Raw genomic sequence first — 56,795 nt, forward strand, 5'->3', positions numbered from 1 at the left:
TTCGCTCGTCAGTTTCCCTCGGCCGCAAGGCCGCCTTGCCGCAGGATGTCCATGACCGTCAATATTGCACCTGTCTCGACCCAAGCCTCGCCGCTCGTCAGCGCATCGGAGAGGGCTCGGAATCAGCAATTGCCGCTTGCCGAGCTATTTCAGATCGCTGAAGTTTTAGGTCGCATAGGCAAACAGTCGCAGGCGGTCGAACTCTACAAGACCTGGATCGCATTCAACGACGCTAACCCCCTGCTGCATCTCGCTTATTTCAATTATGCGGTCGCCGCCAACCAAACTGGCGATGCCGCCGCGGCGATCCACGCGCTTCGCGCCTGTTTAAAGCTGTCTCCAGAGTTCGGACCAGCGCACATCAACCTCGGCCGCCTTCTGGAAGACAGCGGCCTGACCGGCCGGGCCGTCGAACAATGGCGAGACTTCGCAAAAGCGACCGCCGAGATCACGGCCGACAAGATTGGCTATCGCCTGATGGCGCTCCAGCACATTGGCCGCGTTCTCGAAGCCGGCGGCTTGCTGGAAGAGGCGGAAGCAGCTTTATGGCAAGCGATCGAGCTGCAGCCCAGCAAGACCGAGGCAGGCCAGCATTGGACGTCGTTGCGCCAGCACCAGTGCAAGTGGCCGACTCTGATCACGTCCGAACATGTCTCGGCCCGGCACTTGCTGGATGCAATGTCGCCCTTGATCCTCGGCTGCTATAGCGACGATCCCCTATTCCAGCTCGGCAAGGCCTATCGCTATCACAAATCGCTGATCGGCCGGCCCGATCTCCGTGACTTCCCACGCCTTCCGCCGAAACAGAAATCGGGGACCGGAGAGCGTTTGCGCGTCGGCTACGTCTCATCGGATCTGCGCGACCATGCGGTCGGTTTTGCGCTCAGGGAAGTGCTGGAGCTGCATGACAAGAGCAGCGTCGAGGTTTTCGCCTATTACTGCGGCGAGCCGCGCTCTAACGACGCGACGCAAACGCGGATCAAGAACGCGGTGGATTGCTGGCGGGAAATCTCCACGCTCAGCGATATCGACGCAGCAAAGCAAATCCGTGCTGACGAGATCGACATTCTCGTCGACGTCAACGGCTACACCAAGCATGCGCGGGCGAAGATCTTCGCCTACCGGCCTGCGCCGGTCATCGTCAATTTCTGCGGCTATCCCGGCACGACAGCCAGCCCGTTTCATCAATACGTCATCGCGGACGAGCACATCATCCCGCCGGAGAATGAAATCTACTATACGGAAAAGGTGCTGCGGATTGCCTGCAACCAGCCCATCGACCGCAAACGGCTGATCGCCGCACGGCCGACCCGCGCGGAAGCCGGCCTGCCGGCGGACGCCTTCGTCTACGCTTGCCTCAACGGGATGCAGAAGATCACCGCCAACTGCTTTGCGCGCTGGATGCAGATCCTTTCTGCGACACCCGGCAGCGTGCTGTGGCTGCTTGCGGAGGCCCCGGATGTCAACGAGCGCCTGCGCCAGTTGGCCGCGCAAGCCGGCGTGGCGCCCGAGCGCCTCATTTTCGCGTCCAAGGCGGCCAATCCGAACCATCTTGCGCGAATGGCATTGGCCGATCTCTTCCTGGACACCTTCCCCTATGGGGCACACTCCACCGCGGCGGACGCGATCACCGTCGGGCTGCCGGTCCTGACTATGCCCGGAAAAAGCTTTGCCTCGCGTTTCTGCAGCAGCATCGTCGCAGCCGCCGGCGTTCCGGAACTGATCTGCAGCGGGCCGGAGGATTATGTAAGCCGGGCCATCGCCTTCGCGCAGGACCGCGAGAGCCTGACCGCGATCAGGGACTCCTTGCAGCGCCAGCGCGAGACCAGCGCGCTACGTGATATTCCAGGCCTCGCACGGCGCCTCGAATACCTGTTTTGGCAGATGCAGGGCGAAATCGAGCGCGGAGAAACGCCGGCGCCGGACATGCGCAATCTTGATGTCTACTACGAGGTCGGCGCCGAAATCGTTCTGGAGAATATCGAATTCGAGGACGATCAAGCCTACCGGCGCCGCTATCTCGAGAAACTGGCCCAATGGAACGATTACGCGCCGCTTGCGCACGACAGCCGTCTACTGAGAGAGCCGGAATCACTTTGAAGTTGAATTGCGGCAACGGCTGCAAGCGAAGAGGATATTATGACTCCTGTTATTCTTGTGACATTCGCCGGGCGGCAAAAGCGAATGGAGATTCTGACCAAATACATCCGCAAGGCCATCAATGATGGCATCATTGATGAATGGCACATATGGGATTTCACGCGCTCCTCTGAAGATAACGAGTGGGTCACGCGCGAATTCGGCCCGGCGCGATATATGGGGTCCGAAGCGCCGTACCAGTTGAAGGGAGCGGTCACGCCCCGCTCCTCCTTCCGTGCGAATGCCAAGATAGACCACGATCTACATATCGCCGTTCTTCCGAATGGTGACGATGATAATTGCTTCGAAATTGTCGTCGGTGGCTGGCAGAACACGCATTCCGCTCTTCGCAGCGTCAAGCGCAGCGAACTGAATAACTTTGGGAGCCGGGGTGAAACAACGACCATCTGGAGCAAATCGACACCCAGCGTTCTTTCGCCAAGCCTGCCGAACCAGGTCGTGCTCAGCATCGACTCGGCGGGTGCTCCCTCACTTCAGGTCAATGGCGTGACGATCGGCAAGTGGCCTGAGCTGAACCTGGGCTCCGGCGCATCGGTGATGGTGCGCGGCGGATGGGGCGCCGATTTGGAACTTTGCGATATAAATGCCCCCGTACGACGCTACGTCGGGAACCCAAATGAAAAACTGCCCTATTGGCAGGCCTATGACTACTACGCGAAGCGGCTGGAGAGGTTTTCCAGCGCGGTATTTCTGAAGTGTGACGATGACATCGTCTATCTGGACATAGAAAAACTCAATGAATTCATCGAGTTTAGAAGGGCCAACCCGAATTACTTCGTCGTCTCCGCAAATGTCGTGAACAACGGCGTATGCGCCTATTGGCAGCAACAAGGGGGCGGACTTCCCGATGACCTCGGTCATTTCGAGCGCCCGCCTGGAGGGTTCGGTGGAAGCCTGTGGCAAAGCGCCGAGCGCGCAACCCGGCTTCACGATTACTTCCTGGAAAAGGACGAGAAGCATCTGCCTTTGCCGAACAAGGTCATCGAATGGACGGAGCGCCAGTCGATTAACTTCATATCCTGGCTCGGAAAAGACCTCCTGCATATGGCTCTTCCGAAAGGCGACGATGAATATGCGCTGACGGTCGACCTGCCGACTTTCCTCGATCGGCCCACCGCGATCTATGCGGATTTTACCGTCAGCCACCTCAGCTTCGGACCGCAGGAACACGGGCTGGACGTGGATCGCTTGATCAACGCCTATGATGCCCTGAGCTCTTCCCGACTTTAGTCCGCCCGACGCTGGAAGCTCAGGCATCCCTCGACCGATACAGGTGCGCGTTTCGTCTTGACTCGCGCCCGTACGGTGTCGGCCGTGCTTCTGCGCACCAGTCTAGCGAATATTCATAACGGCAAAGACGAACGACCCAGCGGTAACGCAGACTGCGAGTGTCACGTAGTAATCCATATTGCACCCCCTTTCCGCACCAACGCGGTCAAGGAGTCATAATGGTCACAAAAAAGACGCAAGAAAGAACGCTTCGCGCACTTTTTCTGTCGCCTGGACTCATGCCGTTATCGTGAAGCGTTTCGGAGATCGTCATCGCCTAAAGCAATTCCAGGAAAATGCGCAGCGGCTTTCGGTCCGGAAATTACGAGAATAAAGAGATAGAACGGTTGTGCGATTCCGTGAAAAGCTGAACCGCTCTACCGAAGTTGGAAGTTATTCCAATGCGAAGCTTTTGCCTTGGCAATAATCAGTCGACCCTCGCGGACGGCGGCAAATAGAGCAAAAATTGCTGCGATTGTTATTAGATCCCAAAGCATCGCTGGCCTCATAATTCCTGATAAAAGCGGCCGGGCTCCGGCAACCGTCGCCGCGGGACGTCTCATAGCTTCAAGGCGACATTGCGTTCGGGGGACGGCACAATCGCGGCAATATGTGAGGACACGCGAGACTCGCTGACCGCTGCCAATGACGCCGCGCAAGACCTATCAGCGTCCCGTCGTCGTTGCCCAAAGGCTGGCTGACGGGCTTATGCCCTCTTGGAGAGCTTGTCTTTCCACGTCTATCATTGTTGACTTCCAAACAATCATGATGCCAGCACGATGGAGGGGAAGATGGATAAATCGCTTGTCGAACGTTTGGCCGACTGCGTCGGGCAGATCGAGGAGTTCTCGCAGCGCATCTCTCGTATTCAGGCAGGAGAGATCCAGCATCAAGCCAAATTCGGTGACGGCCCCTGGGAGGATATTACGGCAATAGTCCTCACTCACTATGAGGATATGCTGGAGAACTACAAATATTTCGCCGAGGATTTGAGACGCCGCATCGATAAGGGTGAAAGCTGAGTTGGCCTCGTCTCGTCGGCATCGAAGATCTAAGTAGGCGTCGCTCGCTGCGCTGTTGCGATCGCAGCCAGTCTCTTGGGCCATTGCAGAAACAAAAAGTTACCCAAACTGGTCGAATGGGGTTTTTTGAATCCGCTTTCGCCTTTGATATAGAATTCGATCATTCTAATATAAGAGTTCTGCCATATTTCCTCCCCCCGCCGAAACGCAAGTAGGCGGGGGCTTTTTTTAAAGTGCCGTCGTTCCCGCTTGGTTTCGTGCGGGGCTGAACAAATGAAGGCTGCGAAGTCTTCTCGTTCCTCTCGCTACCGTCACGCGATCTGTCACGCGACATCCCGCTCTCACTTCTGTAATCAATTCCGAAAATTCGATTGAGGAGCGAGATGATGTCGACTTCAATTTTGACGGCCATGACGGTATGTGCAGGCATAACCACGATAGCGCTCATGGTGGTGCAGCTTCTTCATTGACTTCTAAGACGTTGCGCCGACGTTCGCGACTTGTCGGCGAATTCTCGCACTCGATTTTCGCGCCATTCCGGATAAAGTCGTCATAGTTTAGGGCGAAGTGGCCTCTTATAGGCGGCGGCTCCATCTTCGCGTCTCACTGCAGCGATCGGATAGTTCTCGCACATAGGGGACTTGATGCGAGCATGGATTGCAATTTGCGGAGCGACTTTGATCTTGCTGCCGGCTTATTGCGTGGCGGCAAACACTCCCTGCAGTGGCCAAAAAGGCGGCATTGATCACTGCCAGGGGTCAACTTTCATCTGCAGTGACGGATCTGTCAGCGCGAGCAAGCAATCGTGCGAGTCTTATATGGGCGGCGCATCCCTTTTCGGATCAGCACCTGAAGAAATGGAACCGACGACTTCAACAGATTGCTCCTGCCGAGGCGGATCGTATTGCGTCGGCTCCCGTGGCGGCCACTATTGTCTTACCGATGACGGCCGAAAGAGCTATCTTCGCAAATGCGATGGGTTTGCATGAATCTCTGAAAAGCTAAGAGCAGAAGATTGCAGAGCATCAAGAACATCTTCAGTCGATGGAAGAGCCAGACATCAGCCATTTTCGCAAAGAGGATAATGGAGCTGGGAGGTAACCGAGGCGGAGTACCGCCGACATATCGAAACCTATGCCACCCTGATTGCTCAGATTGCTGCGATTTCGGGTATTTGAAGGCAGTGTCCGCAGACTAAATTTGCGTAGAAGCCGAGCGTATCAGCCATCTTCCAACGCTGACCGGCCAACCTACTGATTTCATTGGAGAAATTTTGGTAGCGGAGGAGGGATTTGAACCCCCGACACAAGGATTATGATTCCTCTGCTCTGACCTACTGAGCTACTCCGCCACTTCAGCGCATAGTCCCCTGGACTATACACAAGGGCCAAACGAAACCGCCGCTCGAGGAGCGTTGGCTCGTCGGTTGAGCGGCTTATAAGGTGCGGTTCGGCTTTGTGTCAAGCGGATGATTTGGAAAAATCAATGCTTTCCCCCACGCCCCGCACCGCCGCCTTCAGGCCGCGACGGGGCTGGCCAGCAATGCCTTCAGCGAGGCTTCTGCCGTCGGTTCGCGCTCTGAGCGTTCGATGAAGCCGCCGCCGTAGACGCGGGCGTCATCACCCGGGGCGGAATAGAGAGCGCAGGCCTGGCCCGGAGCGACACCTGCCTCGCCGATCGTCAGGTCGACATAGATGCCAGTCGCATCGGCATGCAGCACGGCAGGGGCCGGCGCGCGGGTCGAGCGGACCTTGGCGTAGCAGGCAAAACCCTCGCCGGAAGCCGCCTGCGCCAACGGTTCGTCGCCCAGCCAGTTGACGTCACGGAGATAGACGCGGTGCGTTTCCAGCGCCTCCTTCGGGCCGACGATGACGCGGCGCGAGCGGGCGTCGAGATAGACGACATAAAGCGGCTCGCCGGTCGCGATGCCGATGCCGCGGCGCTGGCCAATCGTATAGTGCAGGATGCCCTCGTGATGGCCGAGCACGCGGCCGTCGAGATGGACGATCTCGCCGGCGAGCGCCGCATTCGGCTTCAGCTTGGCGATCACGTCAGAATATTTGCCCTGCGGCACGAAACAGATGTCCTGGCTGTCGGCCTTCTTGGCAACGACGAGGCCCATTTCCCCGGCAAGCGCCCGCGTCTCCGATTTCGGCATACCGCCGAGCGGAAAGCGCAGATAGTCGATCTGCTCCTGCGTGGTGGCGAAGAGGAAATAGCTCTGGTCGCGATCTGCATCGGCCGGGCGATAGAGTGCGCGGCGGCCGGGATGATCGGCCGACGGGTTCGGGCGGGAGCGGATATAGTGGCCGGTCGCCAGCGCATCGGCGCCGAGTTCCTTGGCCGTCGCCAGGAGATCGGCGAATTTGACGGTCTGGTTGCAGGCTACGCAGGGGATCGGGGTCTCGCCAGCAACATAGCTTTCGGCGAAGGGATTGATCACCGTTTCGCGGAAGCGCTTTTCGTAGTCGAGCACATAATGCGGGATGCCAAGCGTCTCGCAGACGCGGCGGGCATCATCGATATCCTGGCCCGCACAGCAGGAGCCGGCGCGGTGCACGGCGGCGCCGTGATCGTAGAGCTGCAACGTGATCCCAAGCACATCATAGCCCTGACGCTTCAGAATGCCGGCGACGACGGAACTATCGACGCCGCCAGACATGGCGACGACAACGCGCGTATCTTCCGGCCTCTTGTCAAAATCCAGTGTGTTCACGGTCTTGCCGCCAATCTCAGTCGATCTTCGGTGCTGTCTTCTGTCCACCGGTTGCCATGCAAAAGCGGCGGATTTGTATCGTCTGCGGCACGCGGCGGCTTGGCCGCCCGGCCTTGATGGATCAGGGATATAGAAAGGATTGCTGCCCGGCGCAAGGGGCGGCGAATCACCGGCTTCGCGACAGCGGACGAGGCCGCCAATCAACCCTTGGCTTTTAGCCGCTCGATAAGATAGAGACTGCGGCGAAGAGCCGTCACGGCTGCGCCGACGGCGACGATCCAGAGCGCGATGGTCAGTATCCAGGAGCCGCCGCTCCAGAGCACTTCGACGACCGAGAGCAGAGCGGCCGCGGTCATCGTTGCCATGCGATGCTGTTTGGCCATCGGCCCGCCGAAATCGCTGGGATTGCCGGTAGCGCGGCCAAGCTCGCGGACATAGGCGGTGAGAACGGCGAAGGCGGCGGCAGCCCAGCCAAGGCCGGAAGCGCCAATGCCATAGCCAACGCCAGCGAAGATCAGGATATCGGCGACGCGATCCGGGAATTCATTCCAGAACGGCCCATCCGCCGCGCCCTTGCCGCCCTCGACGGCGACCATGCCATCCAGCAAATTGCAGAGCAGGCGAAGTTGGCAGAAGAGTGCCGCAAGGATCAGGAATAGGGCGCGCAGCCCGCCACTGCCCTGCCCCGACAGCCAGAAAGAACCGCCGGCCAGTGCCGCCATGACGATGCTCGCCTGCGATATCTGGTTCGGTGTCACCGACAAATTCGTCATCCGCCGCGCCAGCCCCTGCGCCCAGCGCGTGTTGCGGCTTGCCAATGGCCGCCTGTCGCCCATTCCCTCGCCCGCCATGGACCTAACGCCTCCCGCCGGAAATCGAATAATTGTAGATCGCCGCATAGCTGGTCGAAACCAGCAGCGGCACCGCGGTGGTCTTCAATATCTCCGGCGTGCCGCTGAGCGCGTGGATCGTCACCAATATGGCCGTTGACCCGAGACAGGCGATCAATGGCGGCGCCCATAGAACAGTGAAGCCACGGAACCGTTTGGACAGGGCTTCCACCACCGATTTCAAAAACAGCGTCAGGCAGCCGGAAAGAATGCCCTGGACGAGACCGGAGATCACCGGCTGCGGCATTGGATGCAGACGGTTGGCAAAGACGGCCCATCCACCCATGGCAAGGAAAGCGAAAAGCACGTGCACGATGCTGCTACCGGCCAGCGCCCTCACCCGCGCCGTCATGACACCGACCACCAATAGCGCACGAGATGAAAAAAGATCGGTGCTGAGAAGACGACGGAATCGAGCCGGTCGATCAGCCCGCCATGGCCTTCGATCAGATGCCCCCAGTCCTTGACGCCGCGATCCCTCTTGATCGCCGACATCACCAGCCCGCCGAAGAAGCCCATCAGGGTAATCACGAAGGCAAGCAAGCCTGCCTGCAGCGGCGTGAACGGCGTGATCCACCAGAGCGCAGCCCCGATCAAGGTCGCGCTGACGACACCACCGACAAAGCCTTCGACCGTTTTGGATGGCGATAGTTTCGGCGCGATCTTACGGCGACCGAACAGCTTGCCCCAGACATATTGCAGGACATCGCTGAGCTGCACGACGATGACGAGGAACGCGATCAAAAGCACATTGCGGCCCTCATAGCCCGGTATGTGCAGGGTCAGCAATGCCGGCACATGCGACGCGCAGAAGACGCAGATCATCAGTGCCCATTGCACCTCGGCAATGCGGATCAGGAAGCGCTCGGTATCGCCGCGCAAGACCGCGATAATAGGCATGAAGAGAAAGGCATAGACCGGGATGAAGATGGAAAAGATGCCGTATTGCTCGGCCCAGAGCAGATAATATTGCACAGGCAGCGCAACAAAAAAGGCTGCCGCCAGCGCCCAATGGTCGGCGCGCCTGGTGTTGATCAGCGTGATGAATTCGCGCAGCGCCGCGAAGGAGCAGAAGGCAAAGAGCAGGATGACGCCGGCGCGCCCCGCCAGAAAGGCGATGCCGATCAGGATCACCATCGCCCACCAGGCCTTGATGCGGGCATTGAGGTTTTCGATCGCCGCGTTGGAACCATCGGGCGACAGGCGCCGCTGCAGCACATAGCCGACGACGGATGCGACGATCAGAACGCCGAGGATACCGAGGATAAGGTGGATGAGATCGGAGCTTGCTGCGCTCATTCACCACTCCCCATTTGTTTGGGCGAGAGGGCCAGTAGCGCCGCTTGCGCACGCGCCAGAAAATCCGCCTTCTCTTCGTCTGCGCCGATGCGCAGCGCCTCGCCAAAGGTCACGGTGCAGATCAACGGAATGGGCACGAACTCGCCCTTGGGCATGACACGATTGAGATTGTTGATCCAGACGGGAACGAGATCGATATCGGGGCGCATCCTCGCCAGATGAAATAGCCCACTCTTGAAGGGTTGCAGCGGTGCGTCCGTCAGGTTTCGCGTGCCCTCGGGAAACAGGATCAGCGAAGAGCCCGCGTCGATAGCGGCAGCCATCTGCTCGATCGGATCTTCCGTCCGCGCCTCGCGGTCCCGTTCGATCAGCACGGCATTGAAGACGTCGCGGCCAATGAAGCTGTTCAGCTTCGATTTCAGCCAGTAATCGGCGCCGGCGACTGGGCGTGTTCGCCGCCTGAGCCGCGGCGGCAGCACCGCCCAGATGAGGATGAAATCGCCATGGCTGGAGTGATTGGCGAAATAGACGCAGCGGCCTGTGGGCACGCCACTTTCCGACCAGATCGCCCGCACGGCAGTAATAGCGCGCGCAAATAGCACGATCGCTACCGCGGCCGGTTTCGCAAGCCAGGCCGTCGCCGGCCTACCCGTGATATTTTCGAAAATATTCCGTTGTGACGCCCCCATGACTAAGAGATAGGCGCGTTCCACGGGTGCCGATAGTCTCTTGCGCAAACTTATCCACAACCCGTTTGCAATCATGAAAAACCCGGTGCAACTCACGTTGCGCCGGGCCTTCGTGTCGCTCTTGGGAGGAGCTTGACTTAGTCGACGTTGAACACCAACGGCTTTGCCTGACGGATCGCCTGATGGGCGGCCAGCTTGGCCAGAACCTCATCGTTGATCGCGCCGTCGACATAAAGCAGCGCGATGGCATCGCCGCCCTGCTTGTCGCGGCCGAGCTGGAAGTTGGCGATGTTGACATTGGCCGCGCCGAGCGTCGTGCCGATGAAGCCGATCATGCCGGGAACGTCGGTGTTGGCGATATAGATCATGTGGTTGCCTACATCGGCGTCGAGATTGATGCCCTTGATCTGGATGAAGCGCGGCTTGCCGTCGGAGAAGACGGTGCCGGCGATCGAGCGCGTCATGCTGTCGGTGGTGACGGTCAGCTTGATGTAGCCGTCATAGACGCCGGTCTTGTCGCGCTTGACTTCGGCGAGCACGATGCCCTTTTCCTTGATCATGATCGGCGCCGAAACCATGTTGACGTCGGCAACCTGATTGCGGATGAGGCCGGCCAGCAGCGCACTCGTCAGCGCCTTGGTGTTCATGCCCGCGGTAACGCCGTCATAGAGGATCTCGATTTCCTTGATCGGATCGTCCGTCACCTGGCCGACGAAAGCGCCGAGAACGTCGGCAAGCTTGATGAACGGCTTTAGGATCGGCGCTTCCTCAGCGGTGATCGAGGGCATGTTGATGGCGTTGGAAACCGCGCCCTTGACGAGATAATCCGACATCTGCTCGGCGACCTGCAGAGCGACATTCTCCTGCGCTTCGGTGGTCGATGCGCCAAGATGCGGCGTGCAGACGACGTTCGGCAGGCCGAACAGCGGGCTTTCCTTGGCGGGCTCGACTTCGAAGACGTCGAAGGCGGCACCGGCGACATGGCCAGACTTGATGGCGGCGGCAAGGGCTGCCTCATCCACCAGACCGCCGCGAGCGCAGTTGATGATACGCACGCCCGGCTTCGTCTTGCCGAGTGCGTCAGCGTCAATGATGTTGCGCGTCTTGTCGGTGAGCGGCACGTGCAGCGTGATGAAATCGCCGCGAGCGAAGAGTTCGTCGAGCTCGACCTTGACGACGCCCATTTCCTCGGCGCGTTCCTTGGAAAGGAACGGGTCATAGGCAACGACATGCATCTTCAGGCCGATGGCGCGGGCGATGACGATGGAACCGATATTGCCGGCGCCGATGACGCCGAGCGTCTTGCCGGTGATTTCGACACCCATGAATTTCGACTTTTCCCACTTGCCGGCCTGGGTCGAGGCATCGGCGGAAGGAAGCTGTCGGGCAACGGCGAACATCAGCGCGATAGCGTGCTCTGCGGTCGTGATCGAATTGCCGAAGGGCGTGTTCATGACGATGATACCGCGGCGCGAAGCGGCCGGGATATCGACATTGTCGACGCCGATGCCGGCGCGGCCGACGACCTTGAGGTTCTTCGCCGCTTCGATGATCTTCTCTGTCACCTTGGTGGCGGAGCGGATGGCGAGGCCATCATAATTGCCGATGATTTCGAGCAGCTTGTCTTTGTCCTTGCCGAGCTGCGGCTGGAAATCGACTTCGACGCCGCGATCGCGAAAGATCTGGACGGCGGTTTCCGACAGTTCGTCGGATACGAGAACGCGGGGTGCCATGGAGGCCTCCTGAAAGGGTCAACTGTGATTGAAATGCGAATGCTGGGCTCCGCCTTCCTGGCGGAGCCTGTGGACGCCATGATCTCAGGCAGCAGCCTGGGAGAGCGTCGCCTTCTGCGTTTCGAAAGCCCAGGAGAGCCAGGGCATCAGCTTCTGCATGTCGGCAGCTTCGATCGTCGCACCCGCCCATATGCGCAGGCCCGAAGGCGCGTCGCGGTAATGGCCGACGTCATAGGCGACGCCTTCCTTTTCGAGCAGCGCGACGAGGCCCTTGGCAAAATTCGCCTGGCCGTCCTCATCGAGAGCCGTAACGTCCTTGTCGACGATCTTCAGGCAGACGGAGGTGTTGGACTCCGTCTCGGCCTTGACGGCGAGATTGGCGATCCAGTCGTTAGCGGCAACGAAGTCATGGATGACCTTGGCGTTGGCATCGGCACGGCCGATCAGCGCCTTGAGACCGCCGAGCTCCTTGGCCCAGAGGAGAGCGTCGATATAGTCCTCGACGCAAAGCATCGACGGCGTGTTAATCGTCTCGCCGGTGAAGATGCCTTCGATCAGCTTGCCGCCGCTGGTCATGCGGAAAATTTTCGGCAGCGGCCACGCCGGTACATAGGTCGTCAGGCGCTCGACAGCGCGGGGGCTAAGGATAATGACGCCATGCGCGCCCTCGCCGCCCAGCACCTTCTGCCAGGAGAAGGTGACGACGTCGAGCTTGGCAAAATCGAGGTTCTGAGCGAAAGCCGCCGAGGTGGCGTCGCAGATCGTCAGGCCCTTACGATCGGCCGGAATGAAATCGGCATTCGGAACGCGGACACCAGAAGTGGTGCCGTTCCAGGTGAAGACCACGTCGCGGTCGAAATCGACGGCGGAAAGATCGGGCAGCTCGCCGTAACCGGCCTCAAGCTTGCGGACATCCTTGAGCTTAAGCTGCTTGACGACGTCGGTGACCCAGCCAGCGCCAAAGCTTTCCCAGGCGAGCATGTCGACACCACGTTCTCCGAGCAGCGACCAGAGCGCCATTTCGACGGCGCCGGTATCGGAAGCCGGAACGATGCCGATGCGGTAGTCCGCGGGCACTTCCAGAATGTCACGGGTAAGATCGATGGCCTGCTTTAGCTTGGCCTTGCCGACTTTCGCGCGGTGCGAACGGCCAAGAGCCGCGTCGGAAAGAGCATCGAGCGTCCAACCAGGGCGCTTCGAGCAGGGGCCAGAAGAGAAATGGGTATTGTTCGGACGGATGTCCGGCTTGGCGAGCTTAGTCATGATGCTATCCTCTCAGATAGAAAGCTCCTCGTTGGGGAGGAGTGTCCCGCCGTCGGATATATTGGAAGCGGCCTGCCGGTGCAATAGGTAAATTGGGCGGATGGACAATGCTTCACGCATTCGTGCAGCAATGATGCCGATGGGATAAGCTTCGCACAGCAAAATCACGCTAGGTTAGTCACAGAAAAGCTGGCTTCTTTGCGGAGACACACCCATATGTATCGGCGTTGAATGGCTCTGCGCCAACAGATGAAGAACAAATGTCTTTAATGTACCAAGCCGCACTGTCCGAAAGCCCTCGCACGCCCGCGCAGCCGCTACCCGTTTACCTCATCAATATTGATCGAGCGACGGACAGACTGGCGGAAATTAAGCGGCAGAGCGATGAATTCGGCATCAGGATCGAGCGCGTCGACTGCGTCGACGGCGCTCTTTTGCCGCGGGAGCAATGGATCGACGTCGATCACGACCGTTTCCGACGTCGGCACGGCAGGGTCATTCTGCCCGGCGAATATGGCTGCTACCGCAGTCATCTGATGGCATTGCGCCAATTTCTTGCCGACGGCAGCGAAGCGGCTGTCATCATTGAAGACGACATAGCGCTGGACGGCGATTTCCTCGCCCGTGCCATGGCGGCAAAGGAAGCTATCCCGAACGCCGAGGTCATCAAGCTCGTGAACCATCGCTGGGGCGGCTTCCGTGCCGCGACCCGCAGCCGTGCGGGAGATGTGATCGGCCGCTGCCTCTTCGGCCCGCAAGGCTCGACGGCCTGCTACCTTGTAACGCGCAGTGGCGCTGAAAAGATCGTCAAGGCGCTCGCGGTCATGTCCCTGCCCTGGGATGTCGCCGTGGAACGCGGCTGGGATATGCACACATCCATCTTCACGACGCGCGCCAACATCGTCGGCTTCAGCCCGTTGCAGCGGAGCACGATGATTGGCTGGCGTCGTGACTATCGTGCCGCGAAATCCGCTGCCTGGCGGCGCGTTCCCGCGCATCTCTTCCGCACGTTGGATTTCTTCCGCCGCATCGCCTACGTGCTCACAACGCCGTAGGCAGCGACCCTACCAGGTGGTGATTCGCAACCCGATACGAATCTCGTGTCGCGACAAAGCGCCATCGCGGCCCATCGTACCGCCGGCGCCGGCTGACGCGTCCGCTGCCGAATAACCGAACATATCGCCGCCGGCGATATGCGAGAAGCGATAGCCGAGATCGAGTTTCACATTCGGGGCCACTTCATAGGCGACTCCGGCCATCAATGCATAGGTCATGCGCCAATCGCTTTCGCCGGGATAACGCGCGCTGACCGAAGCAGCACCACCGCAGCCGGAGACACCGTCGACACAGGAGCCGACAGCATTGACGCTGTTCCAGGAAACCCTCGTCGCGCCGAGACCGGCACCGACATAGGGCGTAAAGCCGGCCAGCGTGCCGAGATCGACATAGCCGTTCACCATCAGGCTACCCGCCTTGAAAGAAGAGCGCGCTTTGGTGGAGCAACCCGTACCGGCTGCGCCGCCTGCGCAGGGCGACGCGCTCGAAATCCGGCCATCGAAATCGCCGCTGAAATAGTCGCCGGTGATATCGGCACGAAGCAAGTCGTTGAATTGATAACCAACGCCGAGGCCACCCGAAAAATCGCCGCTGAAGCGGTCGGAATCAAAGCGGCTGGAGCTGTAATCGCCGCTGGTGGAGTCATAAGCGCGGAAGGTTGTGTCGTCGTGGCTGGCGTTGACCGCATAGCCGAGATCGCCCCGCACATACCAGCCCCTAGCATCCTTGACGCTGACCTCGGGCATCTTGATCTCCGGCGGCAGATCACCCGCAAAAGCAGTGCCCGCAACCGCGCTCGCCATCATCGCGGCCAGCGCAAAAGCGTCGAAACGGATCATTACCCCTCGCCTTCCAACCTCGGGCCGGTACCCGCTTTCAAGCCGGCCCGCCCTTGTCGTACCCGCCATTCTGGCTCTCCGAGAGGAGAGACCGGGCCGAGCCGCAGCCATTGTCATTTCATTAACCATAGGGAATTCATGGTTAACGAAGGTTTAAAACGCGGTTGAATTGCTTAACGGCGACAGAAAAAAGTAAAAAGCCGCCCGGACGAACCGGACGGCTTTTCAAAGGCTTGGCCGTAGAAAGGCTTACTTGTAGACCGGCTGCGGCTGGACAGGGATATCAGCCGGCGGCATGTAGCTGGCTGTCTGGCAGCCGCCAAACGTATAGCGGGCACCGAGGCGGGCTTCATGCAGGTTGAGGCCCTTGTCGTACCCCGGACCGCCGTTTTCCGCATAGCCGAACATATCGCCGCCTTCGATGTGGCGGTAACGATAGCCGACATCGGCCTTGAGATTGCACGAGAGATCGATCGAAGTACCGGCCATCAGCGCATAGGTGAAGCGCCAGCTACCGCGACCATTGTGGGTAACGGTTTCGTCGCAGGAACTCGAATCGGCGTTGGAGCAGGAGGTATTCTTCAGGTTGCTCCATTTAACGTAAGTGCCGCCGAGACCACCGCCCACATAGGGGGTGAAGATGCCGTAGGTGCCGATATCGACATAGGCGTTGGCAAGCAAGCTATAGGCCGTCAGCGACGCCACATCTCGGGAGGTCGCGGGCACGGCAGTGAAACCAGGGCCGCAGGCTCCGCAATCGCCGCTTGTCGAACCCTTGAAATCGGACTTGAAGAGATAATCCAGCGTCACGTCCGTGCGCAGGTAGTTGTTGATCTGGTAACCGACACCGCCACCTAGCGTGAAATTGTCATCAAGCTTTGCGCTGTCGAAATCGACAAGGCTGGAATTGGAGCCCTGGAAATAATTGGCGCCACGCAGATCGGTGAAGGCATAACCGACATCGCCGCGCAGATACCAGCCGCTCGATTGGCTGACGGCAACTTCCGGCGCCGGCTGAGCCGGTTCCGGCGTATAGAGATCGGCCGAAAAAGCGGATGTGCCGACAAAGAGAGCAGCAGCGGCCCCAATCAAAGTTTTCATCATGGCTTTGGCTCCAAATTTATTGCCATTGGCACGGCAAAAGCCTGCCAACCGAAAGACATGATATGGATAGTGAATGATAAGGGTTAAAACCCAATTAACTACGAATATTTACTCTGTTCGGTCGATGGATATACTTGGCCCTGTACATTAGCGATTCGTAAAACTAAGCGTACGAACCCGCAATGTCTTTGATTGACTTGGCTTTTCCCGTTACAGGAATAGGACACCTCGCGCCGCAGGAAAAGCCAGAGAGCGCGCACCCGGCCATTCTTATATCGCATATCTGGTTCAGAATTATTCGCCCAGGACTTGCTCCATGGAGATGCGAAACGCAATCCGTGGATGATACGGACCCGGCGCATCACGGCATCGATCGTCTTTGGCGATCACACTCCCATTAAATGATCGGGGCCCCCGCCACCCTTCACCTGCACGATCCGTGGAAAGGAAGCGACAATGAGTGATATCGACAGCAAAGAATTCGTTCTTGCAGGCGTCGTCATGAAACGCTTGTTGTCCGGCGACCAGACCGGAGGGCAGTTCTGTCTCTTCGAGAACAAAAGCAACGGAAATACGAGGACGCCGATCCACGTCCACGCCAAGGACGACGAGACGGTTTACGTCCTTGAAGGCGAGCTGACAGCAGTGCTCGACGGCCAGCCTCTACGCTTGGCTGCAGGCGAAAGCCTCTTCCTGCCGCGCGGCATTCCGCACCAGCTTATGAATATGACCGGCGATCCCAGCAGATACATCTTGATCGGAACCCCCGCTCGGTTCGACGGGTTTCTCGAAGAAGGTGGCCACGAACTTCAACCGGATGAAGTCGTCGGACCGCCGACACCCGAGGAGATCGAGCGTCTCCGCGAGGCCGCGGCAAAGTTCGGCATCATTTTGCTTCCGGATTGGCCCTCGCCCAAGTGACGCAGTGTCCCAGGCATCAAGATGTTTCCCAACTCTTAAACCAATTGGCAATAATCGGTCCGATACCATGACCGCAGCCGGGGCGTAAAATATGGAGGAAGTCGTTGACTTGCTTTCGCAATCTGGGTGCCGGCCTATGCCTCGCATTTAGCTTTCTGACGACCGCCGCCCTCGCCGGCCCGGTTCCCACACTGCCGGCCGCAGCGACGAGCTGGAACAAGGGACGAGAGACGGGATTACCCATCCCTCGCTATGTGTCGCTGAAAGCATACAAGGCGCGTATGCGCGCTGGGCCATCGACGATTTATCCAACCAAATGGATCTATATGAAACCCGGCCTGCCGCTGGAGATCATCGACGAATACGGCCATTGGCGACAGGTGCGCGATGATATCGGCACGACCGGATGGATGCATAGCGCCCTTCTTTCGGGGCTGCGCACGGCGGTCGTCGGGCCATGGCTGAAGACAAACGCGATGCTGCGCGGAAGCCCGGAAACGACGGCCACACTCATCGCTGAACTGCAGCCCGGCGTCTTGCTGTCGCTACGCTCCTGTACCGGCGCTTGGTGTAGCGTCTCCGTGCGGAAGCATTCCGCGAGCGGCTATGTCAGGCAGAACATGCTCTGGGGTGCTTATCCCGGCGAAATGTTCCGGTGATCCTCTTGCCGCGAGCAATATCAACGGCCGCCCCATCAGGCGGCCGCGGATTTCTTGCCGATATCTGAATAACCGACAGCTTAATCAGGCAGCGTTGCGAACGCTCGAGATCACATCGATCAGACCGCCGACGATGCGCTCGATCTGACCACGGTCGTCGCCTTCCGCCATGACGCGGATCAGCGGCTCGGTGCCGTTGCGGGCAAGCTCACTTTCGGCATCGGCGATCGCCTTGCGCACCTGCATGTCTTCCAGCGGCTTGCCGCCGGAAATGCGGACATTGCGCAGAAGCTGCGGCACCGGTTCGAAGCGGCGGCAGACTTCGCTGACCGGCTTGCCGGTGCGCTTGACCGCAGCCAGGATCTGCAACGCCGCCACAAGGCCATCGCCGGTCGTGCCATAGTCGGAGAGCACGATATGGCCGGACTGCTCGCCGCCGACATTGTAATTGTGCTGGCGCATATGCTCGACGACATAACGGTCGCCGACCGCGGTGCGGGCAAGCGCCATGCCCTTGTCTTCCAGGAAGCGTTCCAGACCGAGATTAGACATGACGGTCGCGACGATGCCATTGCCGCGCAGCAACTGGCTCTCGGCCCAGCTCTCGGCGATGACGGCCATCAGTTGGTCACCGTCAACAATCGTGCCGGTTTCGTCGACGATGATGACGCGATCGGCGTCGCCATCAAGCGCGATGCCGATATCGGCACGCACTTCGTCCACCTTCTTCTGCAGCGCGACCGGGCTGGTGGAGCCGCAATTGAGATTGATATTGGTGCCGTTCGGCTCGTTACCGATGGTAACGACATCGGCGCCGAGTTCCCACAGTACGGCGGGCGCGACCTTGTAGGCGGCGCCATTGGCGCAATCAATGGCGATGCGCAGGCCCTGCAGCGTCACATCGCGCGGTAGCGTGCGCTTGGCATGCTCGATATAACGGTCATGCACGCCGTCGACGCGTTTGGCGCGGCCGATGTTTTCCGACTTGGCGAGATGCGCCGTCATGTCCTTTTCCAGCAGATCCTCGATCTTCGTTTCGAGATCGTCGGACAGCTTGTAGCCATCGGGGCCGAAAAGCTTGATGCCGTTGTCTTCGTAAGGATTGTGCGAAGCAGAGATCATCACACCGATATCGGCGCGCAGTGACCGCGTCAGCATGGCGACGGCAGGCGTCGGAATCGGACCGAGAACGAAGGCGTCGACACCGGCTGCGGTGAAACCCGCCACCATGGCGTTTTCCAGCATGTAGCCGGAGAGACGCGTATCCTTGCCGATGACCACTCGATGGCGATGACTGCCCCGATGGAAAATCGTGCCGGCGGCGATACCCACGCGCATGGCGAGATCCGGCGTCATCGGATAGATATTGGATTGTCCGCGGATTCCGTCCGTTCCGAAATAGCGACGTTTCATATGCACTCCCGTGATTGCAGCGTCCCTTTGAGGGACTGCGGCATCCCGTTCTCCTCCCCGGAATTCCATGGGCGGCGCGAACATCGATGCTTGAGGCTCATGCCATAGATTGCAAACCTCGGCACTTAAATTACCAAGAAAACGTATTACAACGCGTTACTGTTAATAAGCACTAAAAAAGGTCAGTTCTCCACTGAAACAGACCGGCCTCCTAGTCTATCGGCGTAAATCGGGTGGCCGTTGGGACGGCAGCGGTTGGAAGCCAGACGACTGAACCGCACTGGCAGCCCGACGTCACACCGATCAACAGCAACGGCCCTGTTTGCCTTGAGCCTGAACAGGCGGGCAAGGAACTGTTCCAAACGAACAGAACACGCAACAATCGCCCGCCCTCGGTCGAAGAACGGCACTGCAGCTTTTGCACTCGTAGAAATATTGGCACGCGTCAGTTGGCATTGTTTCTGACGCTTTGAAGCCGCAGATTGGACAGGTAATCGTTGAGCTGAGGATCACGGATACTTCACGCATAAAGATATCCAATCGTCATTAGGACAACACCAGTGATGAGACCGCCAGGGTACGGGTTACACACCTGGCGCACGCTCAGCATCGATGCCTCCGCGACATGAATGCAGGCAGGGCGATGCGCTGTTCGCTGTCGACACCTCGAGTCACACCCAGCAACCCGCTTTCCCGCTTGAATTTCGACGTTCGGGTCATCACCGGTATCGAACCGTCTCCGTTCGTCACCCCGGCTATCAAGAAAAAGGCCAGCTCCCTGTTAAAAAAGGAACTGGCCTCTTCGTCTACATGTTCAATCGGCTCTGTGCGTCAGCGTGGCTGCGGTTCGAAACCGCCCTCGGGCTCATCGCCCTTGGTGCCAAGCGGGCCGTCCTTCTTTGCACCGGTCTTCGGGACCGCCGAGCCGCGACTCGGAGGCGTATCGTCACCGAGATCGCGGGCGGGCTTTTCGCCGCGAATGAGCGCCTTGATCTCTTCGCCGGTCAGCGTTTCGTATTCGAGCAGGCCTTCGGCCAGTGCCACGAACTCGTCGTGCTTGGTGGTGATGATGTCCATAGCCTGTTTGTAAGCCTGGTCGATCAGGCGGCGCACTTCGTTGTCGATCTTCTGAGCGGTCGCCTCGGAGACATTCTTCGATTGCGAAACGGAGTGGCCGAGGAAAACCTCCTGCTGGTTTTCACCATAGGCAACCTGGCCGAGCTCATCGGAGAAGCCCCATTGCGTGACCATGGCGCGGGCAAGCTTGGTCGCCTGCTCGATGTCCGAGGACGCGCCGGAGGTGATATTCTCCTTGCCGAAGGTCAGCTCTTCTGCAACGCGGCCGCCCATCATGATGCAGAGGCGCGACACCATCCACTTGTAGCTCATCGAGTAGCGGTCGCCCTCGGGAAGCTGCATGACCATGCCGAGCGCACGACCGCGCGGAATGATGGTCGCCTTGTGCAGCGGATCGGCAATCGCGACATTGAGCGCCGTAATCGCATGGCCGGCTTCGTGATAGGCCGTAAGCTTCTTTTCCGCCTCGGTCATCGCCGAAGAGCGGCGCTCGGCGCCCATCATGATCTTGTCCTTGGCGTCTTCGAATTCCTGCATAGTGACCAGGCGCTTGTTGCGGCGGGCGGCCATCAGGGCGGCTTCGTTGACGAGGTTCATCAGGTCGGCACCGGAGAAGCCGGGCGTGCCGCGGGCAAGCGTCTTCAGATCGACGTTCGGAGCCAGCGGAACGTTGCGGGCGTGTACCTTCAGGATACGTTCACGGCCGACAATGTCCGGGTTCGGCACAACGACCTGGCGGTCGAAGCGGCCGGGACGCAGCAGCGCCGGATCGAGAACGTCGGGGCGGTTGGTAGCGGCGATGAGGATGATGCCCTCATTGGCTTCGAAACCGTCCATTTCGACCAGCAACTGGTTCAGCGTCTGCTCGCGTTCGTCGTTACCGCCGCCGAGACCGGCGCCACGATGGCGGCCAACGGCGTCGATTTCGTCGATGAAGATGATGCAGGGCGCATTCTTCTTCGCCTGTTCGAACATGTCGCGGACGCGGCTTGCGCCGACGCCGACGAACATTTCAACGAAGTCGGAACCGGAAATGGTGAAGAACGGCACATTGGCCTCGCCGGCAATGGCGCGCGCCAGAAGCGTCTTACCCGTGCCGGGAGGGCCGACAAGCAGAACGCCGCGCGGAATACGGCCACCCAGACGCTGGAACTTCTGCGGATCGCGCAGGAATTCCACGATTTCTTCCAGATCCTGCTTGGCTTCGTCGACACCGGCGACATCATCGAAGGTGACGCGACCATGCGCCTCCGTCAAAAGCTTTGCCTTGGATTTGCCGAAGCCCATTGCACCGCGCGAGCCACCCTGCATCTGCCGCATGAAGAACAGCCAGACACCGAGGATCAGGAGCATCGGCAACAGCGTGCCGAGATAGCTCAGGAAGCTCGAGGAGCCATCCGATTCCGGACGGCCGACAATGTTGACGTTCTTGCTTTGCAGGCGATCAAGCAGGCTGTCGTCCACGACCGGGGCATAGGTCTGGAAGGTTGTACCGTTTTCGACATAGCTGCCGACCACGCGATTGCCAGTGACGGTGACGTCACGGACGCGGCCTGAATCAACTTCCCGAAGGAACTGCGAATACGGAATTTCCCTGGAGCCTGTTTGTGCCGGCGCGTTCTGGAACATACTGAACAGAGCAATCAGCAGCAAAGCTATGATTGCCCACAGAGCGAAATTACGAAAATTAGGGTTCATCGAACTCCCCAGCACTGAAACTTCCGCCGCTGAGCGGCGGCATTACTTGATCCCTAACATAGGGTTGCGCCAAGCCCTTGCCAAGGCAAACCGCATCGCCACATGTTTTTTCCGTCAATAACTCTCAAAGTGGCGGCCGAGTATAGGGTTCACGGCCAAAGCAAGTCGCCAACCGATCCGCAAATGTGAGATCGAATCGTGTCAAAAAGCGGTCGAAAGGCGCAAGATGGGGTGTAATTGTGGCCGACACGGTGCTCCGGCCAGCGCCGGCGGTCACCCGTGGCAACACGGCCCGAGCACGCTGCACAGCGCCCTTCGGCAGCCTCTCCGGAAACTCCGCCGCACCCCTCTCCCCCGCCGCTTCGATGCGGATAGTGGCCGGATCGTGATTGACGATCCGGAAGCGGCCGTCCCATATGCCATCGGCTCCCGGCGCAAGCACAAGCGGCTGGATGTCGCGGCTTTCGCGCATGAGATAAAGCCCGTCCCGGCGCAGGTCGAAGACGACGCCGCCCGCCGTGCGCCGCCCCGGCTTCCCCTCGCCGATGAAATCCAGGATACGACGCATCCGCTCGCGGCCCGGACCATAGGGCTCACCGCCGAATGCGGCGGCGAGATAGGAGAGCGCATAGGAGAGCACGACCTCATCGGCGGCCAGCGCATCGCGGCTGACGACGCAAAGCACGCTCGCATGAACAGTCACATATCTATCCAGCCAGGCGGCGGCTTCCTTCGAGAGCGCCGCGCGAGCCGCGCCATCATCAAGCACAGAGAGCGGCACGACATCCTCCGCCAGGCGTTTGCGCATGCGTACGCGCTCATAGCGGACATCCTCATTGCTCGGATCATCCAACCAGGACATGCCCCGCCGCGTGAGATAGGCGCGGATATCGGCCCGCCGGCAGGCGAGAAACGGCCTGACGATCCAGAGGCGCCGATCGAAGAGCATGGCGTCGGCAATGCCGGTGCCGGCAACGCCCTCACCTTCGCTTAAACGTTCCGCGCGCATGGCCAAGGTCTCGCGCTGGTCATCGAGCGTATGCGCGGTAACGACCACGTTGGCAGAAATATCCGCCGCAATATCGGCAAGCAGCCCATAGCGCGCCTCGCGGGCTGCAGCCATGATACCGCTCTTCGGCTTCTCGCCCTCCCAGCGACGAATGATGTGGGGCACGCCAAGCGATGCACAGAGAGCGGCGACATCGCTTGCTTCATCGGCAGACTCCGACCGCAAACCATGATCAATCGTGGCGGCGGAAAGGGTGATGTTTGAATCCGGGAAGGACTTCAACTGTTCGGAAAGGGCAACCAGCAGGCCGGTGGAATCGCTGCCGCCGGAAATGGCGACTAGAATATGGGCAGGCTTGAAAAGGGAATGAATAAAATCGGCCGCTGCGGCATCTGGCATCTGGGCTGTGGCAGCAGCAGTCACAGCGTCACCGGACATCGCAATCAGCAGGCAAGACGCTTTTGTTCGCTGGCTACCTTGTTGGTAACCGCCTTCGAAGCCTTCGGATAGCGTTTGGTCACTTCGCGCAGCGTTGCGCAGGCCGTATCCTTGTTATCGAGGGCAGCGAGCGACATGCCAAGCTTTAACAGCATTTCCGGTGCCTTTTCGGAGGTGCCGTATTTCTGATGCGCATTCAGGAAAGTCTTGGCCGCATCATTATATTTGCCTTGCGAATAAAGCGCTTCGCCAAGCCAGAAGTTGGCATCGGGCGCCCGGGCGCTATTCGGGTAGCTGTCGATATACTGACGGAACTCCTGTTCGGCGACACTGTAGTCGCCGGACAGGACGTGGCCATAGGCCGATTTATACTGATCGTTTTCGCTGCCGAGCGAGGCCGTCTGCGTGCCTGAGCCGGCGGCCGGCGCAGCACCCGAACCGTTGTTGGCGCGCGTCGCCGTTGCGCCGACCTGCTTGCCGCTCTGATCGAACTGGATCGAGCCGAGCTGCGTCGGCGGCTTGCCAGAACCGCCGCCCTGTTGCGCCGTATTCGGCGCGTCGCCACCTTGCGAATCGCTGATTACACCGGCAATGTCGTCCTGTTGCTGACCGCCGCCTGCGCCCTGCGCCGGGGCATCCGCTTCGCTCTTCTTCATCGGGGCCGCGCCGCCGCCAGTCCCAGCCGCACCGCCAGTGCCCCCACCGCCACGCTTTTCAAGCTGCTGGAAGCGGAATTCATTGTCCTCTTGCGTCTTGCGGATCTGCTCCTGCATCTGCAGCAACTGATAGCTCATCTCTTCGACGCGGCCGTTCAATTGGCGCATCTGGTCTTCAAGCTGCTGCAAACGGACTTCGGCATCGCTGTTTTGAACGTTGATGACGGGTGCCTGCCCGAACTGCCTCTGGGGAGCCGCATTGTTCGGAACGGCCTGTTCCGGTGCACTGCGGCCACCTAAGTGAAGTCCGAAAAGCGACAAGGCAGAGGCGTCACGCTCACTACCGGCGACGGCGGCGAGACAAAGTAAGCTCGCCACGACAAGTTTTCTCATACGGATCATCCTGCCCATTGATTCTTCGCGCCCCAGGGCGCGAACAGGAGATTTTTACAATTAATCTCAAAAAGCAACGGAGTTCGGCCAAAGTGTGGTCAAAAAAGTAAAGGCGGCCACGCGGACCGCCTTTGTGCATTTCAGCCGGAATTTCGGCCTATCAGGAGCCGGCGCCGTTGAGCACGGTGACGGCACGACGGTTCTGCGACCAGCAGGAAATATCGTCGCAGGTCGCGACCGGGCGTTCCTTACCGTAGGAAATCGTCTTCATGCGCTGAGCCGGAACGCCGCGCGAAGCGAGGTAGTCCTTGGTGGCGGCAGCACGACGGGCGCCGAGAGCCAGGTTGTATTCGCGCGTGCCGCGTTCGTCGGCGTGGCCTTCGACGGTGATTGCGTAGTTCGGATAACGAGCGAGCCACTGAGCCTGACGGTCGAGCGTCTGGGAAGCGTCGGCGCGAATCGACGAGCTATCGGTATCGAAGAAGATGCGATCGCCAACGTTGACCGTGAAATCCTGCGGCGAACCCGGAGCGGCATTGCCGGCGCCATTGAGGCCAAGGCCGTTTGCATCGTTCGGCAAGCCCTTCTTGGAGGCGCAGCCGGCAAGCGAAAGGCCGACGAAAAGCGCGATCATGATCGGGTTGCGGGCGAGGTTCTGCATATGGCCAACGGCCGGGGTTGCGATGCGGCTCATTGCCGGTCTCTCCTTAAGTCTCTATCAGGGTTGCCAGACTGTAACCGGGTTCGGTTAATCCGATTCCAACAAATATGGTTAATGATGTCCTAAAGTTGTCCCGAAGTGGTCCACTCACAGGACTTTGCGGCGACAAAGTGACGCTCGACCGGATCAGCGACTTTTCGAGCCGCCGCCCGCTCAAGCTGTTTTCTTGCATGATCTTACTCGATATCGCTTCGCACTTTTGACTGCGTGAAGCGTCGGTTTGCGACCATGCCTGGCCCACCCCTATTCGAGGAGCGGCGACCAAGCCGGGTCGGAAGCGAAGCCCGGGGTCGGAATCTTCTGCTCGTTGTAGCCCGTCAGATCGATCGAATAGAGCTGCGGGCCACTGGAGCCCTGCGGTTCGCGGAAGAACATGATGACGCGTCCGTTCGGCGCCCAGGTCGGGCCTTCATTGTGGAAGCCCGTGGTCAGCAGCCGCTCGCCCGAACCATCCGTCTTCATGACGCCGATCGAGAATGTCTGACCAGACTGCTTGGTGAAGGCGATGAGATCGCCGCGCGGCGACCACACCGGTGTCGAATAGGAGCCGTCGCCGAAGGAGATGCGGTGCTGGTTGGAGCCATCCGCATTCATCACATAGATCTGCTGCTTGCCGCCGCGGTCGCTTTCGAAGGCGATCTGCGTGCCATCAGGCGAATAGGAGGGCGATGTGTCGATGGCGGCCGTCGAGGTCAGGCGGGTCGTGGTGCGCGAGCGCAGGTCCATCGTATAGATGTTGGCATTGCCTTCCTGCTGCAGGCTCATGATCACCCGCTGGCCATCCGGCGAGAAGCGCGGCGAAAACGTCATGCCCGGGAAGTTGCCCACCAGTTCACGCTGGCCCGTCTGCAGTTGCAGCAGATAGACGCGCGGCTGCTGGTTGGCGAAGGACATGTAAGTGACTTCCTGCCGGTTCGGCGAGAAGCGCGGCGTCAGCACGAGGTCGCTGCCGTCGGTCAGCATGCGGGCATTGAAGCCGTCCTGGTCCATGATGCCGAGCTGCGTCTTGCGGGCCGTCTTTGGGCCGCTCTCGGCAACGAAAACGACGCGGGTGTCGAAATAGCCCTTCTCGCCGGTGATCTTTTCATAGATCGCGTCAGCAATGATGTGGGCGACGCGACGCCAGTTGTCCGGCTGCGCATAGAACTGCTGGCCGATCATCTGCTGGCTGCCATAGGTGTCCCACAGGCGGAACTCGGCGCGAAGGCGACCGCCCTCTTGCGTCACTCGGCCGGTTACCAGCGCCTGAGCGTTGATCGCCGTCCAGTCCTGGAAGCGCGGCGTGGCATCCGGATTGCTGATCTTCTCGATGAAGGCCTGCTTGTTGACAGGCGCAAACAGGCCGGAGCGCTGCAGGTCGGCAGCAATGACGCCCGAAATCTGTGCGCCCAGGCCATCATTCGACAGAAGGTCGGTGATGGCGATCGGCATCGGCTGGACGTTGCCCTTGTTGATGTTGATCTCGACCACAGCATAAGCCGGAGTGGCGAGGGCTGCCGTCAAGGCTGCCAGCACCAGCAGGAGACGAACGAGGGATTTTCTGATCATATGTATCAAGCCTTTCAGCATTAATGCCCGAAGTCGTCGGCTTTGAAGTCAATGACTACTTCTCTCCAGGCGTCATTTTTATTCATTGGGAGATCTTTGAACGGAACTGATCTTAGAATTGCTCTATAGATGCTCGCGGCAATTGCCGTGCGCGTGGCAGCGGGTCCGCCAATCATGGTGATCTTTGGTTCACCAATAATTTTGCCCGACTGACCTACCTTTATGCGTACCTTCGCTCGAACCTTATCCGCCCCATCCAAACCGGGCACCATGGACCAGTTGCTAGCGATGCGATTCTCTATCTCGGCCTCTGCAGCTTGATCCGACTGGGGCATCAAGTGCTTAGCTTCAGCCGATGTGGAGAGCGTGGCCGCGAGCGAGACCAATAAGGAAACGAAAGCGAAACGACATCGATTCATATTGGCTATGCTCACCATCACAGCCCCAGGTCCGCTGCGCTGAAGTTGACGACAACTTCTTGCCAATCGTCGTATTTGTCCGGCGGCAGGATCTTCATGAAATCCACCTGCGACCGCAACACCGCGCGAACGGCGCCGCCCTGCAAGGCAGCCTGTGTCGACGCCGGTCCGCCGCTCGCGGAGACTTCCGGTTCACCGACGATCTGGCCGGACTTGTCGAGCTTGAAATGCACTTTGATCTTCACATCGCCCGCGCCTTCCAGGCCAGGAATGATATTCCAGTTCTTGGCGATCAGGTCGCGCAGGCCGTCCTGTTGGCTCTGGCTGAGCTTGCCGCTACTCAGCGACTTCATGCCACCGGTCGAGGCGACATTGGTCTGTGCACCCGCAGAAGTTGACTTCGCCGAGCGCTTGGCACCGCCGCCGGACGAGGTGTTATTGAGCACCTTGTTGATCTCATCGGCGAGGCCATTATCCAGACCGGCATTCGAGCCTTTTGCCGTCTCGCGCTTCTTGTCGCTGTCGCCCTGCCCGTTATCGGTCGAGGTGTTCTTGCTCGTGCTTTGAGTGGTCGTCTTGTCCGTTGGCTTGGCTGTTGGTTTGGCTTCCGCCACCTGTTGTGGCTTCACCACAGGCTTTTGCTCCGGCTTCGGGTCGGGCTTCGCCTCGGCAGTCTTCGGCGGCTGGACTGGCTGCGGCTTCACGTCCGGAACAGGAACCTTGTCCGCCGGCGGCTGCGCAGCCTCCTCGGTCGGGTTTTCGGTCACCGGCTTCGGATCAGCCTTTTGCGGAGTCGGTGTCGGGGTCGGCGTGGGTGTTGGCGCAGGCGTGACCTCGCTCTTCTGCGGCGTCGGCTCCGTCTTCTGTGGCGTGGGGGTGGGCGTCGGTGTCGGTGTGGGGGTCACATCCGGCTTCTGCTGCGGAACAGCAGCCACTTCCTTCGGCGCAGCCTCTGTATCCTGCTGCTCGATCGTCTTGACATCGTTCGGCCGCGGATCGTTCTGCGGCACCGGAACGTCGGTCTTCTTCGGCGCGAGGGCGGCGTTCTCATCTTGCGGACGCTGCGTCGGCACGGCCGGGTTCTTCAGGTCGATATCGTTTTCGCCGGCATTCTGCGCGTTCGCGACCTGGGTCTGCTTCTTGGTCTGCTTCGGCGCCGCATGATCCGTCACCGGCGCATGCTTCTCACCCTGCTGAAGCTGATCGGCGGGGACGATATCGACGTCCATCGCCGTGCTCTCCGGCGTCTCCAGAGGCGCAGGCGCACTCAGCGTCAGCATGGCGCCGATCAGCACCAAGATGTGAATGACGGCAGATGTGGCGATGCTGCGCTTCATGTCGATCCGTCAATGGTCCGTTATCTGCTGCGTAACCAGGCCGATATTCTTGTAGCCGGCCTCCTGGATGCGCGACATGACGTCGGCGATGACGCCATAGGGCGCTTTTCCGTCGCCGCGTACGAAAATGCGTTCATTGTAGCCGGTGGTGGCGATCGCCTTCAGCTTGGCGGCAATGTCGGCCGCTTCGATCTGCGTTTCCTGCAGGAAGACCTGGCCGTCCTGCTTGATGGAAATGGTGATCGGCTGGGTCTGGGCGTTCAATGCGCCGGCCTGCGTTTGCGGCAGGTCGATCGGCACGCCGGATGTCATCATCGGCGCGGCCACCATGAAGATGATCAGCAGCACGAGCATGACGTCGACCAGCGGCGTCACGTTGATATCGGCGATCGGACCGCCTCGGCCACCGCCGCGACGCCCGCCCCGGCGGCCACCGCCGCCACCCTTGCCTCCAACAGACATTGCCATGTGATTTACTCCGGTTCCGTCTGCGATTTACTGCGCAGCCTGGCGCGGCTGCAGCTTCTCATCGATCTGGCGCGACAGGATGGCGGAGAATTCGTCCGCGAAGCCTTCCATGCGCGCCGAGAGCTTGCCGGCGTCGGCCGAGAACTTGTTGTAGGCGATAACTGCGGGAATAGCGGCGACGAGGCCGATCGCGGTCGCGAGCAAGGCTTCTGCGATACCGGGGGCGACGACCGCGAGATTGGTCGACTTCGAACCGGCGATCGCCTGGAACGAGGTCATGATACCGACGACGGTGCCGAAGAGACCGATGAACGGGCCGGCCGAACCGATGGTCGCAAGCGATCCGAGGCGGGCGACCAGATGTTCCGATTCACGCGCCAACGTCACGTCCATGGCGCGATCGATACGCATCTGCAGGCCGATCGGCGAACGCGCGCCGCGCTCGAACGACTTCTTCCATTCGCGCATGGCGGCGACGAAGATGGCGCCCAGTCCCGTATTGGTACGCTCCGAAAGCGTGCGATAGAGTTCCTCGAGCGACTGGCCCGACCAGAAGACCTGCTCGAAATGATCGAACTGCCGGCGGGCCCGGGCATAGCTCAGATACTTGTCGATGACGATCGCCCAGGTCCATACGGAGGCCGCGAGCAGTCCGAGCATGACAAGCTTGACCACCAAGCCTGCCTGCATGAAAAGCGACCAGAGGGTGATGTCCGGTGTGGTGGCCGCTGCCAATGCTACTTGTTCCATTGATCCAAAATCCCCGAATCCAAACGCCCGGCGCTAGACCGGGCGGCTAAAAGTGATCTCACAAGAAATGTTTGGCAGCCGCCGCTGAACGCCCTGGTCAAAGCCTTCCAAGCTTACAACTGCCTTCTTGCCGTCAAATTTGGTCAAAGGAAGGCGTGCGCCGCACAAACTCCGACAACGGCAGTAAGACACTATTATGGTTAAAAGAATGTTAGCGTCGGAGCATGAAAGATTTGACGGTGACGAAGGTTATTCTGTCTCCTGGAAAGAACGGACCGGACGAAACCGGCGGCAGGCACAAAACAGTTCTTGCGCGCGGGAATTCCTTCACACAAAACTCAAGTTTTAGCAAGGAGACTTTTCGAGGCCTCCGACATCGCCACACACGGCTGCCTGCTGGCTCTAAGCAGCCTCCCTTATGGCACTAAACCACAGCCTCGGACGCCACCAGCATCTGCGCAGCCAGCTTTTCCGGTAACCGCCGCGGTTTTCCCTTGGCGTTGATTACCGCGATAATGACCTTGGCCGCGATCAGCAGCGTCTCACCGCGGCGGATTTCCTGGGACAGCACCATCTTGGCGCCACCGGCCTTCTCGGTCGTTGTGCGAATCACCAACAGGTCGTCCATTCGCGCCGGCCCCCTGAAGTCGATCTCCATACGGTGAACGACAAAAACCAGCCCCTCCTCGTCGGCATTCAGGAGCTCGCGCTGTTCCACGCCGAGGCAGCGCAGATAGTCCGTGCGGCCGCGTTCGAGGAAGTGGAGGTAGCGCGCATGATAGACGAGGCCGGAAAAATCCGTATCCTCATAATAGACTCGCTGCACCAGCCGGTGGCTACCGGCTTCCAGTTCCCCGGCAATCAGAAAGGGGCTGTTCATCGTCGCCGCATCTCCAAAAAATCTGGGGACCCTCTTTGGCCGAACTTCTGCCATCAAGCAAGCTTTGAACGATTGTCATAAATACTGACTATCCGGAATGGTGCCGGATAGCGATCGACGCAGAAGGATACGATCTCATGAAAATAGCGGTTATGGGCGGCGACGGTTTCATTGGTTGGCCAACCTCGCTGCATCTCTCCGATGCCGGTCATGAGATCCATATTCTCGACAATCTCTCCCGCCGCTGGATCGACACGGAGCTCGGTGTGCAATCGCTGACGCCGATGGATTCGATCCAGGAACGCACCCGCATCTGGCATGCGGAGACCGGCCGCCGCATCCACTTCCACCTCATCGATCTCGCAAAAGACTATGAGCTTCTGAAAAAGTGGCTCGCCGAGCATCGCCCCGACGCCATCGTCCACTTTGCCGAACAGCGCGCCGCGCCCTATTCGATGAAGAGCGACCGCCACAAGAATTACACGGTCAACAACAATGTCAGCGCCACGCATAATCTCCTGAACGCGCTGGTCGAACTCAACCTTGACGCCCATCTCGTCCATCTCGGCACCATGGGTGTCTATGGCTATTCCACGGTCGGCGCCGCCATTCCGGAAGGCTACCTGCCCGTCGGCATCGAGACCGTCGATGGCCGGACCGTCAATCAGGATATTCTCTATCCGGCCAATCCGGGTTCGATCTACCACATGACCAAATGCCTGGATCAACTCCTCTTCCAGTTCTATGCCAAGAACGACGGTCTCAGGATTACCGACCTGCATCAAGGCATCGTCTGGGGCACGCATACGGAGCAGACGCGCCGTCACGAACAATTGATCAACCGCTTCGACTATGACGGCGATTACGGCACAGTACTGAACCGCTTCCTCATCCAGGCGGCGATCGGCTATCCCTTGACCGTGCACGGCACCGGCGGCCAGACCCGCGCCTTCATTCACATCCAGGATTCGGTGCGCTGCATCGAGCTGGCGTTGAAGAACCCACCGCCGCGCAATGCCCGTGTCGAGATCTTCAACCAGATGACGGAGACGCATCGGGTCCGCGATCTCGCCGAGATGATCGCCAAGTTGAGCGGTGCGGAAATCGTCCGGCTGCCCAACCCACGAAAGGAAGCGCCTGAGAACGACCTGATCGTCAAGAACGACAAGTTCCTCGATCTCGGCCTAGCGCCGATCACCCTGCAAGCGGGTCTTCTGAGCGAAATCGTCGATGTCGCCAGGAAATATGCCTATCGCGTCGATCGCTCGCGCGTTCCGGCCGTTTCCGCCTGGACCAAGGATCTCGCGGCGACGGTCAACCACGATCCCGAAGGCAAGCGATTGAAGTCGGTCTCATGATGTTCGGAAGCGAAATCCTGCAGGGGATACGGCCGCGCTCCACCCCGCAAGCGCGGCAAGCCTTCGTCACGCTCGTCACCAATGCCGACTACGCCATGGGCGCGTTGGCATTGATGCATTCGATTTCGCGCACCAGCACCAGAGCCGATATGGTGGTTCTACACACGGCAGGCGTCGACGAAAGGGATCTTGCGCCGCTGGAAGGGCTCGGCTGCCGGCTGGTGGAGGTGGAACATCTGGCGCTCTCCGACGAATTCAACGAGCGCCACGCGCGCGGCAATCTGCATGCCAACGCTCCTTTCACCAAGGGTCGTAAGCCTTCCTTCCACTCGCCGCTCGATAATTTCTGCAAGCTCAGGCTCTGGCAGCTCATCGACTATGACACCTGTGTCTTCATCGATGCGGATGCATTGGTGCTGAAGAATGTCGACAGGCTCTTCGACTATCCGGAATTTTCCGCCGCACCCAACGTGTATGAAAGCCTTGCGGACTTTCATCGAATGAATTCCGGCGTCTTCGTCGCCAAGCCGTCGCTCGCGACCTTCAAGGACATGCTGAAGCTGCTCGATCGTCCCGACGTTTTCTGGCGGCGCACCGACCAAACCTTTCTGGAGACATTCTTCCCGGATTGGCACGGCCTGCCGGTCTTCATGAATATGCTGCAATATGTATGGTTCACCATGCCCACGCTTTGGGACTGGAACAGCATTTCGATCCTGCATTACCAATATGAAAAGCCTTGGGAGAAGAACCACCCGAAGGCCGATCAACTGAAACCGCTGATCGATTTGTGGCACCATTTCCATGCCGGGCGTGACGTGCCAGACATCACCGCATTCGCCAATCCGAAAGAGGCGGCATGAAAGTTCTGGTCTCGGGCGGGACAGGTCTCGTCGGCCGCTATATCGTCGAGGAGCTGCTTGCTGCTGGATATCAGGTTGCCGTCGGCGGCCGCAACGCACCGGAATCCAGCCTCTTCTCCCAGCCCGTCACCCTCGTGCCATTTAGCCTCGACCCTTCTGAAGATCAGAGCGACGTCTTCGACGATGCCTATTTCTTCGTGCACGCGGCCTTCGCGCATGTCCCCGGCAAATATCGCGGCGGCGAAGGCGACGATCCCGAGAGCTTCCGCCGGCTCAATCGGGATGGCACGATAAAGCTATTCGAGACGGCAAAACGCGCGGGCATCCGCCGCTGCATCTTTCTCTCGTCGCGCGCCATCTATGGTGATCGGCTGGCCGGCGAGACGCTGACGGAAGACATCATCCCGACGCCGAACACGCTCTATGGCGAAGTGAAGCGCGATGCCGAACACGCCCTCTTCTCCTTGTCCGCGCCCAGCTTCCTGACGGCGAGCCTAAGAGCGACGGGCGTCTACGGCGATCTCCGCCCGAACAAATGGGATGATCTTTTCGCCGATTACCTCGCGGGAAAGCCGGTTCCGTCCCGCGCCGGAACCGAAGTCCACGGCCGTGACCTCGGCCGCGCCGTCCGCCTGCTCTTGGAAACCGAGACCAGCCGCATCAGCGGCGAGGCTTTCAACCTCTCGGATATTCTCACCGATACGCACAATATCCTTGCGCATTTGCAGCGGGCAACCGGCTGTCCGAACCCCCTGCCCGCACCCGCGCCACAGGGCGTCGTTAGCGCGATGGATACATCGAAAATCCGCGCGCTCGGCTGGCGCGCCGGTGGCGCGAGATTGCTGGAAGAGACCGTTGCCAGATTGGCGGTGCCGCTGCGCCATGCGGGTTTCAGCGCATCAACATCATCTCGTCCCAGCTAAGCGCCGCCAAGTCCTCACCCCGAAATCTCGCATCGTCGGCAACGATGAATTCATCCAGTTGCGGCGGGGCGACGCTGCTGCCGGCGAGCATGGCATGCACCTGCCCGCGATGATGGGTCTGATGCTGGAAAAGATGGCTCAGCACGTCTTCCGCTCGCTCCCTCTGGATGCGGTCGCCGCGATGCAGGTCGATCACCCGCACCAGCCCCTCGGGATTCAGATATTCACACAGAACCACGAGCCGCTGGTCGACTTTGCCTTGCTCCACCGTCAAAGCATCGAGCGTATCGAACGGCTCTTCGATGTCGAAAGCTTTAAGACCGAGCGTGCCGCCCTCCAGCGCATCGACATAAAACCAGTCGACGGTCAGGATGTGACTAAGGGTCGACTTGATCGAGGGAAAGAAACTCACCCGCCTGGCCTCGAACTCACCAGGCCGAAGCGCCGCACAGGCCCGATGCAATCGAGTATTCGCCAAGGCGTTGTTGTAAGCGAGCTTGCGGAACACGCGGATCGGATCGAAACCGGACATGCTGCACTCCCTCCTCTACGCTTTGTCGAGATCGCCGTCCCGCCAAACCAGATGGCGCGCGGTTATCGGCAGGCTTTCGATTTCGTCGGCAATGAAATAGGGCGGAATATCGAGTGCAACCAGCGCCTCGCGCGTGGCCGGCACCCATTTGAATTCGAGATGATTGTCGCCGTCTTGGATGCGATGAACGATTTCCTCGGGCCGAAACGGGAAACCCCGGGGGATATCCATCACATAGTAGAGTCCCAGCTCATGCCAATCACGGCGCTCGTAGTGAAAGAAGTTCTCCACCATCCAAAGCAGCCGGCCAACCACAACGTCGACGCCCAGCTCTTCGATCATCTCTCGCCGCAACGTCTCCTGCGACGTCTCGCCGATTTCCGCCCGGCCGCCCGGAAAGGTCCAGAACGGCTCATGCACAGCGCGGTGGACGAGCACATGCCCCTCGCGAAAACCAAGGCCCGCTACGCGCATCTGGTATCGCGCATAACCGGCGTTCACCCTGATGACCCTGCGTTTCGACATCGCCCTATCCCAGATCGATCACAACGATTTCCGGCGGGACGCCGACGCGAACCGGCGCCACCGAACAGCCCAGGCCGCCGGAGACGATGATATGCCGATCCTCTTCGACAATATGGCCATAGACATACCGGTCGCCATAGCGCGACGGCAGATAGGGCGACCAGCCGAAAACCCTGACCTGCCCGCCATGCGTATGACCGGACAAGGTCAGCGACACGCGCGACGGCACGGTCGGAAAGATATCGGGCTCATGGGCGAGCAGGATAACCGGCGCCGAGTCATTCACCTGCGCCAGCGTGCCGTCGAGATCATCGAGTCCCGTCGTGAACTGGCGCTTCCAGCGGACGCTCCGGCGCAAAGCAAGCTGATCCTCGACGCCTGCCAGCCAAAAGCCGTGTCCATCCTTTTCGAGACGAGCCGAACGATTGGAATAGACCGGAATTCCGACATCCGCCAATGCCTTATGACTGAAGGTCGGGCCTGAGCCGCGCTTCTGCGCCGCCGCATCGTGCCACCAATCATGATTGCCGACGATCGCGTGAACGCCGAGCGGCGCCTTCAGGGCCGCGAGCTCCGCCGCCCACACCCGATGATCGACGCGTCCAGTTACGAAATCCGTCCCCGACGTGTAATCGCCGAGCAGAACGATGATATCGCCACCGAGATCGTTGGCACGGGTGCAAATGGAGGCGATGCGATCGGCCGTCATCCACGGTCTGCACGCATGAAAATCGGCCAGTGCCACGACCCTCAGTTTCAGCCCCGGCGTCCAACCAGGCGGCGTCAACTGGTAGCGGGCCACGTTGAGGCGCAAGACGGGCTCGTATCCAAAGGCATAGCCACCGAGCGCCATCAATCCGACGATACTGCTGCCGAAGAGCTTCAGGAAACCGCGACGGCCGATCACTCGCCTTCCTCCTGGAACAGCCTGAACTGTGCTGCCTCCAGGTCCTTTGGCGGCTGCATCCCGAGATGCCTCCAGGCGATCGCCGTCAGCACGCGGCCTCGCGGCGTGCGCTGAATGAAACCCTGCTGGATCATATAGGGCTCGATGATATCCTCGATCGCGTCGCGCGGTTCGGAGAGGCCCGCGGCGATGGTTTCGATGCCGACCGGGCCGCCGCCGAAATTGACGGCGATCATGTTGAGATAGCGCTTGTCGAGCTGATCGAAACCGACATTGTCGACCAGCAGCCGCGTCAATGCCTCATCGGCGATCTCGCGGGTTACCGCCTCCGCCTTTGCCACTTCGGCGAAATCACGCACCCTGCGCAGCAGGCGGCCGGCGATGCGTGGCGTGCCGCGGGCGCGCCTGGCAATCTCGCGCGCGCCCTCTTCGGTTATCCCGAGCCCCATCAGCCGCGCTCCTCGGCGGACGATCAGCTCCAGTTCCTCGACCGTATAGAAGCTTAGGCGAACAGGAATGCCGAAACGGTCACGCAGCGGCGTCGTCAGCAGGCCGAGACGCGTGGTGGCGGCGACCAGCGTGAACTTTGCGAGATCGATCTTCACCGAACGCGCGGCCGGGCCTTCGCCGATAATCAGGTCAAGCTGAAAATCCTCCATGGCCGGATAGAGAATTTCTTCGACGGCCGGATTGAGGCGATGGATTTCGTCGATGAAGAGCACGTCCCGCTCTTCGAGATTGGTCAGAAGCGCGGCAAGATCGCCGGCCTTGGCGATGACAGGGCCGGACGTCGAGCGGAAATTGACGCCGAGTTCCTTCGCCATGATCTGCGCCAGCGTCGTCTTGCCGAGACCCGGGGGGCCGACGAACAGCACATGGTCCAGCGCCTCGCCGCGTCCTTTCGCGGCCTCGATGAACACCTTGAGATTGGCGCGAGCCTCCGCCTGGCCGGTGAACTCGTCCAGCGACTGCGGCCTAAGCGTCACATCCAGGTCTTCGCCCCGCTTTTCCGGCGATATCAAGCGTGCGGCTTCGCTCATGTCAGACGTTCCATTCCCGGTATGCGTTTTGCGGCTTCGATGCTGAAGACCATGGCGGTCACCATGGCTCCCTCCCTTAGATCACCATTTCGTGGAGGAGCGCCATGAGTCGATCTCCTTACCTTGAGACAATAGTAAGGAATAGAAAAAGGTGCAAAGGATCACCGTGCGAGCTCCTTCAAGCCCAGCCGGATCAGCTTGGCGCTGTCTGCTTCCTCACCCGCCGATTTCATCGCAGCCGCAACCGCATTTGCGGCCTGGTCGCGGGAATAGCCGAGATTGGTGAGCGCAGAAACGGCATCCGCGACCGGGGCGGAAGCGACGCCATCGCCCAATTCCTGCTTTAGGCCGATATTGATCGCCTCGCCCGCAAACGCCGGCGCCTTGTTCTTCAGCTCGGTGACGATGCGCATCGCCACTTTCGGCCCGACACCCGGCGCCCGGGATACGGCGCCGCGGTCCTGCAGCGCGATCGCATTGGCGAGCTCCGACGGCGTCAGCGTCGACAACAGTGCCAGCGCCACCTTCGCGCCGATACCCTGCACCGTCTGCAGAAGATTGAACCACTCCCGTTCAAGCACCGTCGTGAACCCGAAAAGACGGATCTGGTCCTCGCGGACATATGTCTCGATGAAGAGAACACAGGCTTCGCCGACCGAGCCGAGTTTCGACAGCGTACGCGCCGAACAATAGGCGACGTAGCAGACGCCGTGCACATCCACGAGCGCATAGTCCTCGCCGATCTCTTCGATTGTGCCTTTCAACTTGCCGATCATGAATGATGTCCGTCAGGGATGGGTTTCGGGAGAGATAAGGTCAAGTGAAGGAAAGTAAGAGCGATAACGAAAACAAACTACCCCGCCAGCGCCGCCTGGCGCATCCGGCTGGCGCCGCGATTATGGGCATGGCAGATGGCGATGGCGAGTGCATCGGCGGCGTCGTTGCCTTTGAACTCCACCTTCGGCATCAGGATCTTCAGCATCATGTGGATCTGCTGCTTCTCGCCATGACCCACACCGATCACTGCCTTCTTGACGGCATTCGGCGCATATTCGGCAACCTGCAGCCCGGCGCGCGCCGGCACGAGCATGGCGATACCGCGCGCCTGGCCGAGCTTCAGCGTCGCCACCGCATCCTTATTGACGAAGGTCTGTTCGACAGCGGCTTCATCCGGCTTGTAGCTGTGGACGATATCGGCAAGCCCATCGTGAAGCTGGCAGAGGCGCGACGCGAGATCCATCTCGCCGTCCGACGTCACCGTCCCCGAGGCCACGAAACGCAGGGAATTGCCCAATGTGTCGATAATGCCCCAGCCGGTGCGGCGCAGGCCGGGATCGATGCCGATGATTCGAATCGTATTCTGCATGCGTCAACCTATCTTTGGAGCTGCAGATGTGCCAGCAAAATGTGAACAAAACAAAAACAAACTCCCAAACCCAGCCTCTTTCTGCAGCTTTGAAATTAGGGTGACGAAATTGCCGGGCAGGGTTTGGAATGGAGTGTCGGCGCTCCTACATGGAGACAATTGCTCCTCCCCTTTCACCACGCAGGTCTCTTGCCATGGTCCCCTTTTCCATCCTCGATCTTTCGCCCGTTGCCGAGGGCAGCACAGTCAGCCAATCCTTCGAAGGCTCGAAGCGCATGGCGCAGAAGGCGGAAGCGCTTGGCTACACCAGGTTCTGGCTGGCGGAGCATCATGGCATGCCAGGCGTCGCCAGCGCCGCGACCGCGGTTGTTATCGGCCATGTCGGAGCAGCCACTTCGCGCATCCGCATCGGCTCGGGCGGCGTCATGCTGCCGAACCATTCGCCGCTGGTGATAGCGGAGCAATTCGGCACGCTCGAAGCCCTGTTTCCCGGCCGCGTCGATCTCGGTCTCGGTCGTGCGCCGGGCACGGATATGCGCACGGCGCAGGCCCTGCGTCGCAACCTCGATGCCGGCGCCCAGAGCTTCCCCAATGATATTGTCGAGCTGCAGCATCTGTTCAGCCCGGCCGACGAGAACCAATCGATCCTTGCCGTACCCGGCAACGGCGCCAAAGTGCCGATCTGGCTGCTCGGATCGAGCCTCTACAGCGCCCATCTCGCCGCCATGCTCGGCCTGCCCTATGCTTTCGCCTCGCATTTTGCGCCGGAAGCTTTGCTCGATGCCGTCGCCATCTATCGCGACCGCTTCACGCCGTCGGCAACACTCGACAAACCCTATGTCATGGTCGGCGTCATGGGCTCGGCCGCGGAGACCGACGAAGAGGCGGATTATCACTTCACCTCGGCACAGCAGCAATTCGTCAACCTGCGCCGCAATGTCCGCGGCCCCTTCCCTCGCCCCCGCAGGGACATGGACGATTTCTGGACGCCTATGGAAAAACTGAATGTCGAACACACCCTGCGTTACGCCATTGTCGGCTCACCCGCGACTGCGGAGGCCAAGCTTTCGCAGTTCATCAAGGATACGGAAGCGGACGAAGTGATCATTTCGATGCCGATCCACGACATCGAGGCGCGGCTGAGATCGGTGGAGCTATTCGCGCAATTGCCGTCATTCAAGAAGGCTGCCTAATAATAGAAAAGCCCCAGTCTCCCTTGGCAAAACCTGGGAGACTGGGGCTTATTTTTAGAGGAAAAAATCAGGCCGAGAGCTTGGCCAGAATCTCTTCGGAGACTTCGAAGTTCGAATAGACGTTCTGCACGTCGTCGTCGTCTTCCAGGCTGTCGATTAGCTTCATCAGCGACTGCGCCTTTTCTTCGTCGACCGGCACATTGTTCTGGGCACGCCAGATCGCCTTGACGGTTTCGGCTTCGCCGAGCGTTGCTTCGAGTGCCTTGGCAACCTCGTTCATCGCTTCGAAACCGCAGATGATGGTGTGGCCTTCCTCATCGCTCTCGACATCGTCGGCGCCGGCTTCGATCGCGGCTTCCATCACCTTATCCGCATCACCGACCTCGGGCTTGTAGGTGATTTCACCGACATGGTCGAAGGAGAAGGAGACCGAGCCGGTTTCACCAAGCGCGCCGCCGGCCTTCGTGAAGATCGAGCGGACGTTCGACGCGGTGCGGTTGCGATTGTCGGTCAGAGCCTCGACGATGATCGCCGTGCCGCCGGGGCCGTAGCCCTCATAGCGGACCGCATCGTAATTCTCGGTATCTGCGCCGGAGGCTTTCTTGATGGCGCGATCGATATTGTCCTTGGGCATCGACTGCGCCTTGGCGTTCTGGATCGCCAGGCGCAAACTTGCGTTCATGCTCGGATCAGGCAGACCCGACTTGGCGGCAACAGTGATTTCACGTGCCAGCTTCGAGAACATTTTCGAACGCACCGAGTCCTGACGGCCCTTGCGATGCATGATGTTTTTAAACTGTGAATGGCCAGCCATGGCACCCCTGTTCACGTCTTTTGTTGGGAATGGGCCGCCTTATAAGAGCGAAGTGGCTTTCATTCAAGCAAAAAGCCCGCAAGGACGCCCACGACAGGGCGCCCGGTAGCGATATCCTTCGAAGGTGTGCCCGGGCGGAGGGAGAGGGCCGCCCGGGCATCGTGCTGATCGGCTCAAAGCCCCCTCAGCACGTAAATCAGCGGCTTGCGCGGCAGGGTTTTCAGCGAAACGGTGGTGCTTGCGGTGGGCGCATAGGCGATGTCGAAATCCGGGCCGAACATCGCCAGGAATTGCTGTATCGGCGGCCCCCAGCGGTGCATTGGCAGAATGAGCGACGAACGCAGCCGTTTCACCACCCGGCTCATGCTGTCCGCGCCCATGGTAAGGCCGCCATCGACCGGCACCATGACGACATCGAGCCGGCCGATTTCGGCATATTGCTTGTCGTTGAGCTCGAAATGCAGGTGCCCAAGATGGCCGATGCAGAGCCCGGCCACTTCGAAGATGAAGATCGAATTGCCGTTCGCCTCGACACCTCCCGACCATCCACGAATATCGGTCACCACGTTGCGGATCAGCGTATCGCCGACAGTCAGATTGATCTTCGCCGGCTCGCCGGGCGTATCGCTCCAGCCGTGCAGCACATATTTGATCGCCGGATCCGGGGTCAGCGTGTAATGGCTTGGATGCGCCTTGTTCATCGTCACGACGGTCGGCGTATAAGGCGGGACAAAGGCGCCGCTGAAATCGGTCGCGATCGACACACCGCCGGGTGTCTCTATGAAGAGGGTGGCATGACCGAGGAAGGTGATTTTTACATCGCCGCCGACGGGATCGTTGGCCGGAAGCGGGGCTGAACCGGAAAAGCTGGCGAATGTCGCTTTCGGCAGCGACTGCGCGATCGCCTGACATTGGCTGACATGTGGGCGGGACGGTCTCTGCTGGGCGCCTGCGGCACTCCAACCAGCCACGGCCAGCAGGAAGATCACAGCGAAGACGGGAAATCGCAGCATCATGCCATCCCTTCAGCTCCACAGAGCCGCGAAGGATGCGGTATGAGCTGAGGTGCGTCCAGCCGCAATCCGATCAGATTGCTCACAATCGCGTCATCGCTGCCGCGTGATCAACGGCAGGACAATAGCTAACGCCAGAATTCCGGAATGGTTTCGGCCAGACGCGGCCCGATCCTGAGCGGCGCGATCTTTTCGGCAAGCCCCGTCGCATCCGATATCTCGACGCCGACGCCGCAGATGGTGGCCGGCCCGGAAGCCGCCTCGAAACGGCCCTTCGGCATCTTCGAAATGAAGCGGTTGAGCGGCTCTTCCTTCTCCATGCCGAGCGACGAGTCATAGTCGCCGCACATGCCGGCATCCGACATGTAGGCGGTGCCGCCGTTCAGGATCTGCGCGTCCGCGGTCGGCACATGCGTATGCGTGCCGACAACAAAGCTGGCGCGACCATCCACGAAATGGCCGAAACATTGTTTTTCGCTTGTCGCTTCCGCATGGAAATCGAACACGATGGCGTCTGCCTGCTCTTTCAGCGGGCAGGCATCGAGGATCGCTTCCGCCGCCTTGAAAGGATCGTCCAGCTCCGGATGCATGAAGACACGGCCCATGATGTTGGCGACGAGCACCCGGGCGCCGTTGCGGGCATAATAGATACTGGAGCCGCGACCGGGCGTGCCGGCCGGATAATTGGCGGGGCGCAGGAACTGGTCGTGGCGCCCGCAGAACACCACCGCTTCCTTCTGATCCCAGACGTGATTACCCGTCGTCACCACATCGGCGCCGGCATTGATCGTTTCCAGAAAGATGTCCTCGGTGATGCCGAAGCCGCCGGCGGCGTTCTCGCCGTTGACGATGACGAAGTCGAGCTTCAGATCGGAAATGAGGCCCGGCAGGCGATCCCATACCGCAACCCGTCCGGTCTTGCCGACCATGTCACCTAAAAATAGCAGCCGCATTTCCTATCCAATCTCTACGGAAACGAAATTGAGGCCGCTCTCGGTCAAAATCGCGTCAAGACGGACATCATGCGGCTCAGCCGGTACTGATGGCACTTCTTGGCAATCAAATGCAATGCCGATCAGCCGCGGATTCAGCCCTTTTTGCTGCAGATGATCAATGGCGCGATCATAGTAGCCGGCGCCGTAGCCAATACGATGGCCAGTGCTGTCGAAAGCCGAAAGCGGCACCAGCATGATATGCGGGTCCAACACTGGAGCCTCTGGTCCGGGCCCCGCCGTGCCGAAACCACTGGAAACCAGCTCTGCGCCGGGAACGAGTTCGCGAAAGACGATGGTGCGTTTATCGAGAATGACCGGCACGCAAAGCCGCGCACCCCGCTCACGCAGCCGCGCCATCAGCGGCCGTATGTCCACTTCGGACCGGATCGGCAGGAAGCCGGACACGATCTCACCAGGCTGAAGCTCGATCGCATTGCCGGCATGCGCAAGCATCGCCAACCCTTTCTCGATCCGCTCGTCTGGGGGAATGGCGTCACGCGCTGCCAGGCGCTCGTTGCGATATAGGGTTTTCAGCTCTTTGGGGTTCATCAGGCTTTCGCGGAGTTCGACAATATCACCAAAACATAATGAGCCGGCGGCCCATTGCAATGCGTGAAAGCGACATGCCGTGATTGCATGCTGGTCGGGTGGACGTCAACCGTCCCTGCGCATCACCGAAATCCGACCATCATCATCGATATGCGCGCGAACATTCTCGTAGTTCAGCAGCGTCGAATGATTGGTGTTGACCGGATGGGAATGCGTCGCCGTAATCACCATGACGTCGGCGCCCGCGGTTTCGCCGGCCTTGATGCCGGCCATCACGTCTTCGAAGACCAGACAATCGGACGTCCGCAGACCGAGACGCTCGGCGCCGAGGATGTAGCATTGCGGATCGGGTTTGCCGATCTTGACGTCTTCGGCGGTGACGATGAAGCGTGGGACCGGAATGCCCGCGGCGGCAAGGCGCGCCTGGGCCAGCCGATGCGGCGAGGAGGTGACGATCGCCCAGCGCTCCGGCGGCAGCGAGGCCAGGAATTCGATGGCGCCGGGGAGCGGCACCACGCCCTCGACATCGGCGATTTCCGCTTCCATGATCAGCAGCGATTCCGCAACCGGATCGACACCCGGCAGGTTCAAGCGGCCGATCGTATCGACGCCGCGCGAACCGTGCATAGTCGGCATGAATGCCGCGACATCCAGCCCCTTGCTGCGCGCCCAATCGCCCCAGACACGCTCGGCGGCAGCGATCGAGTTGATGATCGTGCCGTCCATATCGAACAGGAATCCGGAATAGCTTTTATCGAAGGCGAGAGACGATGCGGCGGACAAGATTTAGTCCCTTTCGGTTTGGCGGGATCATTTTGGCGGGATCGGTCGGTGCAAGCCATGTCTGACTCGCGTAGTCCTTCCTCCGACTAGCGATAGCGGCGGCTAGAAGCAAATGAATGCTGGGCGGCAGGCGGGTAAAAGCTCCGCTCGCTGAGCTCCGCGTGGCATGAAGCTCAATTGCCGGATATGCGCGACGATCGGGCCGCCGCGCATATCGGTACATTACTCGCCAAGCCGGCTCTTCAGGCCGTCTATGATATGATTGGCCAGCGCCTCGTAGTCATCGTCGAAATGATGGCCACCCTCCATGGCGATGACTTCGGCGCCCGTGCCCTTCAGCGATGGACAGGCGACATCCTCGTCGTCATCCTTGCCGTAGATGCATTGAACCGTCTTCGGATTGATCGACTTCAGGTCGCTGAGGGGATCGCCGCCCTTGCCTTCGCTTTCGGCGCCAAGCCAACCCATGACCGAGATCACATAGTCGACCTTGCGCGACAGCGACAGCAGCGACATCTGCACGATTCTGTCCTTGTCCGGCTGCTTCAGCCGGTTATAGCTCGCCGGCAGCACGTCGGCGCCGAAGGAATAGCCGATCAACACCACATGCTTCACCTTGAAGCGCTTGGTATAGTACTGGATCATGCGGGCGAGATCGTCGGCGGTCTGCTGTGGATCGCGCTCCGACCAGAAGTAATGCAGCGAATCGACACCGACGACCGGGATGCCCTGGTCCTGCAGATAGCTGCCAACTTCCTTGTCGATATCTCGCCAGCCGCCGTCGCCGGAATAGACGATCGCCAGCGTGTCTTCCGTCGGCTTGGTGTTCATGACATCGACCGGAAGACCGAGCGGCGACTTTTCGCTGTCGATCGTCTTCATCAGATCCACCAGCCCGGCGCTCAGCGCCGCATAGGTGTCATCCTCGTCGGAATCGGTGACCTGAACATCAGGATGTTCTTTCTGGATCTCCTCGACGTGTTCGCGTCCATCCTTGGGCGCGTTCGAGGTGAAGGTCGCAAGGATCGGGTTCGGCAGCGCGCCATCTTGCAGGCCGAAGGACACCATGTCGCCATCGGTCTTCTTTTCGGCCGGCGTGCAAAGCTCCTGCTTCAGCGCGATGCCGAAGGTCGGATTGACGGCGAGCGTGCCGGCAACGGTGGCGTCCGGAGTCTGCGCGGCGATAGTCAGCGCCATAGCGCCGCCGGCGCCGACACCGGCGATGACCGGCAATTGATAGGTGCTGTCGGCAAAAGAGCGCTGCACCTGCTGGCTCAGCGACTCCAGATCGGAGACCATGTAGATGCAGCCGTCATTCTGATTGACGTCATACTTATTGAGCGATGCCAGGAAGGACGGGTAATCGATACCGATGACCAGAGTGCCGTTGGCAACGAGCTTTTCGGCGACGCCCTTTTCCTTGTCGCCCCAGCCGGCAGCGTCGGAGATCAGCACGACCTCGCTCGTCACCTTACCCTGCGGACGCATGATGTGTGGCGGAGAGATCATGCCGAGATCGTATTTGGTATCGTCCTCGTCCGCTCTCGCCGCGCCTGATGCCAGTAGGCCCGTTGTCAACATGAATGCGAAAGCCAATGACATTGCGTATTTCAAGATCATTTCCTCACGACCCCCTTAAGTCCGCCCCCGATGAGGAATGTGGCATCCATCAACGCGATCATTGGACTGACACCTCCCGAAACGGCCAAGTAACGAGGCTGCCATTCGGGATGAAATTTGGATTTGAAGGCACGAAGCCCTTTGAAATTATAGTAGCGCTCGCCGTGTTCGAAGACGGTTCCGCCGACCCTGTCCCAAACCGGTGCCGATTCCCGTCTCGACATGCCTGATAGCGGCGCCATGCCAAGGTTGAAGCGCTGGAAGCCCTGCTGCTTCAGATACTCGAGGATCTGCACGAACAGAAAATCCATCGATCCCTTCGGCGCATCGGGTGAAAAGCGCATCAGATCGACGGACCCCTCCTCCTTGGTCTCCGTCATCAGGATGTTAGCGAAAGCAACGATCTTACCATCCTTTTTCAACACGCCAACCGGCTGCGACACCACGTAGTCGGGATCGAAAGCGCCGAGCGAAAAACCCTTTTCCTTGGCGTTGTGATCGGCGAGCCATGTTTCCGAAACCTCGGCAAGCTGATCGATGACATCAGGCACATGCTGCGGCTCGATAACGGCAAATTCTAGTCCGTCCCGCACAGCGCGGCTCGCCGTCTGGCGAAGATTGGCCCATTTGCCGCCCTTCAGCTCGAAATTGGAAAGGTTGACCACCGCCAGTTCGCCGAGCTTGAAAGCACGTAAACCCGCATCGGCGCAATAGGACAAAAGCATCGGCGATATCTGATAGAAGACCGAACGGCAGCCGGCCGAACGGGCGGTTTCGACGAAGCGCCAGACCAGCTCGGGAAGGGCGTGCCGCGGCCCGATCGGATCGAACAGGGCGATCCAGGAACGGCCCTGCTTGCCATACATGATGAAGGCATCGCCCTTTTCGGAGAACATGATGCTTTTGTCGCCCATGCGCACGAGATTGGCGTCGGCAATGCCTTGCTTGCGAACGATTTCAACGGCCCGTTCGACGGCATGGTCGGAAACCGGCTCCAGGCGCGCGGTCGCCGGGCGCAGCAGGCTGAAGATCGCGATCGCCGACGAGACGATGGAGATGCCGAGCACTGCACGAAGTCCGCGCGGCGCTTCTTCGGTGAATTCGAACTGCCACCAGAGTTGGTTGCTATATTCGACGTCGCGATAGACGAAAAACAGGATGACGACGGCGCCGATGCAGATCACCGCGATTGCCGTCAGCCATCCCCCGGTCAGGGCTTGATTGAGCAGCGAAGCCGGACGCGTGAACAATCGGCGGCTGACGACGAGGCCGAAAACGAGGAAGGCGAGCAGCGCAGCCTCGACCACTGCGATGGCCTTCAGCAGCGAGAACAACAGCGCAAAAACCGCCGAGATGATCGAAACCCACCAGGCACCATCGAGACGTTGGCCGAGGCCGCGGGCGGCAACGATCATCGCCAAACCGAGAAGGCTGGAGATAAAATGCGCGCTTTCGACAAGTGACAGCGGCAGAAAACTGGAAAGAAATTCCAGGTTCCTGTCCGGCGTCGGCGTCACGCTCGAAAATACCAGCATCATGCCCAGCAGAAGCGCGAAGGTCGACAGCAACTGCGGCATCAGCCGGCCGCCGATACGCCTCATGCTCGAGGCGGCCGGGTGGTCCACGAAACGTCGCAGTTCCGCCGCCGAGACCGCAAGGATCGCGATCGCCAGCGGGATCACGTTGTAGATGACGCGGTAGAGAACCAGCGAGCCGAGAACGGCGTCGGCGTTCACGGAGCTGCCGAGCCAGGCGATGATGATCGTCTCGAAAACGCCGAAGCCGGCCGGAACGTGGCTCAGCACACCGAGGCCGACGGCGATGGCGTAGATGGCAAAGAAGCCCGGCCAGCCGATGGCCGAATCCGGGAGCAAGACATAGAGTACGGAGGCGGAAGCGGCGATGTCGACCGCGGTCACCAGGAATTGCCGCGACCAGGTCAGCGAATCCGGCAGGCGAATGGCGATCGGCCCGATCCGCACCTCTCGGCCATTGCGGCCGACGATGATAACGAAGGCAAGCGCAGCGATGATGGCGCCGGCAATCAAGCGCAGCCAAAGGCCGTCGACATTGATCAGCGGGCCGATCTCGTCGGCGATGATCAGCAGCGCGATGGCGCCGACGGCGGCAAGGCCAAGGCCGAAGGCCAGCGTCACAAAGGCGATAACGCGGGTAATATCGTCCGGGGACAGGCCGAGCCGGGTATAGGCGCGATAGCGGATGGCGCCGGCACTGAGCGCGCCGAAGCCGGCGGTATTGCCGACGGCATAGGCGCTGAAGGAGGTCAGCGCCACATGCGGGAACGGCAGCCGCTTGCCGATATATTCCAGCGCGTTCTGATCATAAAAGATCAGCGAAAAGAAACTGAGACCCGTGAAGAACAGGGCAAGCACGATGGACGAGACTTTCGTCGTCGCCAGCGCGTGCACGACATCGTCATAGCGCACCTCGTTCGTCAGATCGAAGATCGCATAGGCAGCGATACCGAAGACGGCGACGGTAAGGATAGCGACAATCAGCGTGCGATTGCGGTTCAAGAACCCACTTATGCCGCCGCGCGTCTCTAGGTCCTCATCGGCTTTTTCCAGATCGATTGGGGTCGACATGCTCTACCTGTTTGAAATGGCTTTCGCCGGTCCCGTTTGCTCGGATATGCAGTAACGGCAATCTGCGTCTGTGTGTGTTACCGCCAGCACTTCTTTCGACGGGCTCTTTTTCTCGAGCGCTCCCATCATTCTGAATTTGGGCAATTTTGGCGCAGGACCCGTTCCGCCAGCAATGAATCTGTTATTATTTAAAGGAATTTGTCATTCACCCGGATTTTGAGCTTTTCCACACAGAAAAGTGAACTGTGTGGCCTGCGATCAACGCAGCCCTTTATCAGGAAATTCTGGCCAGGTCACACCTTTTGGCGACATCCGCCAATTTGGTTGCCAGAAAAATGGTGATCAGCAGGTCGACGCGACAACCGTCGTACCTGGCGTCAGGTCAGCGCTGCTTCTGGGCGGCACGCGCCGCCGAGAAGAATGTCCGATTGCAGCGCATGAGCGCTGCCGCCACTTTACCGATCCGGCGCTTCCGCCGGCTCGCCGTGCATTTCACTCAGGAAGAAACCCTCGCGCAGATTGATGCCGTATTCGACGAAGGCCTTCATGCAGCAGAGCATCTGCGTCCAGCCCTCGCAGTTCAGATAGGTGCCGCGTCGGCCGGCTGCGTCCTCACGCCAGCCGGATTCCTCGATCGTTACCAAGGTGCCGCCGTCGTCGAGCGGTTCGAACGTCATCTCCACTTTTGTCCTGTAGCGCGCGCCGTCTTCGCCGGTACCACCATCCCAATGAAAGACGATACGCCGGTCAGTTTCCACCTCGTTGACCTCGACCGGCGCGTTCTTCCACCAGATCACGGTCGTCCCCGCCACGAGCGGCGCGCTGGCACCGCCGACGGTGGTGAAATAGCTCGAGAGCTTCTTCGGATTGACGACGGCATCGAAGACCTCATCCACTTTGCGGCCGATGCGTCCCGAAATACGAACATTCAAGGTCATGACTTCTCCTCCGCTTTCCGAGTGTGGTTGCTTTTCCATTGCGATCAGGGATTTTATGTTATAAAAACATAACATGTCAAGCGAATCGGATAGCGACCTCATTTTCAAAGCCCTGGCGCACCGTCGCCGACGCGAAATCCTCGACTTGCTCAAGGAAGCCCCGAGGACGACCGGCATGCTCTGCGAGACCTTTGCGGATATGGACCGTTGCACGGTGATGCAGCATCTGAAGGTGCTGGAGGAGGCCGATCTAGTGATCGCCAAGAAGGAAGGCCGGGAGCGCTGGAACCATCTCAACAGCCTGCCGATCAAGCAGATTCACGACCGTTGGATCAGCGCCTATGCCGGCCACGCCTTGTCGATCCTTGACCGGCTAAAAAGCGATCTGGAGGGCTGAGGCCCTATGCGGTCGTATGAACCGCAATCAGGTTTTCGCGCCCAGGAGTGTTTTCAGTTTCCCGCCGGTCCCGTCCTCCTCCAGGGGCGTATAGACAACGAGCTTCATATCCGGCCGGTCGATGACGGCAAGCGCGGTATATTCGAACGTCATCAGCCCACCTTGGGGATGGCGCAATCGCTTGCAGCCTGCGAGCGGCCGCAGCACTTCCTGTCTCGGCCACCAGGCGCGAAATTCCGGGCTTGTCTGCGTCAACGTGGCGATCAGCCGTTCGAAATCGGGATCGCCGGCGTAGCGGGCGCTATCAGCACGGAACATGGCGAGCGAATTTGCCGCTACGATCTCCCAATCGACCAATAGCACACGATGCGCGGGATCGGTGAACACCCGATGGACGCTATTGCGCGCGTCGCCCTGCAACAAGCCGTAATCGCCGAAAAGAGCCACCGCCGCCGGGTTCCAGGCAAGCACATCCCAGCGCCGGCCGAGGACATAGGCGGGTTGCCCAGTGAGGCTCGCGAGCATCCGTCGCAGCGATTCAGGCACCTCTTCCGGACCACGCGAGGGAACTTCTGTTGATGGCCGATCGCTCAAGGTGAAGAGATGCCGTCGTTCCGCCGGATCGAGCCGCAACGCATCGGCAAGCGCCGACAGCACTTCCGCCGAGGCACGCACATCCCGCCCCTGCTCCAGCCAGGTGTACCAGGTGGCCCCGACTCCGGCGAGCAGCGCTACCTCTTCGCGCCGCAACCCCGGCGTCCGCCGGCGAAATCCATCCGGCAGACCGACGCTTGCCGGCGTCAGCTTCTCGCGGCGGGAGCGCAGGAAAGCACCGAACTCGCGGCGCCTGGCGTCCAGAATAGTTTGGTTTTGATTGATGGTCATCGCTCATCATAGCAGGATGAATACTAGGATAAAACCGGAACTGTTTGTCGCTTTCGCAAACTGCCAAATATCACCGCATGTACAAAATAGAGGTGATTGCGATGGACATGAGCGACAAGACGATCCTCATCACCGGCTCGACCGATGGCGTTGGCCGCCGGGTTGCCGAAAGGCTCGCTGCGTCCGGCGCCATGGTGCTGTTGCATGGGCGCGACAAGGCACGCGCTGCAAGCCTGCTTTCCAGCATTCGCGGCGCGGGCGGAAAAGCCACCTTTTATCCCGCCGATCTTTCATCGCTGGATGAGGTCCGTGCCCTGGCCGACGCTATCAAGCGCGATCATGAGCGCCTCAACATTCTGGTCAACAATGCCGGCATCGGCACCGGCGGCGGCGATGCGGGACGTCAGGTCAGCCGCGACGGGCACGAACTGCGCTTTGCGGTGAACTATCTTGCCGGCTTCCTGCTGACACGCTGCCTGCTGCCGCTGTTGAAGGCGAGCAGCCTCGCCCGCATCGTCAATGTTTCCTCGGTTGGTCAACAGCCGATCGACTTCTCCGATGTCATGCTGACGCACGGCTATAGCGGCGTGCGCGCCTATTGCCAGAGCAAGCTGGCGCAGATCATGTTCACGTTCGATCTCGCCAAGGAATTGGCGGGCTGTGGTGTCATCGTCAATTGCCTGCACCCCGCAACCTACATGGACACCACCATGGTGCGCCAGGCCGGCGTGTCACCCATGAGCACAGTCGATCAGGGCGCCGACGCCATTCTTAATCTGGTTGCGGGCGCCGACCTCGAAGGACGCTCTGGCCTCTATTACGACGGGCAGTACCCATCCCGCGCCAATGCCCAGGCCTATGACGCAGCCGCGCGCAAGCGGCTGCGCAGTCTCAGCGACGAGCTCACAGGTCTCGCCTGAACAGACCTCTCCATCTTCGCCATCCAACAAGGAGACAACCATGTCGTCCCAACACACCGTCATCATTGGCGGCTCGTCCGGTATTGGCCTTGCGACCGCCGCCCATCTTCTCGAAAAAGAATATCGGGTGACGATCACCGGTCGCGATGAGACAAAGCTCCGGGCGGCGGCACAAAGCCTCGGTGGCGATGTCGCTACGATCGCCATGGACGCCGCCGACCTCACCGGTCTTGCCAAGATTTTCCAGACGATCGGGCCTTTGGATCATCTCGTCCTGGCACTCGGCGGCGGCAATGGCGGTGGCCCCTTCGCAACCGTCGACCTTGCCGATCTCAAGAAGGGTTTCGACCAGAAGACGATGGCACATTTTGCCTGCGCCCAGGCTTGTCTTCCCTATCTCTCGAAAGAAGGCAGCATCACCTTCGTCTCCGCTGTCTCGGCACAGGCAGCCTTGCCGGGAACAGCAGGGCTTGCAGCCGTCAACGCCGCCATCGCTGCCCTTGCGCCAGTTCTTGCCGTCGAGCTGAAGCCAATCCGGGTGAACTGCATCTCGCCCGGCGTCGTCGACACGCCCTGGTGGGATTTCCTCGGCGAGGAACAGAAGGCGCCGGCCTTTACAAGCTTCGCCGCACGCACGCCGGTCGGACGCGTCGGCCGGCCGCAAGAGATCGCCGAAGCCATCGCCTTCCTGATCGGCAACGGCTTCGTTAGCGGCCACACGTTGATCTGCGACGGTGGCATCCGGCTCGGCCAATAACCGGCAACGCGCCATTGCCGGTCATCGTCGGCAATGGCGCTTCATTTGCCGCCGACATCCGCCTGCAGATGCGTCAGGATGTCGATGAGTTCCGGCGCCATGTCCCGGATCTCCCTGAGGTGAATGGCCGTCAGCCGGCGCAGTATCTCTTCCGATTTTTCCGTCAGCTGCAGCGTTTGCCGGCGTTTGTCAGCCGGATCGGGATGGCGGGTGACATAGCCGGCATCGATCAGCCGGCCGACCAATTCAGTCGCCGTATGCGGCGCGATCAGCAGGCGTTCCGCCAACATGCCGATGGTCATCGTCTCGCTCTGTGGATTGCCCTTGATCGCCAGCAGCGCCTGATGCTGCTGCGGCGGCAGTCCCTCCTGATGGGCTGCGGAGGTGCTGAAATCCATGAATTTCCGCAGCGTGTAGCGCAGTGTCGCCAGAGCCTCGTAGTCCGCCTGCGATAGCATCTCATCCAATTCCCGCGCCAATCCCATCTTCCTCACAAATACATTCTGTTTTCAGCCGTTGATTTATATCGCATTACGATATAATTGCCATTGCAGTTTCGGCTAGTTTGCCGCCGCGCTTTAGCACAGAAAGCCTTCCATGCAGGATATCAACGTACATCATCGGCCCGCCCATGATTTCTCGGGTGGCGCTTCGCGGAAAGACAATGGGGATTTTACAACGGACAAGCGCGTACTAGTGCTTGCGGCCATGGCGTTGGTCGTGGGCACGGGCGGCGCCCTGTCGGCCTGGGCGCTGATCAACCTCATTGCGCTCGTCACCAACGCGGTCTGGCTGTTCAAGATCAGCGTCGAACCGCTGTCGCTGGGCACCGTCGCGCGCTCCCCCTGGATGGTGGCCGCGCCCATCATCGGCGGCCTCGTCATCGGCCTCATGGCACGCTACGGTTCGGAAAAGATCCGCGGCCACGGCATTCCGGAGGCAATCGAGGCGATCTTGATCGGCGGCAGCCGAATGTCGCCGAAAGTGGCGGTCCTGAAGCCGCTCTCTTCCGCCATCTCGATCGGCACGGGCGGCCCGTTCGGCGCTGAAGGGCCGATCATCATGACCGGCGGCGCCATCGGGTCGCTGTTCGCACAGTTCTTTCATCTGAGCGCCGCCGAGCGCAAGACGCTGCTGGTCGCAGGTGCCGCCGCCGGCATGACCGCGATCTTCGGCTCGCCCATCGCCGCCGTCATGCTCGCCGTCGAATTGCTGCTGTTCGAATGGAAGCCGCGCAGCTTCATTCCGGTCGTGATCGCATCCTGCGTCTCCATCACCTGGCGGCCCCTGCTGATCGGCAGCGGCCCGCTTTTCCCGGCCCATTTCGACATGGCGCTCAACTGGTGGAGCATCCTGCTGGCCGCCGGCCTCGGCATCGTGTCCGGCCTGCAATCCGGCCTCTTGACGACGCTGCTCTACCGCATCGAAGACGCCTTCGAGAAACTCCCCATTCACTGGATGTGGTGGCCCGCTCTCGGCGGCCTCGTTGTCGGCCTCGGCGGACTGATCGAGCCGCGCGCGCTCGGCGTCGGCTATGATATCATCTCCGATCTGCTGAACGACCACGTCGTCGCAGTTGCGGTGGTCGCCATTCTCTTGGTCAAGGCTGGCATCTGGCTGGTAGCATTGTCATCGGGAACGTCGGGCGGCGTGCTTGCGCCGCTGCTCATCCTCGGCGGCACGCTCGGTTGGCTTGTCGGCCTCGTTCTGCCCGGAGATCCCGGCTTTTGGGCGCTGCTCGGCATGGCCGCGATGATGGGCGGCACGATGCGCGCGCCGCTGACCGGCACCTTCTTCGCCATTGAATTGACCGGCGACATGCATGCGCTCGTGCCGCTGCTTGCCGCCACCGTCGCCGCTTATGCGGTCACCGTGTTGCTGTTGAAGCGGTCGATCCTGACGGAAAAGATCGCGCGCCGCGGCCAGCACATCACCCGCGAATATGGCATCGATCCGTTCGAATTGACCCGCGCTGCCGACATCATGATTGCGAAGGTGAATACGCTTCCCGCCACCATGCCGGTCGCAGAGGCATTGGCGCAATTGACCGAACAGCCGGATGCCCATCGCTTCTATCCCGTTGTCCAGGCCGATGGCCGCTTGGTCGGCATGATCTCGCGCGCGGATGCGCTACGATGGCAGAATGAGCCCGATCTCGCCGGTCAGACGCTCTATGATTTGATCTCTGATACGTCCATTCCGGTCGCACATCCTGAAGACACGGTTGGCCGCGTCGCCGATATCATGATCCATGCCGATACCGGCCGTGTTCCCGTTGTCGACGAACGGACCGGTGTCCTTGTCGGTCTCATCGCCCGCAAGGACCTGTTGCGCCTGCGCAGCGCAGCCAACCGCTCGGAATTCGAGCGCGGCGCCTATCTCGGCGCGAAACGTTAAGAGGAGGAGGAACGGCGTCAGCGAGACAATAAGAATCCCGCAACGCTGCCTTTCTTTGCAAAATCAGGAAAGGAAGAGCGATCCACGACGACCGATGGATGTTTACGATCCTGGGCGCCTACAAACGTAGGTGGGCGCCGTGTGTCCAGGCCCACGAGCCTGGTCAGGGACAGCTCCCTTTGGATCGAGTATGGCCCCAGGGATTCAACTCTTTGTTTTCACGCCAGAAAATGAATTCAAAACAAGCTCACTTGAGACGCTGATCTCTGATCTTTCTCCGCTTGCAGCTCCGGTTAATTGACGAGCAGTGTAACATCCGGTGTCAAAATTTCTACTCGATTTAAGATGCCTGTTCACAGAGGGCGGCAGAAGTGTTCTTCCGTTAGAAAGTTCTCTGCTGGTGCGACGCCCTCCCGTGGTCGCCATGGAAAAAGGCTTACGAGCAAGTTTGGAGTTGCGGACTGCATTCGTCAGACGTTGCCCTGCTTCTTCAGCACTTCAGCAGCATTGAAAGCACCTTTCGCGCCCACCTCATTGGCGTGGAACATGATGACGGTCACGCCAGTTCGCGGTTGGGGCATACATGGGCTTGCTGCTCCAGGATGATATTCTTGGTCGGGGCAATACCTAAAGTCTGTCCGATTACCATTCGCGGTGGCGGATATTCGCGTGTTTCGCAAACTTTACAGCCCTTCGCCTCTCTTGAGGCGAAGGGCTGCCATATACTGATGACTTTCATATCGAGCCTGTCCACTAGTGATCGCTCATTTATAGTGAAGCAGGATCGGCGAGACCGTCAAAACAGATCAGTGATGACGGCGGCGAGTGCCAGACCATCTCGCATAATTTCGTTTTGACCCTCATCGTCGGTTTCGTCATTGAGAAGGTTAAGGACGCGTGTTTTGTCGCCCTCAGATGCCTCTACCCGCATTCGCAGAACGGGACCGAATCCTTCGGCTTCATCCTTGTGGATTTTGTGCCACACGATGACGCTGTTGATTTTGATAGAGCCAAGGTTATGGTCAGCAAGATCGATCACCTCAACAAAGGCTTGCTGAGGCGATGTCGCGTAGCCGGAATATAGTTCGGTCTCGATATTGTAAGGTGGGGTTCGAAGCTCGATAATCGGCATGCGTCTCGAAAAATGTGGACCTACCGCTCGCACGAGTGCTTCGCGAGCGAAGGTTTCTGCTGTTTTAGATTCAGCATCTTTGCTCTTATCTTTCACTCCTGCACTGTTGGGGAGAAAAACAGCGATCTTTGCGCCTTCTTTATAGGGAGCAGAACGAAGATAGCTTCCAACATACGTGTCAGGCTCGATCGTCATAGTAAACGTGTGAAAAACCATGAATATTACCTCTAAAAGAAACCCGCCTGCACCGTGCGGGCAGGTTCAATTCATGTAGTTACGCGCATGGAAAATTATAGCGCGTTAAGATTGAATTTATTCTGCGGCTAATACGAAAGCATCGCCGAGCATTTCGTCGTCACCGACATGAACCGGGATCACAGGCGGCTCATACTTGACCGGAAGCTTTGCCTTCAACTTCGCGAACTCGGTAGCGCCTCGCCAATAAATTTCAGTTTCATGTTGCCCCTCAAAAATATGCGGATGCGCCCCTTCGCGCCCGGGCATGAGCATGCAACGGCAAGTGTCATTGTCGCAAGGGGGCGGTTGCATCAGTGAAGGCTTTTGGAAGAAAAAAATCGCGGAAAACAGGGGCTTTGGACGATTGGATAGTGTTCTGTGAGGTGGATTGTCACTCTTTGACAACCGATATTCCGTCGCTATATTTGCAGGCATGAGCAAGAAAACATTCAAATTGGGTCTTCAGACGCGGCTTCAGCGCGGCAAACGCGGAAAGTACGTGGTTAAGCGCAGAAATGCGAAAACGGGGCAGTTCGTGACCGACGTCGTTGAGACAATCGCCTACGTTAGCGTTGCCAAGCCAACGGCTGACGCAAAGCCCACTGTTGACACCAAGCGCACGGCTGACGCTAAGCCTGTCCCGCTCGATCCCGATGCGTTCATGGATTACCTGCTTGAAGAAGATGCTGTCATCATGGAGCATCTTGCCAAGTGAGCAATGAACCCGTTTGGGTGACGGCTGAACATGTCGTTCATTTCAATAAGCGTGCTGTAGAAAAGACCGGGGAACCTCATCTTGCTCGCGATATGGGGGCGATAGAAGCCGGAATTGATCGCGCTCGAAACAGATTTGCATATGAGGGACAGACGGATTTGGCGGTGCTTGCCGCCCATCTGATCTATGGCATTGGGAAAGCCCACGGGTTCGAACAAGGCAATAAGCGAACAGCTTGGGCAGCGGCACGCTACTTCCTAGCATTGAACGGCTATACACTCGAATATGATCGCGATCCGAATAAGGTTGAAGCTGCTAAGCTGCACGTTGCAGTGGCAGTCGAACAGTTGATGGAAGACAAAATCTCGTTTGACGATGTGGTCAACATGATCACGATTCGGATGGTTTCAATTCCCAAATCGTAAGTAGATATTCAACACAAACGCCAGAACCCGCACCCGCAACGGCTCTATCTGGCGTCTCGCTAGAGCAAATCCTGTTCAATCTGGGTCATATCCAGCGGCCTTAAAGTAGTTTGCGCATTCTGCCGCAGTGAAGCGAGGCATCAAGGCCCCGACCGCATCCCATAGAGCATCGATCTTTCGCTCGGCTCGGCCTCGCAACATGGCTTTCAGCTTCGAGAATGCGTTCTCGATTGGATTGAAGTCCGGGCTATAGGGCGGAAGGAACATGAGCTTGGCGCCGGCACGTTCGATGGCATCGCGGACACCGGCTATCTTGTGTGCAGGCAGGTTATCCATAATGACCACGTCGCCGATCTCCAGGGTCGGCACCAGCACCTGTTCGACATAAGCAAGGAAGACGTTGCCGTTCATCGCGCCATCGTAGACGAATGGTGCGGTCATTCCGCTGAGCCGCAACGCACCGGTGAAAGTCGTTGTT

Annotated in this window: 56 protein-coding genes and 1 tRNA gene (1 of these 57 cut by a window edge); 16 read left to right on the forward strand and 41 right to left on the reverse strand. The window is 59.7% G+C overall.

Annotation, left to right across the window (positions count from 1 at the left end):
- The first annotated feature begins 51 nt into the window (after positions 1-51).
- The 3 genes from N2601_RS12420 (at position 52) to N2601_RS12430 (ending at position 4,451) form a co-directional block, all read left to right on the forward strand.
- On the forward strand, positions 52-2,100 hold the full coding sequence (locus tag N2601_RS12420) for an O-linked N-acetylglucosamine transferase, SPINDLY family protein (RefSeq protein ID WP_104824124.1): 2,049 nt from the start codon (positions 52-54) through the stop codon (positions 2,098-2,100).
- Positions 2,101-2,139: 39 nt separating this feature from the next.
- Positions 2,140-3,390 carry a hypothetical protein gene (locus N2601_RS12425; protein ID WP_104824125.1) on the forward strand — a complete coding sequence of 417 codons (1,251 nt, stop codon included), beginning with the start codon at positions 2,140-2,142 and terminating at the stop codon, positions 3,388-3,390.
- Between the two features lie 830 nt (positions 3,391-4,220).
- Positions 4,221-4,451, forward strand: a complete 231-nt coding sequence (locus N2601_RS12430; protein WP_158704489.1) for a hypothetical protein — start codon at positions 4,221-4,223, stop codon at positions 4,449-4,451.
- A 1,274-nt stretch (positions 4,452-5,725) separates the two neighbouring features.
- Here N2601_RS12430 and N2601_RS12435 read toward each other — a convergent pair.
- The 8 genes from N2601_RS12435 to N2601_RS12470 form a co-directional block, all read right to left on the reverse strand.
- Positions 5,726-5,802 (reverse strand) — tRNA-Met (locus tag N2601_RS12435).
- Positions 5,803-5,967: 165 nt separating this feature from the next.
- A complete protein-coding gene (mnmA, locus tag N2601_RS12440) occupies positions 5,968-7,167 on the reverse strand; it encodes a tRNA 2-thiouridine(34) synthase MnmA (protein WP_104825190.1) in 1,200 nt (399 codons plus the stop codon).
- 200 nt (positions 7,168-7,367) lie between these two features.
- Positions 7,368-8,018: a CDP-alcohol phosphatidyltransferase family protein gene (locus N2601_RS12445; protein ID WP_104824129.1), complete on the reverse strand. Its 651-nt coding sequence runs from the start codon at positions 8,016-8,018 to the stop codon at positions 7,368-7,370.
- Positions 8,019-8,022: 4 nt separating this feature from the next.
- On the reverse strand, positions 8,023-8,409 hold the full coding sequence (locus tag N2601_RS12450; protein ID WP_104825191.1) for a hypothetical protein: 387 nt from the start codon (positions 8,407-8,409) through the stop codon (positions 8,023-8,025).
- Complete coding sequence (locus N2601_RS12455) at positions 8,406-9,356, reverse strand: phosphatidate cytidylyltransferase (protein ID WP_104824130.1); 951 nt, start codon at positions 9,354-9,356, stop codon at positions 8,406-8,408. The genes N2601_RS12450 and N2601_RS12455 overlap by 4 nt, the downstream gene beginning before the upstream one ends.
- Positions 9,353-10,045 (reverse strand): lysophospholipid acyltransferase family protein, encoded by a 693-nt coding sequence (locus tag N2601_RS12460; protein WP_104824131.1) that lies wholly within the window; start codon positions 10,043-10,045, stop codon positions 9,353-9,355. The genes N2601_RS12455 and N2601_RS12460 overlap by 4 nt, the downstream gene beginning before the upstream one ends.
- A gap of 137 nt (positions 10,046-10,182) precedes the next feature.
- The gene (serA, locus tag N2601_RS12465) at positions 10,183-11,778 is read right to left on the reverse strand and encodes a phosphoglycerate dehydrogenase (RefSeq protein ID WP_260303111.1); all 1,596 of its coding nucleotides are present in this window, start codon (positions 11,776-11,778) and stop codon (positions 10,183-10,185) included.
- Between the two features lie 84 nt (positions 11,779-11,862).
- Positions 11,863-13,041 (reverse strand): phosphoserine transaminase, encoded by a 1,179-nt coding sequence (locus N2601_RS12470; RefSeq protein ID WP_104824133.1) that lies wholly within the window; start codon positions 13,039-13,041, stop codon positions 11,863-11,865.
- 260 nt (positions 13,042-13,301) lie between these two features.
- Here N2601_RS12470 and N2601_RS12475 point away from each other — a divergent pair, with 260 nt between their 5' ends.
- On the forward strand, positions 13,302-14,096 hold the full coding sequence (locus N2601_RS12475; protein WP_245463889.1) for a glycosyltransferase family 25 protein: 795 nt from the start codon (positions 13,302-13,304) through the stop codon (positions 14,094-14,096).
- Positions 14,097-14,105: 9 nt separating this feature from the next.
- Here N2601_RS12475 and N2601_RS12480 read toward each other — a convergent pair whose 3' ends face one another.
- A complete protein-coding gene (locus N2601_RS12480) occupies positions 14,106-14,936 on the reverse strand; it encodes an outer membrane protein (RefSeq protein WP_104824135.1) in 831 nt (276 codons plus the stop codon).
- 249 nt (positions 14,937-15,185) lie between these two features.
- Entirely contained in the window at positions 15,186-16,040 is an 855-nt protein-coding gene (locus tag N2601_RS12485) for an outer membrane protein (RefSeq protein WP_104824136.1), read from the reverse strand.
- 456 nt (positions 16,041-16,496) lie between these two features.
- Here N2601_RS12485 and N2601_RS12490 point away from each other — a divergent pair, with 456 nt between their 5' ends.
- Positions 16,497-16,961, forward strand: a complete 465-nt coding sequence (locus tag N2601_RS12490) for a cupin domain-containing protein (protein WP_104824137.1) — start codon at positions 16,497-16,499, stop codon at positions 16,959-16,961.
- 104 nt (positions 16,962-17,065) lie between these two features.
- Positions 17,066-17,620: an SH3 domain-containing protein gene (locus N2601_RS12495; protein ID WP_104824138.1), complete on the forward strand. Its 555-nt coding sequence runs from the start codon at positions 17,066-17,068 to the stop codon at positions 17,618-17,620.
- A gap of 84 nt (positions 17,621-17,704) precedes the next feature.
- On the opposite strand, the gene glmM is transcribed toward N2601_RS12495, so the two are convergent.
- The 12 genes from glmM to ybgC all read right to left on the reverse strand — a co-directional run bounded on the left by glmM (position 17,705) and on the right by ybgC (position 30,427).
- A complete protein-coding gene (glmM, locus tag N2601_RS12500; RefSeq protein ID WP_260303112.1) occupies positions 17,705-19,033 on the reverse strand; it encodes a phosphoglucosamine mutase in 1,329 nt (442 codons plus the stop codon).
- A gap of 303 nt (positions 19,034-19,336) precedes the next feature.
- Complete coding sequence (locus N2601_RS12505; protein ID WP_445945007.1) at positions 19,337-19,546, reverse strand: GDCCVxC domain-containing (seleno)protein; 210 nt, start codon at positions 19,544-19,546, stop codon at positions 19,337-19,339.
- A 318-nt stretch (positions 19,547-19,864) separates the two neighbouring features.
- A complete protein-coding gene (gene ftsH, locus N2601_RS12510) occupies positions 19,865-21,808 on the reverse strand; it encodes an ATP-dependent zinc metalloprotease FtsH (RefSeq protein ID WP_104824141.1) in 1,944 nt (647 codons plus the stop codon).
- A gap of 124 nt (positions 21,809-21,932) precedes the next feature.
- On the reverse strand, positions 21,933-23,255 hold the full coding sequence (gene tilS, locus N2601_RS12515; RefSeq protein ID WP_260303113.1) for a tRNA lysidine(34) synthetase TilS: 1,323 nt from the start codon (positions 23,253-23,255) through the stop codon (positions 21,933-21,935).
- A gap of 5 nt (positions 23,256-23,260) precedes the next feature.
- Positions 23,261-24,304, reverse strand: coding sequence for a tol-pal system protein YbgF (gene ybgF / locus N2601_RS12520; RefSeq protein ID WP_104824143.1), 1,044 nt, complete (start codon positions 24,302-24,304; stop codon positions 23,261-23,263).
- Positions 24,305-24,464: 160 nt separating this feature from the next.
- On the reverse strand, positions 24,465-24,998 hold the full coding sequence (gene pal, locus N2601_RS12525; RefSeq protein WP_104824144.1) for a peptidoglycan-associated lipoprotein Pal: 534 nt from the start codon (positions 24,996-24,998) through the stop codon (positions 24,465-24,467).
- A 270-nt stretch (positions 24,999-25,268) separates the two neighbouring features.
- Positions 25,269-26,573 carry a Tol-Pal system beta propeller repeat protein TolB gene (gene tolB / locus N2601_RS12530; protein WP_104824145.1) on the reverse strand — a complete coding sequence of 435 codons (1,305 nt, stop codon included), beginning with the start codon at positions 26,571-26,573 and terminating at the stop codon, positions 25,269-25,271.
- Positions 26,574-26,593: 20 nt separating this feature from the next.
- Entirely contained in the window at positions 26,594-27,010 is a 417-nt protein-coding gene (locus N2601_RS12535; RefSeq protein WP_104824146.1) for a hypothetical protein, read from the reverse strand.
- The gene (locus N2601_RS12540) at positions 27,010-28,329 is read right to left on the reverse strand and encodes a hypothetical protein (RefSeq protein ID WP_104824147.1); all 1,320 of its coding nucleotides are present in this window, start codon (positions 28,327-28,329) and stop codon (positions 27,010-27,012) included. The genes N2601_RS12535 and N2601_RS12540 overlap by 1 nt, the downstream gene beginning before the upstream one ends.
- Before the next feature lie 9 nt (positions 28,330-28,338).
- Complete coding sequence (gene tolR, locus N2601_RS12545; protein ID WP_028754561.1) at positions 28,339-28,797, reverse strand: protein TolR; 459 nt, start codon at positions 28,795-28,797, stop codon at positions 28,339-28,341.
- Between the two features lie 27 nt (positions 28,798-28,824).
- Positions 28,825-29,547, reverse strand: a complete 723-nt coding sequence (gene tolQ, locus N2601_RS12550) for a protein TolQ (protein ID WP_104824148.1) — start codon at positions 29,545-29,547, stop codon at positions 28,825-28,827.
- A 424-nt stretch (positions 29,548-29,971) separates the two neighbouring features.
- Entirely contained in the window at positions 29,972-30,427 is a 456-nt protein-coding gene (ybgC, locus tag N2601_RS12555; protein WP_104824149.1) for a tol-pal system-associated acyl-CoA thioesterase, read from the reverse strand.
- A 137-nt stretch (positions 30,428-30,564) separates the two neighbouring features.
- Between ybgC and N2601_RS12560 the strand changes: the two genes are divergently transcribed.
- The 3 genes from N2601_RS12560 to N2601_RS12570 are packed head-to-tail and all read left to right on the forward strand — an operon-like array spanning position 30,565 to position 33,571.
- Positions 30,565-31,785: an NAD-dependent epimerase/dehydratase family protein gene (locus N2601_RS12560; RefSeq protein ID WP_104824150.1), complete on the forward strand. Its 1,221-nt coding sequence runs from the start codon at positions 30,565-30,567 to the stop codon at positions 31,783-31,785.
- Positions 31,785-32,648, forward strand: coding sequence for a glycosyltransferase (locus tag N2601_RS12565; RefSeq protein WP_245463990.1), 864 nt, complete (start codon positions 31,785-31,787; stop codon positions 32,646-32,648). Before N2601_RS12560 ends, N2601_RS12565 begins: the two co-directional genes overlap by 1 nt.
- The gene (locus N2601_RS12570) at positions 32,645-33,571 is read left to right on the forward strand and encodes an NAD-dependent epimerase/dehydratase family protein (protein ID WP_104824152.1); all 927 of its coding nucleotides are present in this window, start codon (positions 32,645-32,647) and stop codon (positions 33,569-33,571) included. The genes N2601_RS12565 and N2601_RS12570 overlap by 4 nt, the downstream gene beginning before the upstream one ends.
- On the opposite strand, the gene N2601_RS12575 is transcribed toward N2601_RS12570, so the two are convergent.
- The 6 genes from N2601_RS12575 to ruvC form a co-directional block, all read right to left on the reverse strand.
- The gene (locus N2601_RS12575) at positions 33,540-34,103 is read right to left on the reverse strand and encodes a DinB family protein (RefSeq protein WP_104824153.1); all 564 of its coding nucleotides are present in this window, start codon (positions 34,101-34,103) and stop codon (positions 33,540-33,542) included. The two genes, N2601_RS12570 and N2601_RS12575, sit on opposite strands and share 32 nt — an antisense overlap.
- Before the next feature lie 15 nt (positions 34,104-34,118).
- Entirely contained in the window at positions 34,119-34,628 is a 510-nt protein-coding gene (locus N2601_RS12580) for an NUDIX hydrolase (RefSeq protein ID WP_104824154.1), read from the reverse strand.
- Between the two features lie 4 nt (positions 34,629-34,632).
- The gene (locus N2601_RS12585; RefSeq protein ID WP_104824155.1) at positions 34,633-35,535 is read right to left on the reverse strand and encodes a metallophosphoesterase; all 903 of its coding nucleotides are present in this window, start codon (positions 35,533-35,535) and stop codon (positions 34,633-34,635) included.
- Entirely contained in the window at positions 35,532-36,575 is a 1,044-nt protein-coding gene (gene ruvB / locus N2601_RS12590; protein WP_028754570.1) for a Holliday junction branch migration DNA helicase RuvB, read from the reverse strand. The genes N2601_RS12585 and ruvB overlap by 4 nt, the downstream gene beginning before the upstream one ends.
- A gap of 161 nt (positions 36,576-36,736) precedes the next feature.
- Positions 36,737-37,351: a Holliday junction branch migration protein RuvA gene (gene ruvA, locus N2601_RS12595; protein WP_104824156.1), complete on the reverse strand. Its 615-nt coding sequence runs from the start codon at positions 37,349-37,351 to the stop codon at positions 36,737-36,739.
- Between the two features lie 77 nt (positions 37,352-37,428).
- Entirely contained in the window at positions 37,429-37,941 is a 513-nt protein-coding gene (ruvC, locus tag N2601_RS12600; RefSeq protein WP_028754576.1) for a crossover junction endodeoxyribonuclease RuvC, read from the reverse strand.
- Between the two features lie 194 nt (positions 37,942-38,135).
- Here ruvC and N2601_RS12605 point away from each other — a divergent pair, with 194 nt between their 5' ends.
- Positions 38,136-39,134 (forward strand): LLM class flavin-dependent oxidoreductase, encoded by a 999-nt coding sequence (locus N2601_RS12605; protein ID WP_104824157.1) that lies wholly within the window; start codon positions 38,136-38,138, stop codon positions 39,132-39,134.
- Between the two features lie 67 nt (positions 39,135-39,201).
- On the opposite strand, the gene N2601_RS12610 is transcribed toward N2601_RS12605, so the two are convergent.
- The 8 genes from N2601_RS12610 to N2601_RS12645 all read right to left on the reverse strand — a co-directional run bounded on the left by N2601_RS12610 (position 39,202) and on the right by N2601_RS12645 (position 48,452).
- Entirely contained in the window at positions 39,202-39,948 is a 747-nt protein-coding gene (locus N2601_RS12610; RefSeq protein WP_104824158.1) for a YebC/PmpR family DNA-binding transcriptional regulator, read from the reverse strand.
- A gap of 173 nt (positions 39,949-40,121) precedes the next feature.
- Entirely contained in the window at positions 40,122-40,964 is an 843-nt protein-coding gene (locus N2601_RS12615) for an MBL fold metallo-hydrolase (RefSeq protein ID WP_104824159.1), read from the reverse strand.
- Positions 40,965-41,089: 125 nt separating this feature from the next.
- Entirely contained in the window at positions 41,090-41,914 is an 825-nt protein-coding gene (locus N2601_RS12620) for a TIGR00282 family metallophosphoesterase (protein ID WP_104824160.1), read from the reverse strand.
- A gap of 3 nt (positions 41,915-41,917) precedes the next feature.
- Entirely contained in the window at positions 41,918-42,505 is a 588-nt protein-coding gene (locus N2601_RS12625) for a 5-formyltetrahydrofolate cyclo-ligase (protein WP_104824161.1), read from the reverse strand.
- 105 nt (positions 42,506-42,610) lie between these two features.
- Entirely contained in the window at positions 42,611-43,288 is a 678-nt protein-coding gene (locus N2601_RS12630) for an HAD-IA family hydrolase (RefSeq protein ID WP_245463890.1), read from the reverse strand.
- Positions 43,289-43,510: 222 nt separating this feature from the next.
- Positions 43,511-44,908 carry a virulence factor gene (locus N2601_RS12635; protein ID WP_104824162.1) on the reverse strand — a complete coding sequence of 466 codons (1,398 nt, stop codon included), beginning with the start codon at positions 44,906-44,908 and terminating at the stop codon, positions 43,511-43,513.
- Positions 44,905-47,514, reverse strand: a complete 2,610-nt coding sequence (mprF, locus tag N2601_RS12640; protein ID WP_104824163.1) for a bifunctional lysylphosphatidylglycerol flippase/synthetase MprF — start codon at positions 47,512-47,514, stop codon at positions 44,905-44,907. Before mprF ends, N2601_RS12635 begins: the two co-directional genes overlap by 4 nt.
- Positions 47,515-47,969: 455 nt before the next feature.
- The gene (locus tag N2601_RS12645; protein ID WP_104824164.1) at positions 47,970-48,452 is read right to left on the reverse strand and encodes an SRPBCC domain-containing protein; all 483 of its coding nucleotides are present in this window, start codon (positions 48,450-48,452) and stop codon (positions 47,970-47,972) included.
- Between the two features lie 73 nt (positions 48,453-48,525).
- Between N2601_RS12645 and N2601_RS12650 the strand changes: the two genes are divergently transcribed.
- Entirely contained in the window at positions 48,526-48,849 is a 324-nt protein-coding gene (locus N2601_RS12650) for an ArsR/SmtB family transcription factor (RefSeq protein ID WP_104824165.1), read from the forward strand.
- Between the two features lie 27 nt (positions 48,850-48,876).
- On the opposite strand, the gene N2601_RS12655 is transcribed toward N2601_RS12650, so the two are convergent.
- Positions 48,877-49,734, reverse strand: a complete 858-nt coding sequence (locus tag N2601_RS12655) for a helix-turn-helix transcriptional regulator (RefSeq protein ID WP_104824166.1) — start codon at positions 49,732-49,734, stop codon at positions 48,877-48,879.
- A gap of 101 nt (positions 49,735-49,835) precedes the next feature.
- Here N2601_RS12655 and N2601_RS12660 point away from each other — a divergent pair, with 101 nt between their 5' ends.
- Positions 49,836-50,654: an SDR family NAD(P)-dependent oxidoreductase gene (locus N2601_RS12660; protein WP_104825193.1), complete on the forward strand. Its 819-nt coding sequence runs from the start codon at positions 49,836-49,838 to the stop codon at positions 50,652-50,654.
- A 40-nt stretch (positions 50,655-50,694) separates the two neighbouring features.
- Positions 50,695-51,411: an SDR family oxidoreductase gene (locus tag N2601_RS12665; protein ID WP_104824167.1), complete on the forward strand. Its 717-nt coding sequence runs from the start codon at positions 50,695-50,697 to the stop codon at positions 51,409-51,411.
- A 41-nt stretch (positions 51,412-51,452) separates the two neighbouring features.
- On the opposite strand, the gene N2601_RS12670 is transcribed toward N2601_RS12665, so the two are convergent.
- Complete coding sequence (locus N2601_RS12670) at positions 51,453-51,869, reverse strand: MarR family winged helix-turn-helix transcriptional regulator (protein ID WP_445945008.1); 417 nt, start codon at positions 51,867-51,869, stop codon at positions 51,453-51,455.
- Positions 51,870-52,008: 139 nt separating this feature from the next.
- Here N2601_RS12670 and N2601_RS12675 point away from each other — a divergent pair, with 139 nt between their 5' ends.
- Positions 52,009-53,808, forward strand: a complete 1,800-nt coding sequence (locus N2601_RS12675; RefSeq protein ID WP_260303114.1) for a chloride channel protein — start codon at positions 52,009-52,011, stop codon at positions 53,806-53,808.
- A gap of 796 nt (positions 53,809-54,604) precedes the next feature.
- Here the strand turns inward: N2601_RS12675 and N2601_RS12680 are convergent.
- Both N2601_RS12680 and N2601_RS12685 read right to left on the reverse strand, forming a co-directional pair.
- Positions 54,605-55,156: a hypothetical protein gene (locus N2601_RS12680; protein ID WP_260303115.1), complete on the reverse strand. Its 552-nt coding sequence runs from the start codon at positions 55,154-55,156 to the stop codon at positions 54,605-54,607.
- Between the two features lie 96 nt (positions 55,157-55,252).
- Positions 55,253-55,630, reverse strand: a complete 378-nt coding sequence (locus tag N2601_RS12685; RefSeq protein WP_260303116.1) for a hypothetical protein — start codon at positions 55,628-55,630, stop codon at positions 55,253-55,255.
- An 82-nt stretch (positions 55,631-55,712) separates the two neighbouring features.
- Between N2601_RS12685 and N2601_RS12690 the strand changes: the two genes are divergently transcribed.
- Both N2601_RS12690 and N2601_RS12695 read left to right on the forward strand, forming a co-directional pair.
- Entirely contained in the window at positions 55,713-55,892 is a 180-nt protein-coding gene (locus tag N2601_RS12690; protein ID WP_260303117.1) for a hypothetical protein, read from the forward strand.
- Positions 55,889-56,317: a type II toxin-antitoxin system death-on-curing family toxin gene (locus N2601_RS12695; protein ID WP_260303118.1), complete on the forward strand. Its 429-nt coding sequence runs from the start codon at positions 55,889-55,891 to the stop codon at positions 56,315-56,317. The genes N2601_RS12690 and N2601_RS12695 overlap by 4 nt, the downstream gene beginning before the upstream one ends.
- Before the next feature lie 75 nt (positions 56,318-56,392).
- Here the strand turns inward: N2601_RS12695 and N2601_RS12700 are convergent.
- The gene (locus tag N2601_RS12700; protein WP_260303969.1) for an IS630 family transposase occupies positions 56,393-56,795 on the reverse strand (it continues 541 nt past the right edge of the window). Within the gene, positions 56,393-56,795 belong to an annotated coding region that runs on past the window's edge; the region does not span the whole gene.

The sequence above is a fragment of the Rhizobium sp. CB3060 genome (assembly GCF_025200735.1).
Lineage (GTDB): Bacteria > Pseudomonadota > Alphaproteobacteria > Rhizobiales > Rhizobiaceae > Rhizobium.

Bases quoted from the DNA above. Each gene is read 5' to 3' on its own strand.
- N2601_RS12420 (WP_104824124.1), top strand. From the start codon at position 52: ATGACCGTCAATATTGCACCTGTCTCGACCCAAGCCTCGCCGCTCGTC.
- N2601_RS12425 (WP_104824125.1), top strand. From the start codon at position 2,140: ATGACTCCTGTTATTCTTGTGACATTCGCCGGGCGGCAAAAGCGAATG.
- N2601_RS12430 (WP_158704489.1), top strand. From the start codon at position 4,221: ATGGATAAATCGCTTGTCGAACGTTTGGCCGACTGCGTCGGGCAGATC.
- N2601_RS12445 (WP_104824129.1), bottom strand. From the start codon at position 8,018: ATGGCGGGCGAGGGAATGGGCGACAGGCGGCCATTGGCAAGCCGCAAC.
- N2601_RS12450 (WP_104825191.1), bottom strand. From the start codon at position 8,409: ATGACGGCGCGGGTGAGGGCGCTGGCCGGTAGCAGCATCGTGCACGTG.
- N2601_RS12455 (WP_104824130.1), bottom strand. From the start codon at position 9,356: ATGAGCGCAGCAAGCTCCGATCTCATCCACCTTATCCTCGGTATCCTC.
- N2601_RS12460 (WP_104824131.1), bottom strand. From the start codon at position 10,045: ATGGGGGCGTCACAACGGAATATTTTCGAAAATATCACGGGTAGGCCG.
- serA (WP_260303111.1), bottom strand. From the start codon at position 11,778: ATGGCACCCCGCGTTCTCGTATCCGACGAACTGTCGGAAACCGCCGTC.
- N2601_RS12470 (WP_104824133.1), bottom strand. From the start codon at position 13,041: ATGACTAAGCTCGCCAAGCCGGACATCCGTCCGAACAATACCCATTTC.
- N2601_RS12475 (WP_245463889.1), top strand. From the start codon at position 13,302: ATGTCTTTAATGTACCAAGCCGCACTGTCCGAAAGCCCTCGCACGCCC.
- N2601_RS12480 (WP_104824135.1), bottom strand. From the start codon at position 14,936: ATGATCCGTTTCGACGCTTTTGCGCTGGCCGCGATGATGGCGAGCGCG.
- N2601_RS12485 (WP_104824136.1), bottom strand. From the start codon at position 16,040: ATGATGAAAACTTTGATTGGGGCCGCTGCTGCTCTCTTTGTCGGCACA.
- N2601_RS12490 (WP_104824137.1), top strand. From the start codon at position 16,497: ATGAGTGATATCGACAGCAAAGAATTCGTTCTTGCAGGCGTCGTCATG.
- glmM (WP_260303112.1), bottom strand. From the start codon at position 19,033: ATGAAACGTCGCTATTTCGGAACGGACGGAATCCGCGGACAATCCAAT.
- ftsH (WP_104824141.1), bottom strand. From the start codon at position 21,808: ATGAACCCTAATTTTCGTAATTTCGCTCTGTGGGCAATCATAGCTTTG.
- tilS (WP_260303113.1), bottom strand. From the start codon at position 23,255: ATGTCCGGTGACGCTGTGACTGCTGCTGCCACAGCCCAGATGCCAGAT.
- ybgF (WP_104824143.1), bottom strand. From the start codon at position 24,304: ATGAGAAAACTTGTCGTGGCGAGCTTACTTTGTCTCGCCGCCGTCGCC.
- pal (WP_104824144.1), bottom strand. From the start codon at position 24,998: ATGAGCCGCATCGCAACCCCGGCCGTTGGCCATATGCAGAACCTCGCC.
- tolB (WP_104824145.1), bottom strand. From the start codon at position 26,573: ATGATCAGAAAATCCCTCGTTCGTCTCCTGCTGGTGCTGGCAGCCTTG.
- N2601_RS12535 (WP_104824146.1), bottom strand. From the start codon at position 27,010: ATGGTGAGCATAGCCAATATGAATCGATGTCGTTTCGCTTTCGTTTCC.
- N2601_RS12540 (WP_104824147.1), bottom strand. From the start codon at position 28,329: ATGAAGCGCAGCATCGCCACATCTGCCGTCATTCACATCTTGGTGCTG.
- tolR (WP_028754561.1), bottom strand. From the start codon at position 28,797: ATGGCAATGTCTGTTGGAGGCAAGGGTGGCGGCGGTGGCCGCCGGGGC.
- tolQ (WP_104824148.1), bottom strand. From the start codon at position 29,547: ATGGAACAAGTAGCATTGGCAGCGGCCACCACACCGGACATCACCCTC.
- ybgC (WP_104824149.1), bottom strand. From the start codon at position 30,427: ATGAACAGCCCCTTTCTGATTGCCGGGGAACTGGAAGCCGGTAGCCAC.
- N2601_RS12560 (WP_104824150.1), top strand. From the start codon at position 30,565: ATGAAAATAGCGGTTATGGGCGGCGACGGTTTCATTGGTTGGCCAACC.
- N2601_RS12565 (WP_245463990.1), top strand. From the start codon at position 31,785: ATGTTCGGAAGCGAAATCCTGCAGGGGATACGGCCGCGCTCCACCCCG.
- N2601_RS12570 (WP_104824152.1), top strand. From the start codon at position 32,645: ATGAAAGTTCTGGTCTCGGGCGGGACAGGTCTCGTCGGCCGCTATATC.
- N2601_RS12575 (WP_104824153.1), bottom strand. From the start codon at position 34,103: ATGTCCGGTTTCGATCCGATCCGCGTGTTCCGCAAGCTCGCTTACAAC.
- N2601_RS12580 (WP_104824154.1), bottom strand. From the start codon at position 34,628: ATGTCGAAACGCAGGGTCATCAGGGTGAACGCCGGTTATGCGCGATAC.
- ruvB (WP_028754570.1), bottom strand. From the start codon at position 36,575: ATGAGCGAAGCCGCACGCTTGATATCGCCGGAAAAGCGGGGCGAAGAC.
- ruvA (WP_104824156.1), bottom strand. From the start codon at position 37,351: ATGATCGGCAAGTTGAAAGGCACAATCGAAGAGATCGGCGAGGACTAT.
- ruvC (WP_028754576.1), bottom strand. From the start codon at position 37,941: ATGCAGAATACGATTCGAATCATCGGCATCGATCCCGGCCTGCGCCGC.
- N2601_RS12605 (WP_104824157.1), top strand. From the start codon at position 38,136: ATGGTCCCCTTTTCCATCCTCGATCTTTCGCCCGTTGCCGAGGGCAGC.
- N2601_RS12610 (WP_104824158.1), bottom strand. From the start codon at position 39,948: ATGGCTGGCCATTCACAGTTTAAAAACATCATGCATCGCAAGGGCCGT.
- N2601_RS12615 (WP_104824159.1), bottom strand. From the start codon at position 40,964: ATGATGCTGCGATTTCCCGTCTTCGCTGTGATCTTCCTGCTGGCCGTG.
- N2601_RS12620 (WP_104824160.1), bottom strand. From the start codon at position 41,914: ATGCGGCTGCTATTTTTAGGTGACATGGTCGGCAAGACCGGACGGGTT.
- N2601_RS12625 (WP_104824161.1), bottom strand. From the start codon at position 42,505: ATGAACCCCAAAGAGCTGAAAACCCTATATCGCAACGAGCGCCTGGCA.
- N2601_RS12635 (WP_104824162.1), bottom strand. From the start codon at position 44,908: ATGATCTTGAAATACGCAATGTCATTGGCTTTCGCATTCATGTTGACA.
- mprF (WP_104824163.1), bottom strand. From the start codon at position 47,514: ATGTCGACCCCAATCGATCTGGAAAAAGCCGATGAGGACCTAGAGACG.
- N2601_RS12645 (WP_104824164.1), bottom strand. From the start codon at position 48,452: ATGACCTTGAATGTTCGTATTTCGGGACGCATCGGCCGCAAAGTGGAT.
- N2601_RS12650 (WP_104824165.1), top strand. From the start codon at position 48,526: ATGTCAAGCGAATCGGATAGCGACCTCATTTTCAAAGCCCTGGCGCAC.
- N2601_RS12655 (WP_104824166.1), bottom strand. From the start codon at position 49,734: ATGACCATCAATCAAAACCAAACTATTCTGGACGCCAGGCGCCGCGAG.
- N2601_RS12660 (WP_104825193.1), top strand. From the start codon at position 49,836: ATGGACATGAGCGACAAGACGATCCTCATCACCGGCTCGACCGATGGC.
- N2601_RS12665 (WP_104824167.1), top strand. From the start codon at position 50,695: ATGTCGTCCCAACACACCGTCATCATTGGCGGCTCGTCCGGTATTGGC.
- N2601_RS12670 (WP_445945008.1), bottom strand. From the start codon at position 51,869: ATGCTATCGCAGGCGGACTACGAGGCTCTGGCGACACTGCGCTACACG.
- N2601_RS12675 (WP_260303114.1), top strand. From the start codon at position 52,009: ATGCAGGATATCAACGTACATCATCGGCCCGCCCATGATTTCTCGGGT.
- N2601_RS12680 (WP_260303115.1), bottom strand. From the start codon at position 55,156: ATGGTTTTTCACACGTTTACTATGACGATCGAGCCTGACACGTATGTT.